The organism is Aeromonas bivalvium, assembly GCF_046078285.1.
GTDB classification, from domain to species: Bacteria; Pseudomonadota; Gammaproteobacteria; order Enterobacterales; family Aeromonadaceae; genus Aeromonas; species Aeromonas bivalvium.
Genome location: NZ_JBGXBV010000004.1, coordinates 225,405 through 283,075, shown reverse-complemented (window position 1 = coordinate 283,075; position 57,671 = coordinate 225,405). Strand labels below are relative to the sequence as shown.

The window sequence follows — 57,671 nt, the reverse complement described above, 5'->3', positions numbered from 1 at the left end:
CGGCCACGCAGATAGTCCATATCCCCCGCGTGCTCTACCACTGGCGCACCATAGAGGGGTCCACGGCGCTGGCGTCCGGTGAGAAGAGTTACACCACGGATGCCGGCATCCAGGCGCTGCGCGACTATTTTGCTGGCCAGCAACCCGGTGTCACGGTGGAGGCGGGCCTGGTGGCCAACACCTATCGGGTGCGCTACCCCATCCCCGAGCCAGCCCCTCTGGTCAGCCTGCTGATCCCCACCCGGGATCGCCGCGCCCTGACCGAAACCGCGGTGCGCAGCATCCTGGAGCGCAGTACCTATACCCACTTCGAGATCCTTATTCTCGATAACGGCAGCATCGAGCAGGAGACCCTCGACTTCTTTGCCCAGATCCAGCGTGAAGACAACCGGGTCAGAGTATTGCGCTACGATCACCCCTTCAACTACTCGGCCATCAACAACTTCGGCGCCCGCCATGCCAAGGGGAGCATCGTCGGTCTGGTCAACAATGATGTCGAGGTGATCAACCCGGAGTGGTTGACCGAGATGGTCAGTCACTGCCTGCGGCCAGAGATCGGCTGTGTGGGGGCCAAGCTCTATTACAGCAACGATACCCTGCAACACGGTGGCGTTATCCTCGGCATTGGCGGCGTGGGTGGCCATTCCCACAAGCATTACCCTCGCCACCACCCGGGTTATTTCAGCCGTTTGTTGCTGGCCCAAACCCTCTCAGCCGTCACGGCAGCCTGCCTGCTGATTCGTAAAGAGATTTATGACGAGGTCGCCGGGCTGGATGAAGAGAACCTGCACGTGGCCTTTAACGATGTAGACTTCTGCCTGAAAGTGCGCGAGGCGGGTTATCGCAATCTCTGGACCCCTTACGCCGAGCTCTACCACTACGAGTCCATCAGCCGAGGGGCCGAAGACTCGCCGGAGAAAATTGCCCGCTTTAACAAGGAAGTGAATTTTATGAAATCCAAGTGGGGCAAGCATCTGGAGCAGGATCCCTACTATAGCCAGAACCTGACAAAAGACAGAGAAGATTTTTCTATATAGTGTCTGAACCGGTCTATGGTCAGCTCAGCTATTATAGTGATAGCGAAGTAGCTGTTATTCTCTATGATATTCATTGGATATATTATGAAATGGGCAATAGATAAATTATTCGATCGCGGTCTAGTAAATGGATGGGTGGCATCTGATGATGGAAGTAAAAACGTCATATACAACGTAACATTCAGGACACCGGAAAAAGTAGTATATACTTGCGTGGCTAGCATTGAGCGACCTGATGTACGCGCTGTCGGTTTGCATGAAACAGGAACCTGTGGTTTTTCATTTAATGCAAGACAATGTGGTATAAGGGAAGGTGATCTTATTTTTGTTGAGTTGACAAGAGTTAATGGTGATGAGTTCATGACCCATTCATTCTTGTACGCTGAAAACAAAAATACAAAATTACAATTCGATCGCTTAGAAGTACCCCGTGATGATTTTTCTGTCATGGATAATAACACTGAATCACTCTTGCGAGATCATCCTCATCTACTTGCGCTAAAAGTATTATTGATTAGATTACGCAGAAATAAAAGAGCAAAGGGTTGGCGCGGTCAATTTACAGGCATCGATTATCAATTCAGAGATAGTGACTGGAGTCTTTTCTACCATATCGTGTCAAATTTTAGAGAGGCAATACTCAACAATCTCTCTACCAGAAACCTATTTTCCATTACAGATACTATTGCTGACTTTTCAACACCGCTTGAACGTTGTGCAGCACAGTCTTTATCTATGTTTATGTTTCACGAGCGTTTTTCACAGACTCTAAATCCATTATGTAAGAGCGAAAACTTTGTTCATATAAATGCTAAAATACAGTACCCCATCTGGGATGGCATGCTAACTAATAAACTCGAAGCGGACGACTCACTTGATGTTTACCTCACCAGAGCTTATGAGAATTTACAGTCAACACCGTTAATCCTTAATTTCTTTCAAACCATAATAAAAAAAGCTATGAGTGAAAAAAATTCTATATTTCATGAGAACTTAAAGCATAGCCCTTTCTTTATTGAAACTTGGGCTTTCTACCATACCAAGTTTAATCATGATTTAGTAAAGCACTTTGGTTCGATTAAAATATAAAAATAGGAGTATATAGTGAAGACTATTGCCTTTGTTCCACTAAAATTAAACAACGAACGTTTACCTGGCAAAAATACCAAGTCCCTCAGTGATGGGACACCGCTGGTTTCCCTGATATTGGAGACCTTGCAGAAAGTCAACAATATCGACGATATCTACGTATATTGCAGCAATGAGTCTGTCGTTGATTACCTCCCCCATGGCGTCAAGTTTTTAAAACGCTCTGCACATCTCGACCAGTCAACGACCAAGATCAATGAGGTCTTGAGCGCCTTTGCCAAAGATGTTCCTGCCGATGTGTATGTGCTTGCCCATGCCACCGCGCCATTCCTTAAAAAAGAGAGCATCGAAACAGGCGTCGACAAGGTGTGCTCTGGTCAACATGATTCGGCACTGACCGTGCACAAGATGCAAGAGTTCGTCTGGAAAGATGGACAACCGATGAACTATGACCTGGCCGCCGTGCCCAGAACACAAGATCTGGACCCATTATTTATCGAGACTACAGGCCTGTATATCTATACTCACGATCTGATAACACAACGTAATACCAGGATCGGTGACAGGCCTTATCTGATTGAGGTATCCAGTATCGAGAGTCTGGATATAAACAATCCAATCGATTTCGAGATTGCCGACGCCGTCTATACCCATGTGTTAGCCAAAAGAAGTGATTTTTAATGAAAACACACTGCCATAAAATAATAGCGCTCATTAAAGAAAATCTGGTACAGATTGTCTCGCTGCGAGGACAATTAACCCTGAAACCTGATAATAGCTACGTGAGCCAAGGGGATTTACTGGTACAGCAATTGGTGCTGGAATATCTGAAACAAGCACTGCCAGCACATCAACTTATCTCTGAAGAACTGGCCCCATTCACAGGGATCACTTGGGATCCGCAGGGAAGTTATGTTGTTCTGGATCCTATTGATGGTACTGAAAACTTTGTCTCAGGCCTCAAGGAATGGGGCATTGGCATCAGTATCTACACCCAGGGCGTGCATCAAGAGTCCTGCATCTACTTGCCTGAGCTGAATGATCTGCATATCACCGGCATGCCGATGACACATCATCGCTCCCGTATTCGCGGCCTCTCTTCCTCTCTTACCAAGCAGGATCTGCTGCAACTGGAAGAGGGCTTTGAATACCGCATCATAGGCTGCTCCATGTACAATATGCTGGCCGCCGTGCGTGGTGCCTATGCCAGCTTTGAGAATGTCAAAGGGGTGAATTGCTGGGATATTTTGCCTGGCCTGAATTTCGCTCTGGAACATGGTTGTGAAGCCTTGGTGGATGGTGAGCCCTATCGGGGACAATTGCTCTTCCCCACCCAGAAATACAAAATCAACATCAAGAAACGGCATGAGGTGCTGGCATGAATCAGGTATTGAAGCAGGTTGTCTCGCAAAAGCAGGGGCGTGATATCGTCATTATTGGCAAAGGACCCAGCGTCGACCAGATCGACCTCTCCCTGCTGAAACACTGCATTGTCATCAACACCAATGACTCCGAGCTTGTCTATCCCGGCGATGTCGCCGTATTTCACCATGGCTGGGTACTCGATATCTTTGATGAACAAGCACCTCAGTGTAAACTGTACGTCTCCGATCGCCACCTTCCGGAGGGTGTCGAGCATTTACCTGCTGAATTCATACCTTATACCCCAGAGTCAGCTGACTTTTTGATTCATCGTTTCTTCTCTGACACCATTCACATCGAAAGTGCCATCGTCGTGACGGCATTGAAAATTGCCAATCAGATTGCCAAGCTGCAAAATGAAACCAAGAATGTTTATCTGCTTGGTTTTGATTTTACAACAAAGGGGGGCTTCACCAACAAGATCCCCAGCGCAGCCTTGCATGCCGAACCAGAATATCAAGAGCGGATCATCAGCAGTCAAGAGCAACTATTGCAGATGCTGCTGGCTGAGAAGGCACGGCTCAATATCAATATCAATCATGTCGGCAACAAGCCTTACAGCGTCTATTCTGTCGATGCATTTAATCAGGTCTTCACTGCTCGCCATCGCGGTGTGGCACTGCCCAAACACGATCAGGCTTCCACTGCACCATCCCAATATGGGGTGAAGGTGATCGCGGAGATCACCACTAACCACTTTGGTGATATGGACAGATTGAAATCGATGATTGTGGCTGCCAAGCAGGCCGGGGCCGACTATATCAAGCTGCAAAAGCGTGATGTCGAAAGTTTCTACAGCAAAGAGAAACTGGACTCACCGTACAACTCCCCTTTCGGTACCACTTTCAGGGAATATCGCCATGGCATTGAGCTCAATCGAGAGCAATTTTCCTTTGTCGATACCTTCTGTAAAGAGATTGGCATCGGTTGGTTTGCCTCCATCCTGGATATGCCCTCTTATGACTTCATCCGGCAATTCGATCCAGACATGATCAAGCTGCCGTCAACCATATCTGAGCATAAAGATTACTTGGCTGCCGTTGCCTCTGACTTTACCAAGGATGTGGTGATTTCTACCGGTTATACCGATGAAGCCTATGAGAGTTTCATCCTTGATAACTTTACCAAGGCTAGAAACATCTATCTGCTGCAATGCACCTCGGCTTATCCCACACCGAATGAAGACACCCAGATCGGCGTGATCAGGCACTATTATAATCTGGCGAAAAAGGAACCACGCATTATTCCCGGTTTCTCCAGCCATGATATCGGCAGCCTCTGTTCGATGATGGCGGTTGCAGCCGGTGCAAAAATGATTGAAAAACATGTCAAGTTTGGCAATGTGGCCTGGTCTCACTTTGACGAAGTGGCCATCGATCTGGTGAACGGTGACTTTACCCAGTTTGTAAAAGACGTCCGTAAAGCAGAGAGAATTGTCGGCAGTGAAGTGAAGGTCATTCAGGCGACCGAGCACCACAAATACTGGGTATCTCCCAAGTAATATTCTGCACCATAAACTATTTCGGTGCAGGCTGTCAGCCTGCACCCTATTTTCAATAACTTTACTAGTGATTGAAAGAGCGCATATGAATGTTGAGGAGAGCCACCAAGACCACTTTGGAATGCTACATGCCTTAAATTGATCACTCGACGGATCCAGGTGATCAATCTGCTACAAGATTTAGCCACTTGGTGTTTGCCATTGACACCCCAAGAGCCGAAGAGATCACTCTCTTTACCTCTTCGATGCTCAAGCTGTCAGGATGGGCACTGCACAAGAAAATCCGTAGACATAGTGGTCAGGCATCAGCACGGTGAAAACACTTTTAGGTACAACAGAGTCAGAACTGACCCATCAAGAAACGCGATATGGATGCCGATGCACCCTACGGGGTTCTTATTCCCGTCACTTTTTCTGGCGGCGCTGTCGGCCTTGGTGCGAGCAGATTATCTTCACACCTTGCAGACGAGCGATCAGAAGCACGCTTTTTATATCCAAAAGACGATTACCGAGCTGGATGCGCCAAAACGCTCATCATTGACCGAATAACCGGGCGGCGAGAATTGTACAAGAAGAGGGTATGCAAGCCTCCCACGACTCGTCGGCGCACACTGCCTGAACAAACGCGCCCAGTTACTGAGTGACCGATGCCACAAGATAAGCAAGGATGCGCTCAGGGGATGACAGCCTCCCCCCGGGTTGGGGTAGACTCTCTGCACCCAAAGCGACTGGCATGACCTGAGTCGGGTCGACTCTGCCAGCGCCCCCCACAACAATAAAATGACACGAGTATCAAAACAGGATGACAACCACTTACACCCTGACAACATCACCACTGGTTACCCAGGGTAGCCAGTTGCGCTGGCATATCGATTCACCTTCACGCAAGGAGCCGCTCACTCTCACCCATGGCCGTATCGGGCTGCAGGGGTGGCTGCTGGCACAAGGAGAGACCTCCCCCCGGCTTGCCATCAAGACTGGTTTTGCCACATACAGCTTTGCGTTCAATACCAAACGGCCTGACGTTGTTGCTGCCATCTTGCAGCAACCTGCAGACAGTCACCCTGGATTGTGCTGCGGCTTCAATATCGCTGTGCCCTTCTCTGACCGTATCATCCTGGGGTTGGAGTCTGATGGCCTCATTACCTGGCTGGAGGAGTTGACCTTCTCCCCCACCATATAAGGCAACCGCACTACTTTGTGCCGGTATTCATCTATAGGATGAAACCGGCATTACACCCTGATTATCAATTGGACGATAAATTGAACCTTTATATTGCTGCCATCATTAAAGATGAATATTCAGGTCTGCTCGAGTGGATTGCCTACCACCGGGTATTAGGTGTGACCGGATTTATAATTGCCGATAATGGTAGCAGCGACGGCAGTACAGAACTGCTTGCCTCTCTCGCCAGATTGGGGATTGTGAGCACATTTGAGCAACCCAACCTGGATAATCAAAAGCCGCAATTACCTGCCTACGAGCGTATATTGCGTAGCTGCCCCCCCGAGGTTGATCTGCTTGCCTTTATCGATGCAGATGAATTTTTATTGCCGTTGACTGATGAGCTTGGACTATCCGATTTTCTTGCCTCCCGCTTTCAGGATGAGAGCGTCAGTGCCCTCGCCCTGAACTGGTCCAATTTTGGTTCCAATGGCGAATTGTTCGCCGAAGACGGCCTGGTGACGGAGCGTTTTACCAAGCGCGCGCCGCAATCTTTCAATGTTCACCACAATTTCAAAAGCGTCGTGAGGCCACAGCGGGTGAATCGTTTCCATAACCCCCATTATGCCGATTTGCGCTATGGCCGTTATGTCGATGCCTTGGGCAATGACGTGATACTGCATCCCAAGCATGGCAACGGGGTCAGTGCCGAGGTGCTCTGGAGTGGGGTGAGGGTCAATCACTATGCCGTCAAGTCACTGGAAGAGTTTCTGCTCGGCAAGCATCTGCGGGGCAGTGCGGCCACCGCGAACCGGGTCAAGCACAAGGCCTATTTCAAGGCCCATGATCGCAATGATGAAATTTGTCTGCTTGCTGCCGCCCTGGCCCCCAGGGTAAAGGCAGAAATGGCCGCCATTGGCGAGCGGCTGGCAGCACTCCCTGCCGCTGAGTCAACTTCGGGCAGCTCTTGGATCGGCATCCAGATGAAGAAATGGATGGGTTGATACCGCAGCATTGTGTGTCTCTTGCCCACGTTTTCCTGGTCACGCTTGCGACCCAACTGGGTGCCCTCTTCTTCAGATTGTGAAACTTGTTATGCATAGTGATGGCCATTGGCAGCCCTTGGCGCTGCCAGACTCTTTTTCGTTGCGATCTGGCTGGCTCTTTATTCAGGGCAAAGTAAATGCCCGCCAGCCACGGGGAGCAACCCGGCTACGCTGGCAATGCCGCCAAGGGCGCTGGTACGAGCAGACACTGCCCGTCACCCGCCGTGGCACATTGCAAGAGCTGATCTATCTCCCCATGGGAGCCTGTCAGCTCGCCCTGTTGCCGAGCAGTGAGGGGGCAGATTGCCTGGTTGAGATCACTCAGACTCGTCAGATGTCCCCCATCGAGAGCCTCTGGCGGCGTCTGCGCCGGGTATGGCCCTTCTACGGGCGACTGAATGCTCAAAAGCGCAAGCGACTGGGGTTATCCTGGCATCTGTGGTTCACCAATCTCCCACTGGCATATGAATTGGTTGGCAAACTGCGTGATGACAGGCCCCTGCACGCCTACGAGCACTGGCTGGCCAGTTTCGATACCTTGCAGCCAGGTGATCGTCAGATGATCATGCATTTGCTGACTCGCTGGGACAACTTGCCCCATGTCTGTCTGCATCTGGTGGGTGAGGGAGACACCACAGCCCGGCAGCGCACCCTTGCCAGCATAGAGACACTCTGCTACCCGGCAAGCCATGTCACCTTGCTGAAACCAGGCGCTGACAAACCTGAGTCGGAGCACACTGCCGAAATCTGGCATTGGGCCATCCCCCTTGGGGCAGAGATCGCGCCTGCAGCGCTTTTTTGGGTTGCCCATCAGCTACGACTGACTCCGGATACAAAATGGATCTACGGGGATCACGATCTATTGGATGACAGTGGCAAACGCCACTCTCCCCACTTCAAACCGGACTGGAATGAAACACTGCTGCACGGCCAGAACTACATTGGCTGGTGTGCCCTGTGGCGCGAACAAGGTGAACCTCTCGTGCCTGCCGACCGGGTCAGCTGTCATCACCAATGGCTACGACTCTCCCGCCAGTTGGATGCCGTGCAGATAGCACATATTCCGGTGCTGATGATGCACTTACCCAATCAGGATCAGGATCAGGATGACCATTGTCTTATCGCCAACGCCAACCAGGTGGTGCCTTCGGGTGTGACGCTATCCCCGGCGCCCCACGGGATCTGTCGTTGGCACTGGCCACTGCCAGCCCAATTGCCTCGGGTATCGGTGGTCATCCCCACCCGCAATGGCCTAGCTCATCTCAAGCCCTGCATTGACAGTCTGGTACGGCAGACACGCTATCCCAATCTGGAAATCCTGGTGATGGACAACCAAAGTGACGAGGCCGATACCCTGGCCTATCTGGCCCATGCAGCCCAGGAATACGGGGTGCGGGTGATACCTTATGACCATCCGTTCAACTATTCGGCCATTAACAATGCGGCCGTGGGCCAGGCCAGTGGTGAGCTCATCTGCCTGCTCAACAACGACACAGAAGTCATGAGTCCCAGCTGGTTGGAAGAGATGGTCTCTCATCTGCTACGTCCAGGCGTCGGCGTGGTGGGTGCCAAACTCTATTTTGGCGACGGTAGAGTACAGCATGGTGGCGATGCCGTCGGTCCCGGTGGTTGCGCCGATCACTTTCATGCAGGCCTCACCGCTGATGACCCCGGCTATCAGCGCAGGGCCGTCTGCGCGCAGGAGCTCTCTGCCGTCACCGCAGCTTGCTTGCTGACCCATCGAAAGCTGTTCTTGTCACTGGGTGGTTTGGATGATCTCAATCTGCCCGTTGCCTTCAACGATGTGGATTATTGCCTACGAGCTGGTGAGGCTGGCTGGCGAATTGTCTGGACCCCATTTGCCGAACTCTATCACCATGAATCGGTCTCTCGTGGCAAGGACGTGACGCCGCAGCAGTTGGCGCGAGCACAAAAGGAACTGCACTATATGAAAAAGCGCTGGGCGAAGCGGCTGAAACACGATCCAGCTTATAATCCCAATTTGAGCTATGACCGCCCGGACTTCTCACTTAGTCATGCTCCCAATGTGGTATTGCCATGGATGAAATGATCAGAAAGGTATTATTCAAAAAATACCGAAAACTAAATAAAAAAGAACACGGCATTAGCTCTCTACTACATGGCTCATGTCGACGAGTTATCATCTTGCATGAAGGTAATTCACCAACACTGGCCTATTTTCAACAGAGTATAGCCGCACAGTTTAAAGATATGGAGGTGAAATTAAAGGACAGTAACGACCTGAGTCATCTTTCAATTCAATCTGGCGATGCTATCGTCATCATCAGATTTATATCTTCACACTGGCAGGCTAGAATTGAGCTGGATATTGATAAACTATCAAGAATCATTTATTTCATGGATGATGACTTGCTAGATCCAACTGCATTGCAACGACTACCGAAAGAATATCGCAAGAAAATACTGCGCCGCGCCTCAGCTCAGCACAAGTGGATTACCGCGTATTGTGATGAGTTTTGGGTATCCACACCCTACCTAGAAAAAAAGTACTCTTCTTTCGAACCCAAAATTATCGACCCGGAGCCTTCCAACATTTTGCTTGAGCATACCCCCATGTTGAGAATTGCATATCATGGCACCAGCTCCCATCGGGATGAAAAAATCTGGCTTTACAATGTAATTAATAAAGTTATGAGTCTCTGCCGTAATGTTACATTTGAAATATTTGGCGAGCATGACATATATAAACTCTACCGTAATATACCTAGAGTGACAGTTCTCCATCCCATGACTTGGGAAAACTACTTGGTGTATACCAAGACCCAACGTATAGATATCGGTTTAGCCCCTTTGCTTGACTCTGCGTTTAATGCCGGGAGAGGGCCCGTCAAATTCTATGATTTTGTCCGTATGGGCGCGGTAGGAATATATAGCAACCGAGCCCCCTATAAAGGAATAGTGACGCAGAATGTCAATGGCATTTTGCTTGAGAATGACAGTGAACTATGGGTAAATGCAATTAAAACACTGGCTCACTCTCATGAAAAAAGAATGCAACTTGCCCATAATGCCAAACAATCAGCCATGCGCTCTTGTTAAGAACGCCATGCTAATAAAATAAAAGCAAATATATTACTTTACCTCCCACTTACATGACGCAAGCTATCACCATGCGCTACCTTATAGGTTGAAGTTTAATCTGTCATTACTCTCGCATTAAGAAGGTTTTTATGCATCCATCTGCTCTATATTTTGGCAAGAAATTCTTCGACACTTACATAAAAGATGTTCAAGAGCCCCTCAATGTAATTGAGATAGGCTCTCAGGATGTGAATGGTAGTATCAGAGATTTCTTTGTATGCAAAAATAATATTATCTATACCGGCTTGGACTTTACCCAAGGTAAAGGTGTTGACGTCTTGATCAGTGATCCTTATCGGCTTCCTGTAGAAGATGCATCTACCGATGTTGTCGTGACCAGCTCCTGTCTTGAGCATTCAGAGCTGTTTTGGCTCTCATTCAGTGAAATGCTCAGGATTTTGAAGCCTGGTGGCCTTATCTATATAAATGTTCCAAGTAATGGATACATACATAGATACCCTGTCGACTGCTGGCGCTTTTACCCTGATTCAGGAAAGGCTCTAGAAACCTGGGGGCGTCGTTGTGGCTATGGTGTAACGCTATTGGAGTCATTTACCAGTGCACAGTTCTCTCATTTACAAGAAGATAGATGGAGTGATTTTGTCGCTGTATTCGCAAAAGGTGACCTTTGTTTGAATCACACTCAGAGAATGTCTTTTTGCTCTGATAGAACACTAAAAAACATTTACACCAACATTCATGGGAATCAAGACGTAGATTTAACCCCCGAAGACTTTAAAATTCAGGAAAAATATAAAAACCAAGTCGAAGACATTCAAAAAAGATTGGACTTGGTAGTTCAATCTTATGAGAATAAGCTCGCCCAGAAAGATACAGAAATCGAACAACTTAAATCTTTATTAACCCCTTAAGCGCAGAAAAAGAGAGAAATGATATGAAAATCTTCGTGACTGGTGGTGCCGGTTTTATCGGTTCTGCGGTTGTTCGCCATATCATCCAGCATACCCAAGACTCAGTGGTCAACCTCGACAAGCTGACCTATGCCGGTAATCTGGAGTCCTTGGCTGAGGTCTCAAACAGCGATCGCTATGTGTTCGAGCAGGTAGATATCTGCAACCGCGCCGAGCTGGATCGAGTATTTGCCGCACATCAGCCGGATGCGGTGATGCACCTGGCGGCCGAGAGCCACGTCGATCGCTCCATTTCGGGCCCTGCCGATTTCATCGAAACCAATATTGTCGGCACCTACATGCTGCTGGAAGCGGCCCGTGCCTATTGGAACGGCCTGGATGAGACGCGCAAGTCTGTCTTCCGCTTCCATCATATCTCCACCGACGAGGTGTATGGCGACCTGCCCCATCCCGATGAAGTGGCCCCCGGTGTTGCGCTGCCGCTCTTCACCGAAACCACCCCTTATGCCCCCAGCAGCCCCTATTCTGCTTCCAAGGCATCGAGCGACCACCTGGTGCGCGCCTGGCGCCGTACCTACGGCCTGCCGACCGTGGTCACCAATTGCTCCAACAACTACGGCCCCTATCACTTCCCCGAGAAGCTGATCCCGCTGGTGATCCTCAATGCCCTGGATGGCAAGCCGCTGCCGGTTTATGGCAAGGGGGACCAGATCCGTGACTGGCTCTATGTGGAAGACCATGCCCGTGCACTCTATACCGTGGTCACTACGGGGGTAATGGGTGAGACCTACAACATAGGTGGTCACAACGAGAAGCAGAACCTGGAGGTGGTACACACCATCTGCGATCTGCTCGATGAGATGGTGCCCAAAGCAGGATCTTATCGTGATCAAATCACCTATGTGGCCGACCGCCCCGGTCACGACCGTCGTTATGCCATCGATGCCAGCAAGATGAGCGCCGAGCTGGATTGGCAGCCACAAGAGACTTTCGAATCCGGCATTCGCAAAACCGTGCTGTGGTACCTGGAAAATCAGCAGTGGGTCGGTAACGTCAAGAGCGGGGCCTATCAATCCTGGATCGAGCAAAACTACGGGGAGCGTGCCTGATGCATATCCTGTTGTTCGGCAAGAATGGTCAGGTGGGCTGGGAGTTGCAGCGCTCACTCGCCCCATTGGGCCGAGTCACCGCCGTCGACTTCGACTCCACCGATTATTGCGGTGATTTCAGCAACCCAGCCGGGGTGGCCGAAACAGTGCGCCTGCTCAAGCCGGATGTGATTGTCAATGCAGCGGCCCACACCGCCGTCGACAAGGCAGAGAGCGAGCGGAACTTCGCCGAGCTGCTCAACGCGACCAGCGTGGCCGCGATAGCCAAAGAAGCCGAAGCGCTGGGTGCCTGGCTGGTTCACTACTCCACCGATTACGTTTTCGATGGCAGTGGTGAACGCCCTTGGGTCGAGAGCGATGAGACAGCACCGCTCAACGTCTATGGGGAGACCAAGCTGGCAGGGGAACAGGCAGCAGCGCTGTGTGCTCGCCATCTTATCTTCCGCACCAGCTGGGTGTATGCCGCCCGTGGCGCCAACTTTGCCAAGACCATGCTGCGCTTTGGCAAGGAGCGCAGTGAAATGTCGGTCATCAATGATCAGTTTGGCGCCCCGACCGGCGCCGAGTTGCTGGCCGATTGCACCGCTCATGCAATCCGGACTGCCCAATATAAACCCGAAGTGGCAGGGCTCTACCATTTGATCGCTTCCGGCACCACCACCTGGTATGACTATGCCCAGCGGGTGTTTGCCAAGGCCAGAGAGGCTGGCGTTGAACTGGCTGTCACGCAACTCAATGCTGTCCCGACCAGCGCGTTTCCAACGCCAGCTAAACGTCCCCACAACTCGCGACTCGATACCACCAAGTTCCAGCACGCCTTCAACCTGCGCCTGCCGGACTGGACTGTCGGTGTCGAACGGATGCTGACCGAGATCCTCGGAAAATAAGAAAATAAAGATAGCGTGGGTATACTGTCTCACGCTCCAGTAGGGATAAAACGCAAAGTGAGTGTTATTTAAACGCACTCCCTTTGATGGGTTACATAATTCAAAGATAAGAAATCAAGCACTATGAACAAACGTAAAGGTATTATTCTGGCCGGTGGCTCTGGCACTCGTCTCTATCCCGTCACCATGGCCGTCAGCAAACAGTTGCTGCCCATCTATGACAAGCCGATGATCTATTACCCGCTGAGCACCCTGATGCTGGCGGGTATTCGCGATATTTTGATCATCAGCACGCCACAAGATACCCCTCGCTTTGAACAATTGCTGGGCGATGGCAGCCAGTGGGGCTTGAATCTGCAATACAAGGTGCAGCCAAGTCCGGATGGCCTGGCGCAGGCCTTTATTCTGGGGGAAGAGTTTATTGGCTCTGACCCCTGTGCACTGGTGCTGGGTGATAATATCTTCTATGGCCACGACCTGCAGAAACAGTTGGAGGCAGCCGCCGCCAAGCCTTATGGCGCCACCGTGTTTGCCTATCATGTACACGATCCAGAACGCTATGGCGTTGTGGAGTTTGACAAGCAGGGAACGGCGATTTCTCTGGAAGAAAAACCGTTGGAGCCCAAGAGCAACTATGCGGTGACTGGCCTCTATTTCTACGACAACAGCGTGGTGGAGATTGCGAAAAGCCTGAAGCCTTCTCCTCGTGGTGAACTGGAAATTACCGATGTGAACCGTATCTACCTGGAGCAAGGCAATCTGTCGGTGGCCATGATGGGTCGTGGTTATGCCTGGCTCGATACCGGCACTCATGAAAGCCTGATTGAGGCGAGCAACTTTATTCAGACCATCGAACATCGCCAGGGATTGAAAGTGGCATGCCCTGAAGAAATTGCGTTCCACAAAGGCTTTATCACTGCCGAACAGGTGATGAAACTGGCGGAGCCGTTGAAAAAGAACGCCTACGGTCAGTATCTGTTGAAAATGCTGAAGTAATAATTTCCCAATGGGGCTATCAGCCCCATTTATACACCAGGTATTCATGATGAATGTTATTCAAACCAAGATCCCCGATGTTTTTATCTTTGAGCCGAAAGTGTTCGGCGATGACCGTGGCTTTTTCTTTGAGAGTTTCAATCACCAACAATTCGAAGCGGCCATAGGTCGTAGCGTGACCTTTGTACAAGATAACCACTCCAAGTCATCCCGAGGTGTATTGCGCGGCTTGCACTATCAACTGCCCCCCCAAGCCCAGGGGAAACTTGTGCGTTGCGTCGCGGGTGAAGTGTTTGATGTTGCCGTTGATATCAGGAAAAGCTCGCAGACATTTGGCCAGTGGGTGGGTGTGAATCTTTCTGGTGACAACAAACGCCAACTCTGGATCCCGGAAGGGTTTGCCCACGGTTTTGTTACATTGACTGACAATGCAGAGTTTTTGTACAAAACCACCAATTATTATGCCCCCAGCAGTGACCGAGGCATTAAGTGGAATGATGATTCCATTGCAATTGAATGGCCTGCTCTGGATTGCGATATCGTTACGTCCGCAAAAGACAGCATTGCCAAGTCATTACTCGATGCAGATCTCTTTATCTGAATTCCACTCCCCGTCCCGATACGGGGAGTTTTCTACAGCGCAGAGCAAAAATGAAACTATTGACAGGTTCAAAAGGCATCCTGGCCAGAAAAGCAAATATTGAACCTATGCTTGGCTACCAGTTACACCTCTTCCACGACAATATTCCGTTTGCTGGCACTGACGTGATAGTGGGCTGGGGTCAAAAGTCCAATACCTATAAAATAAGGCAGAAAGCAAAGGAGTTGGGCCTGCCTTATTGGCAGCTGGAAGATGGCTTTATCGGCTATATCGGCCATCCGGCCAAGGGCGGCAAGGCGGTGTCTCTGATCGCCGATCCGGTCGGTATCTATTACGATGCCCGCCAGCCCAGCCAGCTTGAAAAGCTGATCGCCACCCCTTGCGACACCGCCATGCTGGATCGGGCCGAGCGGCTCATTCATGAACTGGTGCGCCTTGGGATCACCAAATACAACTGCTATGCCAGACGGCCCGCCTCTTCTTGTGCGCCGGCCAGCCTGGCTGCGAAGGATGTTGGCGGTCTGCCGGCGGCGCTGGCCCAGCGTCTGCTGCAAGATGGCAGACCCAGAGTCTTGTTGGTGGATCAGGTGGCCGGGGATCTCTCCATTCCCGGCGCCCTGGCCAGCGAGGCGGATTTTATCGCCATGGTAGAGGCAGCACGGCGCAACCATCCCGATGCCCGCCTCTTGCTGCGCACCCACCCTGATACCCGCTTTGGCAAGAAGCGTGGCGTGCTGGCCCGACTGCAACTCGATGATGTGGAAATCGTGGCCGATCATTGTCATCCCCATGCCCTGCTCAATGTGGTGGACGCTGTCTATACCGTCTCGTCCCAGCTCGGCTTCGAGGCGCTGCTGCTGGGCAAGGCTGTCTATTGCTTCGGCATGCCGTTTTATGCCGGTTGGGGTCTGACCCAGGACAGCAAACCGTGTGAACGCCGCAACGTTCAGGTGTCACTGGCCCAGCTGGTGGCGGCGGCAATGATCTGCTATCCCCGCTATCTGGATCCAGTATTGGGTCAGCGCTGCGAGGTGGAAGAGGTGATCGCCATCATCGCCCGCCAGCAAAAAGCCGCGCCGCGCTGGCGCAGGCTCTATCTGGTGGGATTCTCCCTGTGGAAGCGCGCCTTTATGCAGGCCTTCTGCCAACCCCTGGCCGAAGAGCTCTGTTTTGTGCGCAAGCCACCCAAGCGGCTGACCGGCGACGAGCAAGTGCTGGTGTGGGGCAGTCGTTACCCCGATCTCACCTCGGCCATTCGGGTAGAAGATGGTTTTATTCGCTCCCGCGGGCTTGGCTCGAATCTGTGCCGTCCCTCCTCCCTGTCTCTGGATCCGATCGGCATCTATTTCGATAGCCGCAGCCCCAGCGGGCTGGAACAGCTGCTCAATTACCAACAGTTGACCGAGTCACAGGTCGCGCGAGGTGAGCAGCTGCTCACCTTGCTGCGCGAAAACAAGGTGAGCAAATACAATGTCGGCACCCCGGAGCAGTTCACGCCCCCCACCGATGGCCGCCCCCTGGTGCTGGTGGTGGGCCAGGTGGATGGGGATGCCTCCATCCTGACCGGCAGCCCGACCATTCGCAGCAACGAGCAGCTGCTGTGGGCGGTGCGCGCCGCCAAGCCAGAGGCCCACATCCTCTACAAACCTCACCCGGATGTGGTGGTGGGCAATCGGGCGGGCGCCATTTCTGCAGCCTGTCTGGCGGAGTGTGTGGACAGCCAGGTGCTGGATATCGGCCTCACCAGCCTCTATCCCCACGTGGACGAGCTGCACACCATGACGTCGCTCAGCGGCTTCGAGGCGCTAGTGCAAGGGGTCAAGGTGACGACCTGGGGCCAGCCCTTCTACAGCGGCTGGGGACTGACCACGGATGCCCATCCCCCGGCACGGCGCCAGCGCTCGCTCCCCCTGGCGGCTCTGGTCTATCTGACCCTGGTGGCCTATCCGCTCTATATCGATTGGCAGAGCGGACTCTGGATAAGTCCAGAGCAGTTGATCCGCCAGCTGGCCGCGCAAGGCCAATCATCCGGCCGCAAGTCGAGCCACTGGCAGCGCTGGCAAGTCAAGCTGAGTTATCTGACGCAGACCCTGCTGCAACGCCCCTCCCTTCCCCAGTTGATGAGATAAGCCGACCATGAAGATTTTGCTGCTGCAAGGACCGCTCGGCCCCTTCTTTCAGACCCTCAGCCAGGCGCTTGCCGACGCCGGCCACGAGGTCTACAAGATCCACTTCAATGGCGGGGATGAGTGCTGGCGCTGCGTAGGCCATAACGAACGCTTCACCGGCAAGCCAGATACCTGGAACACCTTCTTTCGCCGCTTCATCAAGCGCCATGGTATCGACAGCCTCATCTGTTACGGTGATTGCCGTTACTACCATCAGCAGGCCATCCGTATCTGCAAGCTGAAAAAAATCAGCGTCTGGGCCATGGAAGAGGGTTACCTGCGCCCCGACTTCGTAACCCTGGAGCAAGGGGGCGTCAATGCCTTCAGCCCGCTCTATGCCAAGCGTGACACCCTGGCCGAGATGACCTGGCCCGGCCCTTACGAGGCGCCGCTGAAGGTGGGCAAGACCTTCGCCCGCCGGGCCTGGTATGCCAGTCGCTATCACCTCAACAAGAGCCTGTTGCGCTGGCGCTATCCCCATTTCGTCAATCACAGGCCCTGGAGCCTCTACCAGGAGGCCAGAGGCTGGGTGGCGGGCGCCGTGGTGAAGTGGAAGCACAGGTGGAGCGACCGCGCCCTGCTCAAGGCTCTGCCTCGACACAAGGGCCATATCTTCTTCGTGCCGCTCCAGGTCACCGAGGATTTCCAGATCAGGGAACACTCGGACTTGAGCGGTGTGGAAGAGATGGTCGCCCAGGTGGTGAACTCTTTTGCCCTGCACGCTCGCCGTGAGGATATGCTGTTGTTCAAGCACCACCCCATGGATCGGGGCTATGTCAGTTATCAGCCCCAAATAAACCGACTGATCACCCTGCTCGGGCTGGAAGGAAGAGTGTTCTATGGCTATGAACTGCCATTGCCCACCCTCTATCCGCTGCTCAAGGGGGTCATCACCATCAACAGTACGGTCGGCCTCTCCGCCTTGCTGCACCATGTACCCACCTACTGCTTGGGACGGGCCCTCTATGACCTGCCCGGTCTGACGACAAGAGGCTCCCTTGAGGGTTTTTGGCACAAACAAGATCCGGTTTGCAAAAAGACCTTCGAGCGGATGCGCCAGTCATTGCTGCATCTGACCCAGCTCAATGCCAGCTTCTACAGTCATCTGGACATGGGGGCCATGGCCGTGGTGGAGAAGATCCAGCAGCATAATGTGCAGTCCCTCTATGTCCAGAAGAGTCAACGCGCGGCAACACCTTCCGGCGTTGTCGGAGCCCTGGCCATCCTGAGCGTATTTTGCTTCCTGACCGAGGAGATACTCACACCCGTGACCATGCTCTAAGCCATGCCGAGCATGAAAAGCCCGCAATTGCGGGCTTTTTTGGTTGTTGGCCGGGTATCAGACGGTACGGGGGCGCAGGTGGGCGTGCCAGCGCGACTCCAGCTTCTTGAACAGCCAGACGATGATGAAGGTGAGCATCATGTAGAGCAGGCCTGCGGTGATGAAGGCCTCGAACGGGCTGTAATAGCGGGAGTTGATGATCCGCGCGGCACCGGTCAGATCGACGATGGTGATGATGCCCGCCACCGCCGACCCTTGCAGCATGAAGATCACCTCGTTGCTGTAGGCTGGCAGAGCCCGGCGAAACGAGTTGGGCAAGATGATGCGGGTGAGAGTCTGCCAGGGGCTCATGCCAAAGGCCTGGGCCGCCTCTATCTGCCCCTTGGGCATGTTCATCACGGCGCCCCGCACGATTTCGGCGGTGTAAGCCCCGGTATTGAGGGTAAACGCCAGCAGGGCGCAGAACCAGGCCTCGGCAAACAGGCTCCAGGCCGCGCTGTTCTTCAGCCACTCCCACTGGGCGGCGCCGTAGTAGATGATGAAGAGCTGTACCAGCAGCGGGGTGCCGCGAAAGAAGTAGATATAGGCCCAGATAGGCCCCTTGATCAGCCAGTTCCTGTGGTTGCGCAATATGCCCACCGGCACCGCCAGCATGAGGCCGAGCAGCAGGGAGGCCGCCACCAGCAGCACTGTGGTATAGAGGCCCTGCCAGTAGGTGGGCCACTCCTTGAGAATGATTGAGAAGTCCATGGCTTACCTCGTCTTGCTCGTGATGTAGATACGCTCGGCACAGACTTCGCGACGATCACAGTAAACGAATGACTGCATTGAATACGGCATGACTTACCTCGTCTTGATGGCGTAGTGACGCTCGGCCCACTTGAGCGCCGAGGTGGAGACGGCCGTAAACACCAGGAAGATGAGGGCCACCGCCATGTAGAAGGTGAAGGGCAGCTGGGTCGAGCCCGCCGCGAGCGACGCCTTGCGCACCATGTCATCGAGGCCGATGATGGAGACCAGGGCCGTGGTTTTCAGCAGCACCAGCCAGTTGTTGCCAAAGCCCGGCAGGGCGTGGCGCATCATCTGGGGAAACAGGATGCGCACGAACACCTGGCTGGCCCGCATGCCGAAGGCGCGCGCCGCTTCCAGCTCCCCCTTGTCCACCGCCAGGATGGCACCGCGGAAGGTCTCGGTCATGTAGGCGCCGAAGATGAAGCCGATGGTGGCCACCCCGGCCGCAAACGGGCTGATGTCGATGTAATCGGGCACCAGGGAGACCCACTCCTGATTGGGGTCGCTGCTCAGCAGCCAGGCGTTGTATTGCTCGTTGATCCAGGTGCAGATGCTGTTGATGAGCACCTGACCGCCGAAGAACAGCAGCATCATCAACACCAGGTCTGGGATGCCGCGAATGAGGGTGGTGTAGCCGGTCGCCAGGCCACGGGCCCACTTGTAGGGGGAGAGTTTGGCCAGGGCGCCGAGCAGCCCGAGCAGGAGCGCCAGCAGCAAGGAGGCCAGCGCCACCTGCAACGTGACCCAGGCGCCTTCCATCAGGGAGGCTTCATATCCTTTCAAATCAAACACATGCAGCTCCATTACACCCAATTGAGTGGGCTCGCCCTTCCAGGGTAGAAGGGGTATATCCTTTTAAATCAAACACATCAAATCACAACTAAGCGGGCCCGCCGTTTTCGTGGGAAAAGCCGCGGGCCCGATGACGACGGTTGGGGATCAGGCTGTCGCCCTGTTATTCGCCGTATACGTCGAAATCAAAGTACTTGTCGTTGATCTCTTTGTATTTGCCATTGGCACGCAGGGCCAGGATGGCGGCGTTGAATTTCTCTTTCAGATCCTTGTCAGCCTTGCGCACCGCGATGCCGGCACCCTCGCCGAACCACTTGGGATCGGTCAGTTTCGGGCCGACGAATTCGAAGGCGTCACCGCCATCCTTCTTCAGCAGACCGTCGCTGATGGCGGCAGAATCGGCCAGCACATAATCGACACGACCCGATTTCAGATCGAGGTAGGCCTCGTCCGCGGTGCCGTAGCGCTTGATGGTGGCATTGGGGAAGTTGTCTGTGATGTAGGTGTCCATGGAGGTGGCGCGCTGCACGGCCACTGTCTTGCCTTCCATGAAGGCCTTGTCGAGCTGCAGGTCCGTGCCTTTCTTGGCGGCGAAGCGAGCCGGAATGTGCTGGTACTTCTGGGTGAAGTCCACTTTCTTCTTGCGCTCTTCGGTGATGTCCATGGTGGCGATGATGGCGTCGTATTTACGCGACAGCAGCGCCGGAATGATGCCATCCCAGTCCTGCTTGACCAGGGTGCATTTCACCTTCATCTCTTCGCACAGGGCATTGGTGATGTCGATGTCAAAGCCCTTCACCTCGCCACTGGGCTCAGTCCAGGAGAAGGGAGGGTAGGCCCCTTCCACCCCGACTCGGACTTCTTTCCACTCCTTGGCGATCAGGCTGCCGGACGCCAGGGTGCTCAGAATGGCCGTGGCCAGCATCAGTTTTTTCATTGTCATCTCTCCTTGATAAAGCAACTGGGATACTGCGAAGACTCCACCATCAATAGATGGAGGAGATAAACTGCTTGAAGCGTTCCGACTTGGGATGGGCAAAGATCTCCTTGGGATTGCCCTGCTCCTCCACCACCCCCTGATGCAGAAACATCACCTTGTTGGAGACATCCCGCGCGAACGACATCTCGTGGGTCACCACCATCATGGTGCGCCCCTCTTCCGCCAGCTCCCGCATCAGGCTGAGCACCTCCCCCACCAGTTCGGGGTCCAGCGCCGAGGTCGGTTCGTCAAACAGCATCACCTCGGGATCGACCGCCAGGGCACGGGCAATGGCGGCCCGCTGCTGCTGACCGCCGGAGAGGTGGCCGGGATAATAGTCACGACGCTCCCACAGGCCCACCCGGTTGAGCAGCTGCTCTGCCTTGGCGATGGCCTCGGCACGGGGAACCTTGAGCACCTGAATGGGCACTTCGATGATGTTCTGCATGATGGTCATGTGTGACCAGAGATTGAAGCTTTGAAACACCATGGCCAGGCGGCTGCGAATGCGTTCCACCTGGCGCATGTCTTCCGGGGTGCGCTCACCGGTCCGGCTCGTCTTCATCCGGATCAGCTCCCCATGGAGGGAGACAGTGCCGGAGGAGGGGGTTTCGAGCAGATTGATACAGCGCAGGAAGGTCGACTTCCCCGAGCCCGAGGAGCCGATCAGGGAGATGACATCTCCCTTGTGGGCCGTCATATCGATGCCCTTGAGCACTTCGTGGGTGCCAAAGTACTTGTGCAAATCACGAACTTCCAGTGCGGCAACGTCGCTCATCCATTACAACCTTGTCTGTCCCTAGACGCCGCAGGGGCGTAATACCACCATCTCTCCATTAACAAAATGTTAACCGATGGCAACCTTCAGCGAAAATATCATCCACATGGTCAAAAAACAATACAGAACGGAGGTACTTGGTGTTTTATCTGTATTTTTATTGGCCTTGGCGGTATTTTTCAGCACTTTGTCTGCATAAAATACAATTTACTCCTTCCGCGTCCAGGACGGACTTTTCCTTTGATGGCACAGCCAATCGGTCAGATTTGCGCATCTTGACCATAACAGCACAAAAGCCTGTTTATTCATACCCGTTCTTCACGGGACACGATGCGGGATCCACGTGATTTTCCTGACTTTTTGGCCATTGAGGCTGCTATTCCGGCAAGGTCGCCCCACAGCAGAAACGGGCACAAGAGCAGGGTTTGCTCAAAAAGAGGGTCGGATGAGACAAGTTTTCTAACAGATATGTGACACCCGATTAATAACTAATGATAAGGTGTCGTTTTTATCATTTTCGTCTTTGAGGCCCCGATGCTGCTGAATGTTCTGCTGATCCTCCTGCCCCTTGGGATCGGCTACCTGGTTCCCCTCTCCTCCAAGCCCCTGCTCAAGCTGGTCAACGGCGCCCTCGGCAAGCTGGTCTATCTGATCCTGTTTCTGATGGGATTGGGGCTCGCCTTCGTGGACGATCTGGGGAGCAACCTGCCCCGCATCTTCACGGTCGCAGCCCTGATGCTGGGCTGCACCACCCTGTGCAACCTGGCGGGGCTCTGGTGGCTGGACAGACGCAATCCCCCCGCCCACGCCGGGCTCGATGGCCAGATGCCGAGCAAGTGGAAGATGCTGTGGGAGTCGGTGCAGCTCTGTTTCGTGGTGCTGGCGGGCACCCTGATCGGCCTGCTGTTCGAGCCCCGCTTCCTGCCCATCGACCAGCTCAGCGAATGGGCGCTGATGCTGCTGCTGTTTCTCATCGGGGTGCAGATGCGCAACTCCGGCATGCACCTGCGCCAGATCCTGCTCAATCCCTGGGGCATGAAGATAGCTGCCGTCGTCATCCTCACCAGCTGGCTTGGCAGTCTGCTGGCCTCCCTGCTGCTCGGCATGCCCTTCAGCCACGGGCTGGCCATGAGCTCAAGTTTCGGCTGGTACTCTCTCTCCGGCATCCTGGTGGCCGACAAGCTGGGGCCAGTGCTGGGCTCGGCGGCCTTCCTCAACGATCTGGGTCGCGAACTCATCGCCATCCTCATCATTCCCATGCTGATGCGCCACCACCCCTCGGCGGCGGTGGGATACGGCGGCGCCACCGCCCTGGACTTCACCCTGCCGGTGATCCAGCGCTCCGGTGGCATCACCATGGTCCCCATCGCCATCGTCTCCGGCTTTATCCTGAGCCTGCTGGGCCCCATCCTGATCCTGGCCTTCCTGGCCATCTGAGCCGGGCGCGACCCCCCTGGCGAAAAAAAGCCCGGCAGCAATGCCGGGCTTTTTGTTGGTTCAGGGGAGTGTCACCTCTAGACTCGCCACCGGCCGCCGCTCATCACCCTCTCGATGGCGAGGTGCTCCGGCGCTATCAGCAGCAGATCCGCATCCTGTCCCACCCCGATCCCCCCCTTGCCCGCCAGTCCCAGGGCCCGCGCCGGATTGGCCGTGACCACCCCGAGAGCGACCTCGAGCGACACCCCGAGAGCGCAGGCGCGGACGCACTCCTGCCACAGGCTGGCAATCTGGCCGCAGCGCATCTCCACAAGGTGCCCCTCGCCGTCAAAGCGCGGCAGGCTGGCGTTGGCATCCGAGCTGAAGCTGATGCGATCGGCAGGCACTCCGGTCGCCAGCAGCGCCACCAGCGCCTCTGCCGCCAGTTGCTCGCCATCGTCCAGCAGCTCGCGGAAGCTCGAGGTGGTGAGATCGATCCAGCCCCCCGCCCGGCCCCAGTCGATGGCCTCGGCAAAGAGCCAGGGGTTGCGGTTGCAGTGGGTGGGATAGAGCTGGCGCAACGGGATGTCGGTGCCATCGCGCAGGGCCCGCAGCGGCGCCAGGGCCCCGCGGCCGTCCCCGACGTGGAAGAAGCTGACCCCGCTCTTGCCCGCGAGCAGCCCGGCCACCCGCGCCTCGCTCACCAGCCGCGCCAGCTCGTCGTGGGACGGCGCACTGGATCTGTGATCGCTGATGGCCAGCTCCCCCACCCCCAGCACCTCGGGGATCAGCATGATGTCCGACTCCACCCTGCCGGTGAGGGTCTTGACCGGCAGGTGATAGGAGCCGGTATACATATAAGCGCTCACCCCGGCGGCGCGAAACTCGCGCACCTTGCCGAGCACCTGGGCCGGGGTGCGGGTCAGGCTGTCGGTGCCGAGCGCCGCCACCAGCGTGGTGACACCGGCCTTGAGCGCCTCTCCCGCCGCGAGTTCAGGGGTACGAAAGGCAAAGCCCCCCTCCCCACCGCCCCCCGTGATGTGGGCCAGGGGATCCACCAGCCCGGGCACCAGGTAGCGGCCACGACCGTCGACGCGCACCAGCGGCCAGTCAGGGGGGACTGTCAGCCCCTTGCCCAGCCAGGCGATGCGGCCGTCGGCCACCAGCAGATCCTGCTGGCCGAGCGGGGCCGGGCTATGAATTTCCGCACCCTCGATCAGGGTCAACATGGGCTCTCTCCTTGCTGCATGAAAAAAGAGGGAGCAGGCTCCCTCTGCCTGTTACCCATCAATCGCCATAGATATCGTACTGAAAGTACTTCTGGTTGATCTCCTGATACTTGCCGTTGGCACGCAGGGCCTTGATCGCCTCGTTCAGCCTGGCCTTGAGATCCTGATCCCCCTTGCGCACCGCAATCCCCATGCCGTCGCCAAACCACTGGCGATCGGTCAGGGCTGGCCCCACGTACTCGAACTTGTCTCCGCCCGCCTTGCCGAGCAGCCCCTGATCGATGGCCGAGGCGTCGGCCAGCAAGGCCAGCACCCGGCCCGCCTTCAGATCGAGATAGGCCTCGTCGGCACTGCCGTAGCGCACTATGGTGACATCAGAGCCAAAGTTGTCCGTCAGGTACTTGTCGTGGGTGGTGGCGCGCTGCACACCGATGCGTTTGCCCGCCATCCCCTGCGGCGTCAGCGCCAGCTCGGTGCCCTTGGCCGCCACGAAGCGGTTGGGGATATGGGCATATTTCTCGGTGAAATCCACCTTCTTGCGCCGCTCGTCGGTGATCGACATGGCGGCGATGATAGCGTCGTATTTGCGCGACAGCAGGGCCGGGATCATGCCGTCCCAATCCTGCGCCACCAGCTCGCACTTGACGGCCATCTGATGGCACAGGGCGTTGGCGAGATCGATGTCAAAGCCCTTGATCTCCCCCGACGCATCGGTCCAGGAGAAGGGGGGATAGGCGCCTTCCACACCGAAGCGCACGGTTTTCCACTCCTTGGCCGTGACGGGGGTGGTGAGCAGGCAGGCAGCAAACAGGGCTGACAGGGTCAGTTTGGTATTCATCATGAGTACTCCATTACAAAGCGCACAGGCGCGGTCAGGGCATCGCAAGCATGGGCAGGCGATGGCCAACAAACGGCAAAACGCGGATGAGCGAGATCAGCCCCTATGGGTACCAATGATCAGAAGGTATCAATGATCGGATCGGCGGGGGTCAATGAGCTGCTCCGGGGCCTCGATCTATTCGTCGAACCACTCGGAGAGGTAGAAAGGCTTGAAGTAGAAGGCCAGAAAGAAACCTCTGGCTTTGCGCATCATGATGGTCTGTCGCGTCCTGTGACAAAGATGAGAGCCACCTTAGCACGCCCCAAATTTGCCCTGCAAGAGGGGCTTGTGGGACCATCGCAAAAATCCTGGCCATGGCCAACAGAACCAGGATCCTCTAGGCTCTGAGCACCTTGCCATCGACCTGCCAACGACCCTGATCCCATGAATTTTCTGGCTCACCTGCATCTGGCGGCCCATACCCAAAGCTCTCTCACCGGCAACCTGCTGGGGGATTTCATCAAGGGCCCGTTGCCGACGGGCCTCGCGGCCCATTTCGATGAGGGGGTCTGGCTGCACCGCAAGATAGACGCCTTCACCGATGCCCACCCCGAGCACAGGGCGGCGGTCGCCTGCTTCGCGCCCCCCTGGCGCCGCTTTGGCGGCATTGTCGTGGACATGCTCTACGACCACTGGCTCTGCTGCCACTGGCAGCAATTCAGTCCGGATCCCCTGCCCCGCTTCCTGCAGCAAAGCTATGGTCAGCTGCTGGCGGATCACGCCCGCCTGCCGGATGGGCTGCCAATGCCCCTCAGGCGGATGGCGGAGCAGGACTGGATCGCCTCCTACCGGCACCGGGAGGGGCTGAGTCAGGCCCTCAACGGCATAGGCCGCCGCCTGCGCCGTCCACTCCCCCTGGGCCAGGCCCTCGCCACCCTGGACGAGGGGGCCTGGCATGCCTGCGAGCAGGGTTTTGTGCGCTTCTATCCCCAGCTGATGGAGCACAGCGCGCAACAACTCGTCCACTACCGCGCCACCAGGGCCCCATGAGGCCGGGGCCCGTCTGCGCCGGCTGGCGGGAAAGGAAAACGGGGCCGCGATCAGAATGGGGCTTTTATGACACCCAAAAAGGGAGGAGACTGCTGTCTGGATCCAGGCCGACAGCGCAGAGCCAGACCAGGATCCCAGCCATCAAGACCCAAGGAGACCTCTTCATGTCACTGCGATTGTTCTGTGGCGTCCTGTGCGGCGCCCTCCTCACGGGGGGCCCGGCCCAGGCCGCCGAGCCGGCCAAGTCCGCCATCCTGTTTGAAAACGTGCGCATCTTCGATGGCAAGGGCAGTTCCCTCAGCGCCCCCTCCTCCGTGCTGGTGGAGGGCAATCTCATCAGCCGGATCAGCCAGGGCCCCATCCAGGTAGAGGGCGAGGTGCAGCGCATCGACGGCCAGGGCAAGACCCTGATGCCGGGCCTCATCGATGCCCACACCCATCTGATGTTCGCCACCCTGCCACAGATAGCCTTGCTGACCAATGACATCACCTTCGCCACCGTGGCGGCGACCAGGGCCGCCAACGACATGCTGATGCGCGGCTTCACCAGCGCCCGTGACCTCGGCGGTCCCGTGTTCGGCCTCAAGAAGGGGATCGACATGGGCCTCATCCAGGGACCGCGGATCTGGCCGGCTGGCGCCATGATCTCCCAGTCCGGCGGTCACGGCGACTTTCGTCTGCCCAACGAGCTGCCGGCCCTGGCGGGGCAATACTCCTTCGGCGAGCGGACCAATGCGGCCATGATCGCCGACAGCCCGGATGCGGTACGCCAGCGCACCCGGGAGCAGCTGGCCCTGGGCGCCACCCAGATCAAGCTGATGGCGGGCGGTGGTGTCGCCTCCAGCTATGATCCCATCGACGTGACCCAGTACACAGTGCCGGAGATCCGCGCCGCCGTGGAGGCCGCCGACAACTGGGGCACCTATGTGACCGTGCACGCCTACACCCCGAAGGCGGTGCGCCAGGCCATCGAGGCCGGCGTCAAGTGCATCGATCACGGTCAGATGCTCGACGAGGCCACCGCCAGGCTGATGGCCGAAAAGGGGGTCTGGTGGAGCCTGCAACCCTTCACCGACGATCGCAAGTCCCCCTTCCCTGAGGGCTCGGCCAATCGCCTCAAGCAGCTCGAGATGTACAAGGGCACCGATCAGGCCTTCGCCCTGGCCAGGCAGTACGGCATCAAGACCGCCTTCGGTACCGATGCCCTGTTCAGCGCCGAGGCCGCAGCCAGCCAGGGCACCATGCTGGCCAGGATGGGCACCTGGTACACCCCGGCCGAGGTGCTGAAGATGGCCACCCATGACAATGCCGAGCTGCTGGCCCTCTCGGGCCCGCGCAACCCCTACCCGGGCAGACTCGGCGTGGTGGAAGCGGGGGCGCTGGCCGATCTGCTGCTGGTCAGGGGGGATCCCCTCCAGGATCTCGCCCTGGTGGCCGATCCGGCCAACAACTTCCAGCTGATCATGAAGGACGGCAAGATCTACAAGAACAGCCTCTGAGCCCTGATCCGCACAAATAAAAGGCCCCGAAAGGGGCCTTTTTTAGGGTGTTCTGCCAGCCAGATGGCGTCAGGCCTGCTCTTTCTTCTTGCGAATGCTCAGGCCAAGCTCACGGCCCCGCAGGCGGGCATAATAGATGGTGCCGACGAAGGCGAGGATGGTGAACACCAGCTCCACCACCGCCAGCCACCGCTCCCCTTCATCCGTGGTGATCAGGGTCAGGGCATGGAGGAAGTAGGGCATCAGCACGAAGTTGCCCCAGGCGTGGGTATAGGGGTTGCCCTGGAGTATGCCCTTCAAGGGGAACAGCAGGGGCACGGTCCAGATCACCGGCAGCAACCAGGGGTTGAGATCCGGGTGGGGAGAGAGCCAGACGTGCCAGATGATGACCCAGGCCAGCAGGCCGAGGAAACCGACCAGGGTCAGCAGACGGGCGGCAAAGGTGGTCACTTGAGGATCTCCAGCACCTGCTCGGGGGGACGGCCGATGCGGGCCTGCCCCTTGCGGATGACGATGGGGCGTTCGATGAGCCTGGGATGCTGGTGCATGGCGCGAATGAGTGCATCGCCGCTCGCCTCCCCCAGCCCCAGTTCCTTGTAGAGATCTTCCTTGGTACGCATCAGCTGGCGGGGATCGGCAAAGCCCAGCTGGGTCAGCAGGGTGCGGATGGTCTCCTCGCTCGGGGCCTGCTCCAGATAGAGCACCACCTCGGGCTGGATGCCGTGCTGCTCGAGCAGGGCCAGGGTCTCACGGCTCTTGGAGCAGCGTGGATTGTGGTAAATTTGGGTCTCGCTCATGATAACTCCCTGATTTATCGCATGAGAGGGAAAGAAACGGCGCTATTGTATGGCAAAGCCGGGAGGCCGTCTCCCATTGATGAAATGAAACCGGACCGTTATCAACTTGTGCCGGGACTGCCCCATCAGGGGTGCGATCCGCCACAGAGTCAACCGCACACGAGGAGGAGAGGATGCCAAGAACCATCTGGACGCTGGCCCTGGTCTGTCTGCTGGGGGCCTGCCGCCCGCCAGCCGAACTGAGCAATCCCCGGGGCGAGGCGGTCAGCCTGAGCCAGTTTGCCGGCAAGCCGCTCCTGGTGAACTACTTCGCCCAGTGGTGCGCTCCCTGCCTGCGGGAGATGCCCCTGCTCAACGCCCTGCACGCCGAGGGGCGGGTGCAGGTGCTGGCCCTGAGCTTCGATGCCATGACCTCGGCCGAGCTCGACGAGCTCGCCCGCCGTCACGACATCCGGGTACCCATCATGCAGCGCAACGACGGCGGCGCCCCTCTCCCCTTCCCGCGCCCGGGCCAGCTGCCCACCAGCTACCTGCTCGATGGCGAGGGCAAGCTGGTGCAGACCCTGGTGGGTGAGCTCGATGACGCGCGCCTCGCGGCCCTGACGCTCCCGCAGCCATGAGATGCCGCCCGCGCAACAAAAAGGGCGCAGTGGTCACCCACTGCGCCCTCTGCGGCGGCTGGCCCTTCACATCTTGAGGCTCTCCAGGGCCTTCTTCTCCCGTTCCAGCTCGGTGATCCTCGCCTCGATGCGCGCCAGACTCAGCTTGTTGCTGGTGGTGCCACGGGCCACGATCAGCTCGTCGATGGCGGCCTGGTAGTCCCCCCGCAGGGAGAGGGTCTCGGCCCGCGCCATGTGCAGTTCCTCCATCCTGCCCGCCTTGCGATAGGCATCCGCCAGCAGGCCCCAGGTCAGGCTGTTCTCCTCATGCTCCCGGGCGTAGGGGTCCAGGATGGCGATGGCCTTGGCGGCATTGCCGCTCTCCAGGTAGGCGTTGCCCAGGTTGATGACCACCACCTCGTTGTCCGGCATCCGGCGCCGGAACTGCTCGAGGCGGGCGATGGCCTGACTGCCGCGCCCCTTGGCGAGATCGATGTCGGTCTGACCATCCAGGATGAAGAGATCTTCGGGATGACGGCTGGCAAGCTCCTTCATGATGAGGTCGGCCTCATCGATGCGCTTGAGCTGGAGCAGCACCAGGGCCTTGCCATAGAGGGCGGCATCTTTTAGCGGGTAATCCCCCTTGGCGATGCGCTGCTCGAAGAAGGTGAGCAGGGCCGCCTGGCGCTCAGTACCGAAGCGGGCCTGGATCCGCACCTTGGCGAACCAGAAGTCCAGGCTGGGAGCCAGGTTGCGCTTGCCATAGCTGGCGGCCCTGGCGCGGGCCTCGGCGATGCGGGTCTCCGGCAGGGGATGGGTCAGCAACATCTCGGGGGGCTTGCTGGCATAGCGGTACTCCGCCGCCAGCTTCTGGAAGAAGGTCGCCATGCCGCTGGGGTCGAAACCGGCGTCATACAGCGTCTTCATGCCGATGCGATCCGCCTCGTACTCGTTGTCCCGGGTGTAGTTGATCGCCGACTGCATGGAGAGGCCGAGGGTGGTCTGCAGGGCGGCGATGCCGGCGGTGGGATTGATCACCGCCAGGGCGATGGAGCCCGCCAGCCCGGCCAGGGTCATGGCGGTGCTGCTCGCCTTGGACTCGAGATAGCGGGCGATGTGACGCTGGGTCACGTGGGTGATTTCGTGGGCCAGCACGGAGGCGAGTTCGCTCTCGCTGTCGGCGTAGAGGAACAGGCCAGTGTGTATCTTGACCCGACCGCCGAGGAAGGCCGCGGCGTTGATGCTGGGGTCGTTGATCAGGAAAAAGGTGAACGGGAATCGCACCCCGTCTGCGTTGGTGAGCAGGCGCTGACCCAGATCGTCTATGTACTGGTTAAGCACGGGGTCGTCGATAACGGGCAGACCGGCGCGGGCGAAGCGCATGAAGGCATTGCCGTAGCGCACCTCCTGCTCGATGGGCAGGGCCGCGACGCCGGCGGTGCCGATGTCGGGCAGCTGGTTGTTGCCCTGGGCGGTGAAGCTGGCGCTCATCAGGGAGAACAACAGGGGAATGCTTGCCGTCAGGGGGGAAAAACGTGCCACGTTATCGCTATCTCCAAATAGGGTCTTCGGCAGGATACCTTCGCCCCCCGCGCCCCACAAGCGTTGTTTCAGGGCGCCATCGCGGCCATAATAGCGGCGTCTCGCCCGCTGGAGCCGTTATGGAGCACCTGGATCTGACCCCCTATCGCTGTCCCGAGCCACTCATCATGGTCAAACTCTGGTTGCGTCAGGCCACGCCGGGCCAGGCCCTGGCCATCAGCCTGGCCGACCCCGGCTCGCGACGGGACATTCCGGCCTATCTCACGCGCCAGGGCCATGCCGTGGTGCTGTGCCAGCAGACCCCTGCGCGCCTGCAGCTGCAGCTGACGGTCGGGGAGCCACCCTGTTGTTGAGGAGTACCCATGTTTGAAGTCCTGAAGCGCTGGTATCAGACCCGATTCTCCGATCCCAACGCCGTCACCCTCTTCCTGCTGCTGCTGTTCTGTTTCGCGACCCTCTGGCTGTTTGGCGACATACTGGCGCCCCTGCTGGTGGCCGTGGTGATGGCCTACCTGCTGGAGTGGCCGGTGAGCCGGTTGCAGCGACTGGGCCTGGGCCGCACCCCGGCCACCGCCCTGGTGTTGCTGCTGTTTCTGATGCTCGCCGTGCTGGCCCTGCTCGGCCTGGTGCCGACCCTGTTCAGTCAGGGGATCAACCTGGCCAAGGAGTCCCCCGCCATGCTGGCCCATGCCCAGGACGCGGTGCGCACCCTGCCACAGAAGTACCCCGAGCTCATCGACATCAGCCTGGTGGAGACGCTGATCGACAACATACGCCAACGCATCCTGAGCGGTGGCGAGAAGCTGGTGAGCGCCTCCCTGAGCTCCCTCATCAACTTGGTCGCCCTGCTCATCTACCTGATCCTGGTGCCGCTGATGGTCTTCTTCATGCTCAAGGACAAGGGGGTGCTGCTGGGGGGGATCCGCCGCTTCCTGCCCCGCAATCGCACCCTGGTCAACCGGGTCTGGGTGGAGATGAACGATCAGATCATCAACTATGTCCGAGGCAAGGTGATCGAGATCCTCATCGTCGGCATCGCCACCTATATCCCCTTTGCCCTGATGGGGCTGCGTTACTCCGCCCTGCTGGCGGTGGCGGTCGGCCTCTCTGTGCTCATCCCCTACATAGGCGCGGCCGTGGTGACGGTACCGGTCGCCATGGTGGCCCTGTTCCAGTGGGGCCTCACCCCGGAGTTTGCCTGGCTGATGGTCGCCTACCTGGTGATCCAGGCCCTCGACGGCAACCTGCTGGTGCCCCTACTCTTCTCGGAGGCGGTCAACCTGCACCCCGTGGTGATCATCATCGCCGTGCTGGTGTTTGGCGGCCTGTGGGGTTTTTGGGGCGTCTTCTTCGCCATCCCCCTGGCCACCCTGGTCAAGGCGGTGATCAATGCCTGGCCCAAGCGGGATGAAGAGACCCAGCCTGCGGGCTGAGTCCAGGGCCTGGGCCTCTTCCCTGACGATGGCGCCCGGGCTTGAAGGGATCGCAAAAACAGGCTTCACTGGCAGCATCCACCCGGGCCCGGTCTGACCGAGCCCCCTTGTCCATGGATCACAAGGAATTTCTCCATGCCCTCTGTCCGCACGCGGCGCCCCACCGCCCTTGTCAGCCTGTTGGCCCTGCTGCTGGCCACCCCCGCCCTGGCCGATATCGACCTGGGGGCCCTCAGCGTCTTCGCCAGCGACAGTCCGGCCAGCCCCATTCCCAAGGGACTGGTGCTGGGCGGCGCCTTCATCGGCGGTCAGGCGCGCTATCAGCACCAGGATGACACCTTGCTGCCCATCCCGGGGGCCCTCTATTTTGGTGACAACCTCATGTATCTGGGAGACAGGGCCCGCTATTACCTCTCCCGGGACGGCAATCTGTCGACCTATGGCTTTGGCCGCGTGCGCTTTGGCAACCTGGATCCGGATGATGACCCCTTCTTCGATGGCATCCACAAACGCAAAGGCCAGCTGGAGGCAGGATTCGGCGCCGATCTCGTCACCCCCTATGCCCTGCTGACCTTGCGAGCCACCAGCGATGTCACGGGCAACAGCAAGGGCCAGGAGGTGATGGCCTGGGCCAACTTCCCCATAGTGCGCGGCAGATTGCTGCTCATGCCCGGGGCCGGCCTGATGCTGCGCAGCCACAACCTGGCCAACTACTATTTCGGCGGTGTCTCCGACGACGAGGTGGCGCCGGGGCGGGAGCAGTGGAACACGGGCACTACCCTCTCCCCCATGGCCTCCATCATCGGCAGTTACCGTTTCAGCCCCCACTGGATTGGCGGCTTTGGCATCAACTACGAACGCTATGATGACGACGTGGCCGACAGCCCCCTGGTGCAACATGGCGGCGAGCTCTATGCCGGGGTCGGGCTGGGCTATATCTGGTAAACCCGGGCAAGCGGGCCCCCAGGCGACGACAACAGGCCCCCATGATGGGGGCCTGTTGTCGTGTCGGGCCAGATCAACGCCCGCTCACAGCACGGCGAGGAAGGCCTCGAGCGCCGTGGTGACCGCCTCCGGCCGCTCCAGGCTCGCCAGATGACCGGCCCCGGGGATCTCCCTGAGAGGGCAGCCCAGCTCCTCGGCCATCAGATACCCCTCCAGCACCGGGTGCATCCCGTCCTCGCACCCCATGATGATCAGGCTCGGCTGGGAGAGATACTGCAACCATTCGATGCGATCCTCTCGCCCCACCCAGTGCCGCCCCAGCCGCACCAGGGAGTCGATGCGCTCGGGTGGCCACTGGTCGAGCCGCGTCATCATGGCCTGCTGCAACAGGGGGGCCGGCTGATGGGCCAGATAGCGGCCGGTCCATTCGGCTGCGATGACGCTGGGCACCCGCCGCGCCGCTTCCATCTCATCGAACCAGCCCTGGTAGCGTGTCCCGCTCACCTGGGGCTCCCAACCGACGAAGCAGTTGAGCAGCACCAGGCCCCGCAGCCGCGCCGGCGCCAGCTTCGCCAGCTCGACGCCCCAACAGCCCCCCAGGCCCTGGCCCACCAGCACGAACTCCTCTATGCCCAGCCTGTCCATCAGCGCCAGCATCTGGCCGGCCAGATCGGTCAGGTTGCCATTGGCGGCGGGCAGGGGGCCAGATTGGCCGTGCCCCCACAGCTCGGGCACGATGCAGCGATAGCGCCCCTTGAGCGCCTCCAGCTGGGGACGCCACACCTCGGCATCCATCAGATAACCATGGCCAAACAGAATGGCCGGCCCCCGTCCCTCATCCAGATAGGCGAGCGGGCTGGCGTCAATCTCCACAAACTGTCTCATGATGTCCTCGAACAAGCGGATCTGGCGGGGCCACCCTCATGGTGCCGCGCCTGTGATGTGGAGCCAAGTTTACCATATGGCCCTGGCACAGGGTGGCCGAGTGGGGCAAGCTGGCAAGAGATCAACAAGGAGAGACACATGGGCAAGGAAAACGGACACAAGCTGGGCAAGAAGGCCTACGAGGCGGCGCTGCAGCCCCTGCAGGCCGAACTGGTCAAGTTGCAGGAATGGGTCAAGCAAGAGGGGCTCAAGGTGGTGGTGCTGTTCGAAGGGCGGGATGCTGCCGGCAAGGGGGGCGTCATCAAGGCGATCACCGAGCCCCTCAATCCGCGGGTGGTGAGGGTCACCGCCCTGCCGGCCCCCTCGGACAGGGAGCGCACCCAGTGGTACTTCCAGCGCTACGCCGCCCACCTGCCCGCCGCCGGCGAGATGGTGCTGTTCGATCGCTCCTGGTACAACCGGGCCGGGGTCGAGCGGGTGATGGGATTTTGCAGCGATGACGAGTATCGCGAGTTTCTGCGGGCCTGCCCCGAGTTCGAGCGCATGCTGACCCGCGCCGGCATCACCCTGCTCAAGTACTGGTTCTCGGTATCGGATGAAGAGCAGGAGAAGCGTTTCCTCGACCGGATCAACACCCCCATCAAACGCTGGAAATTCAGTCCCATGGATCTGGAGTCCCGCTCGCGCTGGGCCGAATACTCCCGGGCCAAGGACGACATGTTCATCTACACGGATACCACGGACAGCCCCTGGTTCGTGGTCGAGGCCGACGACAAGCGCAGCGCCCGCATCAACTGCATCAGCCATCTGCTCGGCCAGATCCCCTATCAGGCCATAGAGTACGCCCCCGTCACCCTGCCCCCCATCGACAACCAGGGCTACGAGCGCCCCGCCCTCGCCATGCAGACCCTGGTACCGGATGTGGCCAAGCGTCTGCGCAGCAAAAAGGCCAGCCAGGACCATGAGCCCCAGAGCAAACAAGCCAAGCAAGCGCCAGGCAAGCCCAGCGGGGAGCGCAAGACGAAACCCGCCAGAGGCAAGGGCGGCGCGGGCAAGAACACCCCCTAGCCGGGCTCATCACGGACGCAGGGCCAAGGTGGCCCTGCCATGGGCCCAGCCCCTCATCTCGCCGCCAATAAAAAGCCGGCCCAGAGGGCCGGCAAAAAGGCATTGAATGACAATCAGCAAGGGGCGGCACCATCAGCCGCGAATGTATTTGGCGGTACGGGGGAACGCCTGCTCCCTGGCATCGAACAGGTAGCAGGCCTCGGCCGGGATGCCGACACTGTAGGACTCCCCGCTGCTCACCGCTATGTCCGCATTGGCCTTGACGGTGAAGTCCTGCCCCTCGACCTCCATGTAGACGAAGGATTCGGCCCCCAGGTGTTCTGCCACCTGGACCAGACCCGTCACCTTGCTGTCGGCATGGGGGTGATCCAGGGTCACCAGGTGCTCGGGGCGCACCCCCAGTTCCACCTTGTCACCGACCGCACCGCGCCGGGCGTCGACCCGGGCGCGCACCCGATCCCCGGACGCCAGCTTGATCAGGCACTCCTGCTCGCCTATCTCGGCCAGCTCGCCAGAGAGGAAGTTCATCTTGGGGGAGCCGATGAAACCGGCCACGAACTTGTTGTCCGGGTTGTGGTAGAGATCGAGCGGGGCGCCAAACTGCTCCAGGTTGCTGGTGGCCTCCCCCTTGAGCGGGCTCAGTACCACTATCTTGTCCGCCAGGGTCATCGCCTCTATCTGGTCGTGGGTCACGTAGATGATGGTGGAGTTGAGCTCCTTGTGCAGCTTGGCGATCTCGATGCGCATCTTGACCCGCAGGGCGGCATCCAGGTTGGACAGGGGTTCATCGAACAGGAACACCTGGGGCTGCTGGACGATGGAACGGCCGATGGCCACCCGCTGGCGCTGGCCGCCGGAGAGGGCCTTGGGCTTGCGCTCGAGCAGGGGCTCGAGGCCGAGGATCTCGGCGGCGCGCATCACCCGCTTGTGGATGTCGTCTTTCCCCATCTTCTTGAGCTTGAGGCCAAAGGCCATGTTCTCGTAGATGTTCATGTGGGGATAGAGGGCGTAGGACTGGAACACCATGCCGACGTTGCGCTCCACCGGGGGCACGTCGTTCATGTAACGCCCGCCTATGGTCAGCTCGCCGCTGGTGATGTCCTCCAGACCCGCGATCATCCGCAGCAGCGTGGATTTGCCGCAGCCGGACGGGCCGACGAAGACGATGAACTCCCCTTCCTTGATGGAGAGGTTGATGTTGCGCAGCGTGTCCTTGTGAACCGCCGGATCGTAATTCTTGCGAACGTTGTTGAGTACTACTTCAGCCATGACGAGCTCCGCTCTTGAATCTTTGCAAATCGTGACGGCGGGGGGAGTCGCCTCCCCCGGCCATAAACCTTGATCTTTGACGCCGCCCGCACAGCTGCACCTTGGTGCTGGCTGCCGGGCAGGCGCACTTACCCTTTCACCCCGCCGGCGGTAAGACCGCCCACCAGCCAGCGCTGAGCCAGCAGGAACACCAGGGTGATGGGCAGGCCGGACAGCACGGCGGCCGCGGCGAAGTCGCCCCACAGGTAGTTCTGGGGATAGAGGTACTGCTGGGCCCCGACCGCCAGGGTCAGATTGTCCACATCCTGCAGCAGGATGGAGGCCATGGGCACCTCTGTGATGGCCCCGATGAAGGAGAGGATGAAGACCACCGCCAGGATGGGCACCGACAGGGGCAGCAGGATCAGCCTGAACGCCTGCCACGGGGTGGCACCATCGATGGCCGCCGCCTCTTCCAGGGAGGAGTCGATGGTCTCGAAGTAGCCCTTGATGGTCCACACGTGCAACGCTATGCCCCCCATGTAGGCCAGGATCAGGCCGCCGTGGGTGTTGAGGCCAAGCCAGGGAATGTACTCCCCTATCTTGTTGAACAGGGCATAGATGGCCACCAGGGCCAGCACGGCCGGGAACATCTGGAAGATCAGCATCCCCTTGAGGATGGTCTGCTTGCCACGAAAGCGCAGGCGGGCGAAGGCATAGGCGCAGGTGGTGGAGAGCACCACTATCATCAGCGCCGTGACTCCGGCCACCTTGATGGAGTTCCACAGCCAGGTCAGCACGGGGAAGGGCGGCGGCGTGACGCTGCCATCGGCATTGGTGATGGTCATGCCGAGCGCCAGCTTCCAGTGATCCAGGGTCGGATTGGAGGGGATGATCTCCCCCACCGAGAAGTTGCCGTTACGAAACGAGATGGCGATGACCATGATCAGCGGGAAGATGATCAACGCCAGGAAGCACCACATCACCAGGTGGGTGGCCCACACCCGGTATTTGACAGACTTGGGTTGTACGATAGCCATTGGCCGCCCCTTACAGTTGATCAGCTTTGGAAAGCTTGAGGTTGAGCAGTGCCAGGGCCCCGACGATCAGGAAGATGGCGGTGGCGATGGCGCTGGCCAGACCGTAGTCCTGGCCACCGGAACCCTGGAACGCGATCCGGTAGGTGTAGCTCACCAGCAGATCCGTGGTCCCGGCCGGGGTACTGGCCCCTATGATGTCCGGCGCCCCATTGGTCAACAACTGGATAAGCACGAAGTTGTTGAAGTTGAAGGCAAACGAGGCAATGAGCAGCGGCGTGAGCGGCTTCATCAACAGCGGCACCGTGATCTTGAAGAAGTTCTGGACAGGGCCGGCGCCGTCCATGGCGGACGCCTCGTAGAGATCGTCCGGGATGGCCTTGAGCAGCCCCATGCACAGGATCATCATGTAGGGGTAGCCGAGCCAGGTGTTGACGATGAGGATCATCACCTTGGCCAGGAAGGGGTTGGTATACCAGTCCGGCTTGATGCCGAACGCCGCTTCCAGGAACAGGTTGATCTCGCCGAAGTTCTGGTTGAACAGGCCCTTGAACACCAGGATGGAGATAAAGGCCGGGATGGCGTAGGGCAGGATCAGCATGACCCGGTAGAAGCCACGCCCCCTGAGCTGCTCCCACTGCACCAGGCAGGCGACGACCATGCCGATGGCCAGGGTGAACAGCACGGAGCAGGTCGAGAAGATGACGGTCCAGACGAAGATCTGGAAGAAGGGGCCCTGGATGCCCGGATCGGTGAGGATGCGGGTGAAGTTCTTCCAACCGACGGCGACCACGAAGCCCGGGGCCACGCTCTTGCCGACAAACTGGCCCTGCTCGTCGATGTACTGGTAAAAACCTGTCTCTGGGTTGGGCATCATCAGCTCGTTGCGCTGGTTGTCCCGCAGCAGGTTGCTCTCCTTGAGCATGACCCCGGATTTCAGCACCACACCGTCCGTCAGCTGGGTATAGAGGGGCTTTTGCGCCGCGAACTTGCGCAGGCTGCTCATGGTGAGCTGTATGCCCCCTTCGGGCAGCACCAGATCCAGCTCGGAGAGGTGGGTCCTGTGGGCGACGATCTCGCGGATCGGCGCAGGCGAGAAGGCCGGCTCTCCCTCGAGGGGCACCAGGGTGACCTGCTGCTCGGTGTCAATCAGGCTGGCCTGACGCTCTGCCTGGCTGCGGCTCTTGTTGTCCATCAGCGTCAGGGAGGGGCTGACGAAGCGGCGACCATCCTGGGTGAGCAGCAGCTGATACTGGTTGTTCTCCCCTTTGAGCAGGGTGAAGTCAAACTCGCCGCCGGCGACCTTGTAACTCTTCTTGAGATGATAATTGCGCGCCTGCTCGACCGAGAGCAGGTTCGCGCCTGAATAGTTGGTAAACGCTATGCCTATGGTGTAGGCGAGCGGGAAGATGATGAAAACCACCATGCCTGCCACACCGGGAAAGATGTAGCGATGGGCATAGGTCTTCTTGTTCATGAAGACGTAGAGGCCAACGGAGACCACCAGCAGATCGAGCAGGGCAAACACCCATTCGCCGCTGGCATACATCATCACGGCCGCATAGCCGTTGAGCACGGCAATCAGCGCCGCCATGGTCCACTTAAGCCAGGTGTGCTTGTCATTGGGACCGGCATAGGATTCGAGAGAAGGTACTACTTCCATGCCATTTAACCTTATTACGCCAAGGGGAGGAAAAGTGGGAGGCCCGAAGGCCTCCCGGGTAGTGCTTGCTTACTGAACGATACGCTTGGCAGCGGTATCCAGGGCTTCATCGACACCCTGACGGCCTGAGGTGACGTTCTTGAGGGCTGTTTCAAAGGAAGACCAGAAGCGGCTCATCTCGGGCACGGACGGCATCGGCTCGCCATTTTGCGCGTTCATCATGGTCGCCTTGATGTTGGCATCGGATTCCAGGGTCTTCTGGAAGGATTTGAGTGCCACGGCGCCCAGGGGCTTGTCCGCATTCACCGCAGCCAGTCCCTTGTCGGTCAGCAGGTAGTTTTCCAGGAACTCGACGGCCAGATCCTTGTTCGGGCTGGCGGCGTTGATGGTGGCGCCCAGCACGCCGACGAAGGCCTTGGCCGGCTTGCCGTTCAGGGTCGGCAGCGGCGCGACGCCGTACTTGATGCCGCTCTTGTCCAGGTTGCTCCAGGCCCAGGGACCGTTGATCATCATGGCCACTTCGCCCTTGTTGAACTTGGCATCCATGACGCCGTAGTCGATGCCCTTCTCCAGGTGACCGGATTTGATCATGTCGGCAATGTAACCCACGCCCGCCTTGGCACCTGCGTTGTTGACGCCGGTGTCTTTCACGTCATAACCGGTGGCGGTCTTCTTGAAGGCGTAGCCACCGTTGGCAGCCACCAGGGGGTAGCTGAAATAGGGGGTGTCATAGGCCCACATGATGGCGCGCTTGCCATCTTTTTTCAGGGCTTCGTCGATCTTGGCGATCTCTTCGAAGGTCTTGGGCGGCTCGGGCAGCAGGTCCTTGTTGTAGATCAGGCTCACGGCTTCAACGGCAACCGGGTAACCGTAGGTCTTGCCATCGACGGACATGGCATCCCAGGCGAACTGCTCGAACTTGGCCTTCTCGTCGGCATTCGGGGTGACGGGCACCAGCAGACCGGACTTGACCCACTCACCGTAACGGTCGTGGGCCCACAGGAAGATGTCCGGGCCGTTGCCGGTGGCGGCGGCTTGCTGGAACTTCACTTCCACCTGATCCGGGTGCGCCACGGTTACCTTGATGCCGGTCTCGGCTTCGAACTGCTTGCCCACTTCGGCCAGGCCATTGTAACCCTTGTCGCCGTTGATCCAGATGGTCAGTTGACCCTCGTCGATAGCCGCAGTGGCAGAGCAAGCCACACCCAGGGTAGCCAAACCGATCAGAGAAGAGAGTAATGTCTTTTTCATGAGCCTTTCCTTGTTGTTGTACCGCGCTGCAAGAGCATTGTGTGCAGGATGAATATTATCCCAAAGCCCAATTGCCTCACATGACGCAACTCGCATTTTTGAAATGCAATTACGTACTTCTTTCCAGAAAGTTCTGAAAACATTTTCTTGTTTCAGGTAGTTACCGCATTTTACCGCCACCCCCCTCTTACCAATAAGGGAAATAAGTTACCTAACTGAAACATAATTACATAATTGAAAGGGTTTTCATTGGACTGAAAACCCTTTCAGAGTGGCTTCATGGTTTAATTTGCTAACTAAAGCACCTGCCCGGTTTCTTGCCCTGCCCGCGGGCAAAATAAAAAGGCACCCGGGCCAGGCCGGGTGCCTTTTTGGCAAAAATCAGGGACGGATCACATTACGAGGAGCGGGTGAGCTGATCCTTGAGGTTGGGCGGCACCCCTCTGATGGTCAGGGTGTCGGTCTGGGGGTCGTAGAAGATCCGGCTGTTCAGCAGTTTCTGCTCGAAGCTCAGGGTCAGGCCGCCACCTGAGCCGACAAACTTGGTCAGCCCCCGCAGGGTGGAGCGGTCCGCCGGGAAGCGGTCCTCCAGCTCGTACTCCTTGCCGATGAAGCTGTAGAAATCGAGATCATTGTCCCCCGGCAATTCGGCGGACAATTCGCGAATTTCTATCTCCTCGCCGGCGCTGGCCTGCTCGGTGCAATATTTGAAGACCTGCTTCTTGTAATCATTGCGCTCGGCCGGCTCCAGCTGCTGGCTGTCGCAATAATCCTCCACCGCCTGCAGCAAGCCTTTATTTTGCAGCTTGGCATCCATGCCTTCCCGGGCTCCCAATACATCGAGGAAAAAATCCCCGAGCTTGCGCCCGACCCGTCCCTTGCTGAAGGTGATATAGCGGCGAGAATCGGGCTGGGTTTGCCATTCGGTCAAATCGATGCGGGCCACCAGATTAAGCTTGCCGATGTCGAGATATTGAATATGGCTGAGCTCGAGCGCCTCGCTCACGGTCACGCTCTCCTTGCCCTCCAGCAGGGCCATCATCAGATAATCGACCCCGACATAGTTGTATTTGGCAAACAGCAATACCCCCTGCTCGTCCAGGGCATGCTCCACCAGATGCTGCACCAGCAGCTGGGTCATGCTGACCGAGAAGGGGACAAACTCCATCTGCTCGCCGAGCAGTTGCTCGAGGGCGATGCGAAAGGCGGGAGACGGCTGCTTGGGTGCCTCTTCACCGTCCGCCAGCTCGGCGACGGCCGCCTCTGGATCGGCAAAGAAACCGAACCCCTTGCCCCCCTTGCCGTTGTAGATGCGATGCAGCTCTGCCATCAGCCCCTGCACCGCCTCGTCAGGGACCAGCGTCTGGCTGCGGGTATCGGCGTGGGGTTGACCGTCACTGCCAGGGCGCAGGGAGTGAAGAATGATCTTGTCGATATCGAGACTCATGTCACAAAGCCATAGTGTTAGCCGAAAGGGTGAAGTATTATAAGGCGCTTTGAACCGAGATGAACCCAAGATTATGCCCATCGTATCAAAGTACAATAACGAGCAATTTGACGCCCTGATGAACGACCTGATCACCGCCCTGGAAAAGCACAAGGCGCCGGTGGATCTCAGTCTCATGGTGCTCGGCAATCTGACCACCAACATCATCAATGGCATGGCCCCGGCCCAGCGTCAGGCGATCACCGAAAAGTTCATCCAGGCTCTCACCGCCTCGGTGGATCATCGCCACGATGCCCATTGAGTTTCTTCGCATTCTTTGATGTTTTTCAAGTAGATGGATCACTATGGTCGAAACCGGCAACCCCTATCGTGATAATGTTTCTCGCCTGATCACCTGGGGGCATTGGTTCTCCTTCTTCAACATCATCCTGGCCATGCTGATCGCCACCCGTTATCTGGGCGCCATCGGCTGGCCATCGACCACCCTCGGGGTCGTCTACCTCATCATCAGCTGGATTGGCCACTTCTCCTTCCTGAGCTTCGTCACCTATCTGCTGACCATCTTCCCCTTGAGCTTCGTGCTGCCCAGGGAGAAGCTGCTGCGCTTCGTCTCCGCCGTGGTGGCCACCCTGGCGTTGGTGTTGCTGCTCATCGACACCCAGGTGTTCCGGCTGTTCAAGTTCCACTTGAACGGCCAGGTATGGCAACTGCTGCTGGAACAGGCCCAGACCGAAGAGGGCTCTATCTGGAGCATCATCTTCGTCGCCGTGCCCACCATCTTCCTGCTGCAACTGCTGCTGTCGGCCTATGTGTGGCGCAAGATCAACAAGCGCAAGCGCCGCCAGTACGGCAACCATGTCGGGCTGGCCCTGCTCGCCTGCTTCATCCTGACCCATGTGGTCAACAGCTGGGCCGACGCCACCCTGTATCAGCCCATCACCATGCAGAAGGCGAACTTCCCACTCTCCTACCCCATGACGGCCAAGAGCTTCCTGGTCAAGCATGGCTGGCTGGATCTGGATCAGTACGAGAAGAAGGCCGAATCCCAGGACGGCGATGGCGACAGCCGCCTGCGCTACCCGCTGCGCCCCCTGAGCGTCAGCGCCCCCACGGCCCATCAGAACCTGCTGATCGTGGTGGTGGACTCACTGCGCTATGACATGCTCAACAACATCAACATGCCCAATCTGCAACGCTATGCGGATCAGCACCTCAATTTCCGCCATCACCTGAGCGGCGGCAACGACGATGTCATGGGCATGTTCAGCCTCTTCTATGGCCTGCCCGGCCACTACTACAACGACATTCGTCTGGACAAGACGCCGCCGGTCCTGCTGGACGAGATGCTGCGCCAGGATTACGAATTCGGCCTGTTTGGCGCCCTTGATGATGCCGAGAAGTACCGCCAGAGCATACTCGCCGGGCTGCGCAAGCAGGTGTTCGTGTCACGGCAGCAAGATGACGGCAAGCTGGTGGCGGACTGGCAGCAGTGGCTGGCACAGCGTCCGAGCGACAGGCCCTGGTTCTCCCTGGTCTATCTGTCGGGTCCGGGGGACTATCAGGTGCCTGCCGGCGTCAAGGGCCCCTTCCAGCCCGAGCTGACCCGGTTCAACCCGGCCACCGCCTATCGCCCGGAGAACCGCCAGAAGCTGGAGAACCGCTACAAGAATGCCGTCTTCTATGCCGACCAGCAGCTCGAACAGATGCTGAGCCAGCTGCAGCAGCAGGGCCTCGCCGATGAGACCATAGTGGTCGTCACCGCCAACCATGGTCAGGAATTCAACGACACTGAGCGCAACAGCTGGGGTTCGGGCACCAACTACTCCCGCTACCAGGTGCAGGTGCCCCTGGTGCTGGCCTGGCCGGGCAAGGCCGCCGCCAGCATAGCGCAGGGGACCAGCCACATGGATCTGGTACCGACCCTGATGCCCAATATGCTGGGGGTGCGCAATCCTGAGCGGGACTACACCAGCGGCCGCACCCTGTTCGAGCCGGGCCAGCGCAACTGGCTGCTGGCCGGCGATCAGAATGATTTTGCCATCTATCAGGGCAAGACCATCACCGAGTTCAACCGTCAGGGAGACTTCGAGCTGCGCGACTGGGACAGCTATCGCCACATCCAGCACGCCACCCCGGACATGGGAGCCATGATCCAGGTGATGAACGAGCTCAACCGCTTCTATCGCGCTCCCTAGCCCGATCGACGAGTCCCATCAGCCCGCCCTCTCGGCGGGCTTTTTATTGCCACGGGATCCCGCTGGCGCCCCCCTTCTGTCTCCCTGACAGTGTCATCCGAAAACGTATTCCTCTCGGCTAGTGATTTCTCTCTCAAAAAAAGCCAATACGATCAAGATCATAAAACTGAAGTGATAATGATTATCAATCATTGATACGATAGGGTTCATCTGCAATAATCCGCGCCCTTCAGGCTAAAACAATAATCATTATCATTTATGAAATTACCCGTTCATTACTGGCCCATGCTGCTGTCCGGGACAGCCCTGGCCGCCAGCGAGCCGGCCCAGACCGGTTCGCCCGCCCCTGTCCCCCTGGTCCATGAGACCATCATGGTCAAGGGACAACGCGTCGAGCAGAAGCTCTCCGATGTCTCCGGCTCCATCACCGTCATCACGGAGGAAGATCTGGAGCGCCAGGTCGCCACCGAGCTCACCGACGTGTTCAAGAACGAGCCCGGGGTCTCGGTGACCGGCTCCGCCGGTCGGCCGCAGAACATCATCATCCGCGGCATGGGCGGCAACCGGGTGCTCATCATCAAGGATGGGGTGCGGGTCAGCGACGGCTTCGGCGCCGACGACCTCAACGACAAGGTGGGCCGTTTCAGCTTCGATCTCGATGACGTCAAGCAGATAGAAGTGGCCAAGGGAGCGGGATCGTCACTCCATGGCTCCGACGCCATCGGCGGCACCATCGTCATCTCCACCAAGCAACCGGAAGACTACCTGCAGGGGCAGGATGCCTATCTCGGCGGCAAGGTGCTGCAGGACGGCAGCAGCGACAAGCAGAAGCTGAGCGCCACCGGCGCCGCCCGGGTACTGGATAGCGAGCACCTGCTGCGGGTCTCCGGCTGGCAGGGGCACGAGACCGCCAACTATGACGAGAGCCGCATCCCGGCGGACCTGGACGGTTTCAGCGCCTCCACCAGCTCCCGCTTCCCCTTAAGCGATCACCACCTGCTGCGCCTGGAGCTCGACTACTTCGAGGACAATGCGAAGCGGGATCAGGGACCGCGCGAAGTGCCCCAGCCCGACGGCAAGTGGCAGGTACGCCAATACCACGAGCAGGGCACTCAACGCACCCAGGGGGGCAAGCTTGGCTGGGAGGCGAGCGGTCTCGACAGCCTGCTGGCGGATCAGTTCACCTGGAGCCTCTATGGCAACCACTCCAAGAACACTGCCACCAAGCGCAGCCTGCTGCAAAACGATCTGCTGAGCGGCTATCCCCGCTACCGCAGCGAGCGGGAGATCGCCACCTTCACCGAAAAGCGCATCGGCAGCGAGCTGGACGTGCGCCGGGATCTCGTCACCGGCGCCATCGCCCACAAGCTGAGCTATGGCGTCGAGCTGGAGAGCACCCGCCACGAGCGGCCGGTGGAGAAGCTGAGCCTGGAGGCGGGAGTACCCCAGCCCAGCCAGTCCGAGCCCTTCAGCAGTGCCCGCACCGACCGGGCCGGGGTCTGGCTCGGCGACGTGGCGACCCTGGGCCGCTGGCAATTCACCCCTACCCTGCGCATGGATCACCAGTGGCTGCGCCCGCAAGAGGGCAACCAGGGCGAGAACCACAGCTGGCATCTCTCCCCCAGCCTGGCCACCAGCTACCGCATCAACGAGCAGTGGCGCAGCTGGCTCAGCTATGCCAACGGCTTTCGGGCCCCTTCCTACGACAAGGTGTACGGCAACATCCCCCACTACTTCGCCCTGCCGCCATTCCAGATCATCGCCAATACCGAGCTGCAGGAGGAGACCAGCCACAGCTTCGAATGGGGGATCAGTGGCGAGGGGGAGAGCTGGAGCATCAAGCCGGCCCTCTTCTACAACCGCTACTACAACTTCATCGACTGGCGCGAGGTGGGGCTGCGCCTGAGTGACGGTGTCATCCTGCGCCAGTACCGCAATGTGGCCAAGGCCGAAACCTGGGGCGCGGAACTCGCCGCCAGCTACTGGCTGACCCAGGAGTGGGAGCTGGCCACCAAGCTCGGCTGGGTCGACGGGGAAGACAGCCAGGGCGAGGCACTGCGTACCCTGACCCCGCTGGAGGGCAACACCCGCCTGAGCTACCAGACCCATGACTGGAGCCTGGGGGTGCAGGCGGACTACGCCGCCGCCATGAACCGGGTGCCCAGCTGCGGCAACAGCCTGACCAAGCGCCAGGATGCCTGCCTCACCAGCGCGGGCTGGTTCAGCCTGGGCCTGACGGCGGACTGGCTGATCACCGATGCCCTCAAGGTCAATGTCAAGCTCGATAACCTGTTCGACACCCGCTACACCCGCTATCAGGACGTGGCCGGGCTGGAAGCCGGTACCGACGCCTCCCTCTTCACCCAGAGCGGCCGCACCTTGAGTGCCAGCCTGCGCTACACCTTCGTGGGGATCTGATGCACAGCCTGCTGATACTGGCCAGCCTGCTGGCCACCCCGCTTCCTGAGGCAACCCAGGAGGCAGCGCCCTTGATCCCCGAGCGTCCACAACTGATGAAGGGGGAGATAGCCCGCCTCGATCCCTATGGCGGCTGGCGTGACGACAGTCGCCGCGCCCCCGATCTGCTGGCGCTGCTGGGCGAGCAGAACCGCTGGACCGACCAGCAACTCGCCGCCCAAAAGCCCCTCGAAACAACGCTGCAAGGGGAGTGGCAGGCCAGAGAGCGGGGCGAGCCCGTGCCGGAAGAGTGGCTGAGCGCGGCCGGCAGCCAGTGGCGCATGGCGGCGGACGGCAGCCTGTGGCAGCGCAGCGACGCCAATGCCACCCCCCGCCAGCGACTGGCCCCCCGTCAACCCGCCGAGGGGTACTACGAGCTTGCCGCCTGGTCCCTGCACCCGGATGGCCGCCTGCTTGCCCTGGCCGAAGACAACCGAGGGGATCGGGACTACCGCATCACCCTGCTGGATCTGGCGAGCGGCGAGACGCTCGCCACCCTGGCGCACCGGGCCAGCGATCTGCTCTGGAGCCTGGATGGCAAGACCCTTTACACCATTGCCAACGAACGCCGCACCCTGCGCCCCTGGCAGCTGTGGGCCTGGCAGGCCGGCAAGGAGGCGCTGGTGCACCAGGAGGCCGATCCCGCCTGGCTGCTCAGCCTCTACCGCACCACGGACAACCGCCACCTGGTGCTGCAGAGCAACAACCACGACAGCTCGGAGCAATACCTGCTGGATAAGGGCGGCCCGACCCTGCTCAGGGCCCGTGAACATGGGCTCGAATACTACCTGGATACCCAGGGGGACAGGGTGCTTGTCAAGAGCAACCGGGACGGGGCCATGGGACTTTATCAGGCGCCCAGCCTGGCGAGCCTGGCCACCGCCCCCTGGCAGCCCCTCTGGTCCGGCGAGGGCCGGGAGATCGAGAAGTGGCGCCTGTTTGCCCGCTATACAGTGCTGCAATACCGCAAGGCAGGGGACGACTGGCTCGACGTGCTGGATGCAGACGGCAGGCTGACCCACAGCCTGGCGCTCACCGAAGGGGCCGGCACGGCCTGGATCCAGGGGGCCCATGATCCCGCCAGCCAGCAGATCCTGATCCGCCGCCAGGGCATGGCCGAGGCGCCGCACCAGCGCTGGCTGGATCTCGCCTCCGGTCAATGGCAAGCCGCTGACAAACCGGTCGCGAACCCCCTCTATCAGAGCGAACGGCGCTGGGTGGTGGGCAAGGACGGCGTCAAGGTGCCTGTCTCCCTGGTGTGGCGCAAGGACATCCACTCCCCCAAGGCGCTGCTGCTCTACGGCTATGGCGCTTATGGCACCCCCATGCGCCCCTACTATCAGCCCCAGGTGTTGAGCCTGCTGGATCGCGGCTTCGTCTACGCCATCGCCCATGTGCGCGGCGGGGGCCTGCTGGGGGAGGCGTGGTACAAGGAGGGTCGCGGCCAGCAGAAACAACACAGCGTGGACGATTTCCTGGTGGTGGCAGACAGCCTGGCCCGGGATCCCGCCATCGACCCCGCCCGGCTGTTCGCCATGGGGGGCAGCGCCGGCGGCCTGCTGGTGGCGGCGGCCCTCAATCAGGCGCCGACCCGCTTCGCCGGGGCCGTGTTGCAGGTGCCCTTCGTCGACCTGCTCGGCACCATGCAGGATCCCGAGCTGCCGCTCACCCGCCAGGAGTACGGGGAGTGGGGCAATCCGGCCATCCCGGCCGACCATGCGGCCATGGCCCGCCTGAGCCCCTACGACAATCTGCACCCGGCCCCCTACCCGCCCCTCTATGTGACGGCCGGGCTGCACGACAGCCAGGTGCCCTACTGGGAGCCCCTCAAGTGGCTGGCCCGCCTGCGGGCCCACAGCACGGGGGCCGGTCCCTATCTGCTGCACACCGAACTCGACGGCGGCCATCTCGCCAGTGCGGGCACCGCGCAGCAGAAGGCTGCCCGTGAATATGCCTTCCTGCTCTCCCTGGCTGGGGTCCGTCACTGATGTCCGCTTTCACCTTTTCTGTTTTGGAGTCACCCATGAAACCCTCCTCCCTGGCCCTCTGGCTGGCGGCAACCCTGCTCTCCCAGCCCCTGCTGGCGGCCGAGCTGCAGTTTGTCGATGAGTCACCCCTCTCCACCACGCCCCAGGCCTGGCTGGAGCAGCGCCTCGGCGTGACGCTGGCCCCCGACTACGACAGGGCCAGCCTGCTCGGCCATCACTACAGCTTTCGCATGCTGGTCAACGGCCTGCCGGTGGCCACCACCCAGGCCGCCGTCAGCATAGACAGCGCCGGCCGCCCCTGGCGCCTCTATCACAACCTGCGCCCCTTGCAGAGCGCCGCGCCCGGCTGCGATGCCAGCACCAGCCTGGATCCCCTGCTCGGCCAGCTGCGCGCCGACGGCAGCCAGATAGACCCGCTGGGGCCGGTCGAAGCCTGGTACTGGCGTGACGGCGACACCCTGGTCCCCGCCCTGCGCCAGCGGGTGAGCGAGCACAAAGACGGCAATGCCAAGGCCAGCCGGGTCCAGCTGTTTGCCAGTTGCGAGGGGGATCGCGAGCTCGGCCGCTGGGGCGATCAGGCGAGCACCCAGGCCGTGCGCACCCCGGATGCGGGGGATCAGAACGTCATGGCACGGGTATTCGATCCCGATCCCCGCACCCAGCTGCAAGACGCCAGCCTGGTCTGGCGCGAGGCCCTGGTGCTGGCGGATGCCGCCTATCAGGACCAGGTGGAACTGCCGGTTACCCTGTTGGGCTCGGACTATGTGCTGAGCGGCCCCCACGCCAGGGTGGTGGATGCCATGGCACCCAGCACGGCTCCCTACCAGGCGGACAACCCGCAGGCCTTTCGCCTGACTCGGGACGACCCGGGCTTTGCCGACATCAACGCCTACTACCACCTGGATCTCGCCCAGCGCCACCTCAAGGCCCTCGGCTTCACCGACCTCATCCCCGGCGCCCTCGACGTCGACACGGACGCAGGCTATCAGGACAACTCCCTCTATGATCCGTTCGAGCGCAGGCTGGAGCTGGGCCGCAGCGGCGTCCCCGATGCCGAGGATCCCATGGTGATCTGGCACGAGTTCGGCCACGGGGTGCAGCACCACATCCTGCCGGATCTCGGGGAAGAGGGGGACTGGGGTGCCATCGGTGAGGGGTTCGGCGACTTCCTGGCCGCCAGCCATCGTCAGCGCAGCGAGGCGGGGCGCCAGTTCGAGCCCGCCATGGTGTTCAACTGGGATGCCCGCTTCACCGACCGCGCCCCGCGCCAGCTGGACGATGCTCGGGCCCGCTACCACCCGGACTACAACTACCCGGCCCACCGCACCATCAACGGCAGCAACGGGGATCAGCTGTGGGGCACCCCGCTGTTCCAGGCCCTGCTGGCCTCGGTGGCCGAGCACGGCGAAGGGGCGCGGGACGAGTTCGATCGCCTCGTCATCGAGTCTCACTTCGGCCTGGGGCCCGCCATCCGCATGCCGCAGCTGGCCCGCATTACCGTGGACACGGCGGCGCGCCTCTACCCGGCGCGATCCTATGCTCGCCATCTGGAGCAGGCGTTTCGCCAGCACGGCCTGTTGCAGGCCCCCGTCAATGTCGCCCTCACCGAGGACGGCGCCCTCGAGTGGGGGCAGCGCCAATCGGTGCAGCTGCACCTGAGCAACGCCGGCAGCACCCCTGTTACCCTCAACGCCCTGACCCTGTCCCTGCCCGCCGGCCTGCAGGCCGATCCCCATGCCTGGCAGCCGGCGACCCTGGCGGTAGGTGCCAGTCTCACCGCCACCCTGCGGTTGCTGGCCACCAGCCCGCTCGCCTGTGGCGACGAGGCGAGCCTCTCGGTGAACCTGGCCATGAGCGGCACCAGCCCGACCGAGCGCCAGTGGCAGCAGTCCCTCACCCTGCCCATCGGCTCCCCCGTCATCAGCCGGGCCAGCGGCCAGCCCATGACCCTCAAGGATGCCCAGAGCGAGGAGGTGCGCGGCATCAGCGAAACCAGCCTGGTGCTGGAGAAGAGCGATGACCGGGTGAGCGATCGCCTGCAACTGAACCTGGACTTGCAGCATCAGGCCCTGGATGAGCTGGAGATCTGGCTCAACTCCCCCTCAGGCACCCGCATCCAGATCTGGGACAAGGGCTACAGCCCGTTGCCACGGCTCAAAGGGGTCTTCCCCACCGAGCTGCTGCCCCTGCAAGCTTTTAGCGCCCTGACAGGAGAGCCGCTGGCCGGCCGCTGGACCCTGGAGGTGGTAGACAGCAAACCGGGCAACCAGGGGCGCATCAACGGCTGGAGCATCAGCCAGCGCACCGGCGCCCAGTGTGGCAAGCCAGCCCCCCTGCCCGATGACGGCATCATCCACTTCGACACCGCGGACAGCAGCGGTGGCGGTGCCTTCAACCTGCTCTGGCTGCTGCCCCTGGCGCTCTGGCGCCGCCTCTGCCGTCGCGGCTGATCCATCCCTGTAAAAGCAAAGAGGGGCCAAGGCCCCTCCAAGGACAAGAAATGAAGATGAGAATGACACCGCTGGCCTGTCTGCTGGTCCCCCTGCTCAGCGCCTGTGGCGGTGGCGAGTCCGACGATGCGCCCCTGACTCCCCCCGACTACCGCCTCACGGCCAGGCTGCCGGCGGCGGGCACCCTGTGCGCCAACCTGAACCAGAACGACAGCTGCGAGCCAGGCGAGCCCGTGGTCAGTGGCGAGGCGGGTGCCCATCGGCTGAGCGCCAGCGCCCCCGGCCTGCTCACCAGCCCCTTGCTGTTCATCCCCCGGGATCCGGGCGCCCTGACCCTGACCCATCCGGCGGCGCGCCTCGATGATCAGACCCTCACCCCCACCCCCTTGAGCACGCTGTTGCAGACCCGGGTCGCGGACGGGCTGCCGCCAGCCCAGGCCCTGGCCGAGCTGCTGCGTGGCCTGGCACCCCTGCAACCGGGTCAGGGGCTCGCGGCGCTGGCACAACTGGAAGGGTTCAATGGCGCCCTCGGCGAGCTGGCCGTGGCGGCGCGCGATGACGTCGCCACCTTGCCCGGTCTTGCCGCCGGCGAGCGCCTGCACCAGATCTGGCAGGGGCTGGTCACCCTGCTGCCCGAGCTCGCCCGCCACTTTGCCGCCAGTCCCGAACTGCTGAGCCAGCAGAGCCGACTCGCCAGCGTGCTGGTGCAGCAGCAACCCAGGGCCCTGGTGACCGCCGGCGGCGTCACCACCTACACGGACGGGGTGGATTACCTGCTGACCCAGGAGCCTGCGGATCACCCGGGCCAGGAGGCGAGCCTGGGCCAGGCGCCCCTGCGCTATCGCAAGCTGGACGGCCAGGGGCAGCCCCTGGCGGACAATGCCGACCAGTGGGAGTGCGTGGAGGATCTCAACACCGGCCTCATCTGGGAGAAGAAGCTCGATGATCCGCACAGTCCGCGAGACAAACACCGCACCTTCGCCTGGGCCCTCGGCAATTATGTGCCCACCCAGGAGGAGCTGGACTACGCCTGCCCCGAGGGGGAGGCCATCTGCACCACAGAGCAGTATCGCCAATGGCTCGATGCGCAGCAGCTGTGCGGCATCCAGGGCTGGCGTCTGCCCCACTCCCGCGAGTTGATGAGCCTGCAGCATTACGGTTCCCTCGCCCGCCAGGATGGTCAGCTCGTCAGCCTGGATGTGCGCTACTTCCCCGATGTCGGCACCACGACCAAGGATTTCAGCGGCTACTACTGGAGCCAGACCCTGACTCCGTCCCGGCGCCTCGAGAGCGCCCCCCTGAGCGCCATCGCCCATATCTTCCTCGGCGATGACGCCGGCACCGACTACGCCACCACAGTTCAAAACAGCGATGATGCCAACGGTCTGCAACTGCGCCTGGTGGCCGAGGTAACCCGATGAACAAGTATCTTCTGACTCTGCTGCTCACCCTGTGCAGCCCCCTGGCACTGGCCATCGCCATCTGCGACGACACCCTGCCGCGCACCAGCCCCAGCTCCCGCTTCCTGGATCGCGGCAACGGCACCGTCACCGACCGGGCCTCCGGCCTCACCTGGATGCGCTGCCAACTCGGCCAAAGCTGGCAGAATGGAAGCTGCAGCGGCGAGCCGACCCGGCTCTACTGGCAGCAGGCCCTGCTGACCGCAGAGCGGATCCGCACCGAGCCGAGCCATGCCCTCCACGGCTTCGGCGGCCACACCGATTGGCGCCTGCCCACCATCAAGGAGCTCACCAGCATACTGGAGTCCGCCTGCTACAAGCCGGCGCTCAACGAAACCCTCTTCCCCCGCGCCATGGCCGGGGATGGCAAGGAGGTGAACGACGGCTATGTCTACCTCTGGTCCTCGACCCCGGTGCCCGCCAGCAGGGGCGTCGCCTATCTGGACATCACCAGTGGCGCCGTCGGCATGCGCTCACCCGGTTCCTGGGCGAAGCAGGTGCTGCTGGTACGCTGAGAGCACGGCTGGCAGAGGGCTCTGCCAGCCGTTTTTCGCCCGGATAGGTACGAGCACTCGGCACATCGACAGAAAATAGCCAGATAACGTCATTGTGTGGCCGAACAGGCGGGATTTGCGTGGCAGAGCGCTGGTATGAAAGGCACAGAGCGGTTAGTCTAGCGACGATAGACCAATCCCATGAGGTACAGATGAAAACCGTATTGCGTTTTAGCCTGCTGGGCGCCTTCTTGCTGAGCGGTCATGCCTTCGCCGCCGAACCGAAAAAATTTGATATCAGCATGTTTCCGGCCGCCGAAGTGAACCAGGAACGTGTCGTGATCCGTCTGCCGGAAGTCGAGAACGAAGCCGACATGATGGTCGAGCTGCAAGTGGGCAAGAAGATGCTGGTGGACTGCAATGTCCCCCGCTTCGCCGGCAACCTGGAGCAGCACAGTGTCAAGGGCTGGGGTTACAACTACCTGACCCTGGGCAAGGTATCAGACCCCATCAGTACCCTGATGGCCTGCCCGGATGGCCAGAAGAAAGAGAGCTTCGTCCAGATCTATGGCCAGGGCTTCTTCGTGAACTACAACTCCAAGCTGCCCTTCGTCATCTATGTGCCCCAGGAGTACGAAGTACGCTACCGTCTGTGGCGTGCCGATGCCCAGGCCCAGCCGGCCATGATCGAGTGATCCAGTGCCCTGTGGCCCAATCCGGCCAGCAGCGACAATGACAACCAAAGGGCGCCACCGTGCGCCCTTTTCCTTGGCCAAAAAAGGGGGATTTCGGTGACAATCTCATGACGAAACACGTCATAACTCCGTTATTTTTCTCACTTTTTAATCAAGTGGCCCCAACTGTTTCCCATCGGCACGACACCGACAAGTTCAATAAAATATTTTTATCCATATAGTGAGAAAATTGATTTTGCACTCTGTAAAAGCCTGATGATACTTGCCCGCAAAGGTCAAACTAACCAGAACAAGAGCACTATGAGCTTCGAATCAGACAAGCGTTTCAACGACTTCAAACATTTTCCCCGTGGCCTGCGTCGCAGTGGTGAATTCACCGTCGCCGAAGCAGACAGTCTGGAAAAATACGGCACCGCCATGCTGGCCATCTATCAGGGCAACCTGGCCCCCCGGGACGAGGTGGAGACCGCCTTTGCCGAGCAGCTCAAGGCCGGTGAGGCCGGCAGCAACCCCCACGCCAAGGTGTGGTTCAAATACCTCAAGGTGATTGGTCCCAAGCGGGTGCATCGTCTGTGCACCGTCGCCGGCGGCGCCAGTGACGATGCCGGCGGCAGCTTCGACGGCGGCGGTGGCAGTGCGGGTGGCGGTGACGAGTCCCTCGACTGATGGATACCGAACTGCTGCGCACCTTCATCGAAGTCAGCAAGACCCGTCACTTCGGCCGCGCCGCCGAGAATCTCTATCTGACCCAGTCGGCGGTGAGCTTTCGCATCCGCCAGCTCGAGCAGCAACTCGGGGTCAGCCTGTTTGCCCGCCATCGCAACAACATCAGGCTGACCGCCTCCGGTGAGCGTCTGCTCCCTTACGCCGACGCCATCTTGCACACCCTGGGCCGCGCCAAGCAGGACGTGGCCCTCTCCCCCGGCTTCAGCCAGCAACTCGCCATCGGCGCCCCTCCCGTGTTCTGGGAGCTGGATTTCAACGACTGGCTCAATCACGTCTATGCCCTGGCACCGGGCCTGGCGGTACGGCTCGAGACCGCCTCTCGCGAGCACCTCTGCCGCCAGCTGCTGGAGCGCTCCCTGGACTTGGCCCTGCTCTCCGAGCCGACCAAGATCGACGAGATAGCCCTGCACCCCATCGGCGAGCTGGTGTTCGAGCTGGTAAGCCGGGACCCGGCCGCCAATGCCGACAGCCTGATGCAGATGCCTCATATCCATCTCGACTGGGGCACCAGCTTCGAGCCTCAGCCGAGCCGGTTGCAGAGCCTGCAGAAGACCCCGGTGCTGCACTCGAGCTCCGCCAGCATGGCGCTGCAATTCGTGCTGGCCAACGGCGGCGCCGCCTACCTGCCAAGGCGCATGCTGACCCCCTTCCTGGAACAGGGTCGCCTGCATCTGGTGGAAGGAGGACAGCCCCTGCGCCGTCCGCTCTACCTCGCCTATCTGGAGAAATCCGATCGCCGGGAGCTGATCGATCAGCTGCTCACCCTGCCCCTGGGCTGGGACGGCGCCGAGCTCTACCTGCCAGCCCCACAGGGTTGACCTGTGCCAAAAAACAGCAGGGGCCCGCGGGCCCCTGCTGTTTTTTATGTCGGCTCACCGGCCCTCAGCCGTAGTGGCGCCTGTCGTTGGCCTGGGCCAGCAGCAGACGGCTCTCTTTCAGGAACTGATCCGCATGGGGACCGAAGAAGTCGGACACCTGGCGAAACGCGGCGATGAAGCCTACCCTGTCCCCCTGCTCCAGCAGATGGAGCCCCTCGCCAAAGCGCTCGAAGTAGCGGCGCACCATGGCCAGATTCTGGGGTGAGGAGAGGATGATGTCGGCATAAAGCTCGGGATCCTGGGCAAACAGCCGCCCCACCATGGCCAGCTCCAGCCGGTAAATCGGCGAGCTTAGATTAAGCAGCCGCTCCAGATCCGCTCCCTCCCGGGAGAGGTGCCAACCGTAGGCGAAGGTGGCGAAGTGGCGCAGCGCCTGAATGAGGGTCATGGCCTCGTCGTGAGCCTTGGCCTCCACCTGCTGCAGGCGGGCGCCCCAGATGGTCATCTGATCCAGCAGCCACTGGCTGGCGGCGCCGTCACGGCCCTGGCAGCAGACGATCACCTGCTTGGCCAGGCTCGCCACGTCCGGCCCGAACATGGGGTGCAGCCCCAGCACAGGCCCTTTGTGTACCGCCAGCATGTGCTCGAGCGGCGCCGCTTTCACGCTGGTCACATCCACCAGCAGGCAATCCGCAGGCAGCTTGCCAAGCCGGTCGATCACCTGGCAGGTGACGTCGATGGGCACGGCCACCATCACCAGCCCCGCATCGGCCAGGATGTCGTCGGCCCTGGGCCAGTCGGCCTGCTCCAGAGTCTCGACCCGATAGCCCGAGAGGCTGAACAGGTTGCCGAACAGACGGCCAAGCTGACCCTGGCCCCCTATGATCACCACCTTGCCCAGATCCGGCTTCATGCACTTGAAGTGGTGTTCCTTGTCGCTGGTCGATTCGAGGATATAGGATTCGCGCATCACCCGGCGCAACACGTCCTCGATGAGATCCCCGGGCACCCCGAGGCGCTCGGCTTCTTCCCGGCGGCGGGCCAGCATGCTCGCCTCCCGATCCGGTGCATAGATGGGCAGACCGTGGCGGCTCTTCACCTCGCCCACTTCCCCCACCAGGGCCAGACGGGCGGCCAGCAGATCGAGCAACTGCTTGTCCACCGCATCTATCTTGTCCCTGAGGGCGTTCAACTCTTGTGCCATATCCAGTCCCTGCCGGCGCCGCCAGCAAGCGACGCCATGTGAATCAATACGTTGTGACAAGATACCACGGCTTAACGCCCAGTTCTGCCCTTGAGCGGCGCCGCCAGCTGGCTGTGGCAGCGGGCCAGCAGCGCATCCGTGGTCTCCCAGTCGATGCAGGCATCAGTGATGGAGACGCCGTAGCGCATGTCGCACTTGGGCTGCTCGCTGGACTGGTTGCCTTCAAACAGGTTGGATTCGAGCATTACCCCTATGATGGAGCGGTTGCCCTCCTGGATCTGGTGGATGACGTTGTCCGCCACCTTGGGTTGCAGACGGTGATCCTTGCTGGAGTTGCCGTGGCTGCAATCCACCACCAGGCCGGGCAGCAGACCCGCCTTTTCCAGCGCCTCTTCCGCCAGGGACACATTGACCGAGTCGTAGTTCGGGTGCTTGCCGCCGCGCAGGATCACGTGACCATCCGGGTTGCCCTGGGTCTGCAACAGCGCGACCTGGCCCTGCTGGTTGATCCCCATGAAGGCGTGGGGGCTGGAGGCCGCCTGCAGCGCATTGATGGCGGTGCCCAGGTTGCCGTCGGTGCCGTTCTTGAAGCCCACCGGCATGGAGAGGCCGGAGGCCATCTCCCTGTGGGTCTGGGATTCGGTGGTGCGGGCGCCGATGGCCGACCAGGAGAAGAGCTCAGCCAGGTATTGGGGGCTGATGGGATCCAGCGCCTCGGTCGCCAGCGGCAACTCCAGCTCGGCGAGCCAGCAGAGCAGCTCCCGGGCGCGGTGCAGTCCCAGCTCCACGTCGAAGGTGCCATCCAGGTTCGGGTCGTTGATAAAGCCTTTCCAGCCGACCGTGGTGCGCGGCTTCTCAAAGTAGACCCGCATGACAATGTAGAGAGAGTCCTGATAGGCGTCATGCAGCGCTTTGAGTCTGGTTGCGTACTCTTTGGCGGCGTCCATGTCGTGGATGGAGCAAGGACCACAGATCACCAGCAGGCGGTGATCGCGACGATGGATGATGTCGGCTATGGTATTGCGGGCCCCTTGCACGAATGCCAGCGCACGATCGGAGATGGGCAGTTTCTCCTTGAGCTGGGCAGGCGTGATCATCACTTGTTCGGACTGGATATGGATGTTGTTCAGGGGATCTCTTTGCATCTTCTCTTTCTCTCTACTGTATTAAAGCCAACAGCACCAATCGTTCATTTTTATTTACACGAGTCAGTACTTCGTTACGCAACCGCCCCCACCTTACCAAGGAAAAACAAACAATCAAGTGAAAACAGCGTCTTCACACGCTATCAGATGGATAAATGACCAAGCATGCTGGTGTTCACCACCAGAATGTAGCGGTTGGCAGGGCCAAAATAGCACCATTTCGTAAACAAATAATTACACCCTCCACCTTCAACCTCATCCCTCTCTCCCCCAGCCCCCTCCGGGTGGCGACCCCGGGCACAAAAAAGCGGGGCACCTGGCCCCGCTTGCACTCCCGTGTTGCTCTTCTTTTATTATTTGCCGTGGGCCTTGATGACCTCCACCGCCTTGTCCGGGAAGTCGCTGAACACGCCGTCCACATCCGCCTGATAGAGGAAGATGTTGAGCAGGTCGGTGAAATCCTTGGCATAG

At 59.7% G+C, this 57,671-nt stretch carries 51 protein-coding genes and 1 pseudogene (2 of these 52 cut by a window edge); 34 read left to right on the top strand and 18 right to left on the bottom strand.

The genetic code is table 11. The annotated features are described in order from the left end of the window. From ACEUCR_RS12330 to ACEUCR_RS12255, 16 genes are all read left to right on the top strand, one after another. On the top strand, positions 1-1,037 hold the 3' end of the coding sequence (locus ACEUCR_RS12330) for a glycosyltransferase family 2 protein (protein WP_408790466.1). 1,381 nt of this gene lie to the left of the window's left edge; 1,037 of the gene's 2,418 nt are visible here — the last part of the coding sequence; the start codon falls outside the window, past its left edge; its stop codon occupies positions 1,035-1,037. An 84-nt stretch (positions 1,038-1,121) separates the two neighbouring features. Then, positions 1,122-2,126, top strand: coding sequence for a hypothetical protein (locus tag ACEUCR_RS12325; protein ID WP_408790464.1), 1,005 nt, complete (start codon positions 1,122-1,124; stop codon positions 2,124-2,126). 15 nt (positions 2,127-2,141) lie between these two features. Beyond that, the gene (locus tag ACEUCR_RS12320) at positions 2,142-2,807 is read left to right on the top strand and encodes an acylneuraminate cytidylyltransferase family protein (protein WP_408790461.1); all 666 of its coding nucleotides are present in this window, start codon (positions 2,142-2,144) and stop codon (positions 2,805-2,807) included. After that, positions 2,807-3,508 (top strand): inositol monophosphatase family protein, encoded by a 702-nt coding sequence (locus ACEUCR_RS12315; RefSeq protein ID WP_408790459.1) that lies wholly within the window; start codon positions 2,807-2,809, stop codon positions 3,506-3,508. Before ACEUCR_RS12320 ends, ACEUCR_RS12315 begins: the two co-directional genes overlap by 1 nt. Beyond that, complete coding sequence (locus tag ACEUCR_RS12310; protein ID WP_408790456.1) at positions 3,505-5,049, top strand: N-acetylneuraminate synthase family protein; 1,545 nt, start codon at positions 3,505-3,507, stop codon at positions 5,047-5,049. Before ACEUCR_RS12315 ends, ACEUCR_RS12310 begins: the two co-directional genes overlap by 4 nt. A gap of 802 nt (positions 5,050-5,851) precedes the next feature. Further along, positions 5,852-6,232 (top strand): hypothetical protein, encoded by a 381-nt coding sequence (locus ACEUCR_RS12305; protein WP_408790454.1) that lies wholly within the window; start codon positions 5,852-5,854, stop codon positions 6,230-6,232. Between the two features lie 38 nt (positions 6,233-6,270). Beyond that, on the top strand, positions 6,271-7,218 hold the full coding sequence (locus ACEUCR_RS12300) for a glycosyltransferase family 92 protein (protein ID WP_408790451.1): 948 nt from the start codon (positions 6,271-6,273) through the stop codon (positions 7,216-7,218). Positions 7,219-7,309: 91 nt separating this feature from the next. Continuing rightward, positions 7,310-9,331: a glycosyltransferase family 2 protein gene (locus ACEUCR_RS12295; protein WP_408790448.1), complete on the top strand. Its 2,022-nt coding sequence runs from the start codon at positions 7,310-7,312 to the stop codon at positions 9,329-9,331. Further along, positions 9,319-10,341 carry a glycosyltransferase family protein gene (locus ACEUCR_RS12290; RefSeq protein WP_408790446.1) on the top strand — a complete coding sequence of 341 codons (1,023 nt, stop codon included), beginning with the start codon at positions 9,319-9,321 and terminating at the stop codon, positions 10,339-10,341. Before ACEUCR_RS12295 ends, ACEUCR_RS12290 begins: the two co-directional genes overlap by 13 nt. A 131-nt stretch (positions 10,342-10,472) precedes the next feature. Continuing rightward, complete coding sequence (locus ACEUCR_RS12285) at positions 10,473-11,255, top strand: methyltransferase domain-containing protein (protein ID WP_408790444.1); 783 nt, start codon at positions 10,473-10,475, stop codon at positions 11,253-11,255. 23 nt (positions 11,256-11,278) lie between these two features. Then, positions 11,279-12,364, top strand: a complete 1,086-nt coding sequence (gene rfbB, locus ACEUCR_RS12280) for a dTDP-glucose 4,6-dehydratase (protein WP_408790442.1) — start codon at positions 11,279-11,281, stop codon at positions 12,362-12,364. Further along, complete coding sequence (gene rfbD, locus ACEUCR_RS12275; RefSeq protein ID WP_408790440.1) at positions 12,364-13,251, top strand: dTDP-4-dehydrorhamnose reductase; 888 nt, start codon at positions 12,364-12,366, stop codon at positions 13,249-13,251. The genes rfbB and rfbD overlap by 1 nt, the downstream gene beginning before the upstream one ends. A 123-nt stretch (positions 13,252-13,374) precedes the next feature. Beyond that, the gene (gene rfbA, locus ACEUCR_RS12270) at positions 13,375-14,247 is read left to right on the top strand and encodes a glucose-1-phosphate thymidylyltransferase RfbA (RefSeq protein ID WP_202046224.1); all 873 of its coding nucleotides are present in this window, start codon (positions 13,375-13,377) and stop codon (positions 14,245-14,247) included. A gap of 49 nt (positions 14,248-14,296) precedes the next feature. Beyond that, complete coding sequence (gene rfbC / locus ACEUCR_RS12265; protein ID WP_408790580.1) at positions 14,297-14,848, top strand: dTDP-4-dehydrorhamnose 3,5-epimerase; 552 nt, start codon at positions 14,297-14,299, stop codon at positions 14,846-14,848. A 50-nt stretch (positions 14,849-14,898) separates the two neighbouring features. Beyond that, entirely contained in the window at positions 14,899-16,977 is a 2,079-nt protein-coding gene (locus ACEUCR_RS12260; protein ID WP_456319342.1) for a capsular polysaccharide biosynthesis protein, read from the top strand. A 7-nt stretch (positions 16,978-16,984) separates the two neighbouring features. Beyond that, entirely contained in the window at positions 16,985-18,298 is a 1,314-nt protein-coding gene (locus tag ACEUCR_RS12255; RefSeq protein ID WP_408790434.1) for a capsule biosynthesis protein, read from the top strand. 57 nt (positions 18,299-18,355) lie between these two features. On the opposite strand, the gene ACEUCR_RS12250 is transcribed toward ACEUCR_RS12255, so the two are convergent. From ACEUCR_RS12250 to ACEUCR_RS12235, 4 genes are all read right to left on the bottom strand, one after another. Next, entirely contained in the window at positions 18,356-19,048 is a 693-nt protein-coding gene (locus ACEUCR_RS12250) for an ABC transporter permease (RefSeq protein WP_041996496.1), read from the bottom strand. Between the two features lie 93 nt (positions 19,049-19,141). Next, entirely contained in the window at positions 19,142-19,882 is a 741-nt protein-coding gene (locus tag ACEUCR_RS12245; RefSeq protein WP_041996618.1) for an ABC transporter permease, read from the bottom strand. 163 nt (positions 19,883-20,045) lie between these two features. Then, positions 20,046-20,819: an ABC transporter substrate-binding protein gene (locus tag ACEUCR_RS12240; protein WP_408790432.1), complete on the bottom strand. Its 774-nt coding sequence runs from the start codon at positions 20,817-20,819 to the stop codon at positions 20,046-20,048. 49 nt (positions 20,820-20,868) lie between these two features. Continuing rightward, positions 20,869-21,639, bottom strand: a complete 771-nt coding sequence (locus ACEUCR_RS12235; protein ID WP_041996490.1) for an ABC transporter ATP-binding protein — start codon at positions 21,637-21,639, stop codon at positions 20,869-20,871. Between the two features lie 534 nt (positions 21,640-22,173). Between ACEUCR_RS12235 and ACEUCR_RS12230 the strand changes: the two genes are divergently transcribed. Then, positions 22,174-23,076: a lysine exporter LysO family protein gene (locus ACEUCR_RS12230; RefSeq protein ID WP_111872983.1), complete on the top strand. Its 903-nt coding sequence runs from the start codon at positions 22,174-22,176 to the stop codon at positions 23,074-23,076. 77 nt (positions 23,077-23,153) lie between these two features. Here ACEUCR_RS12230 and iadA read toward each other — a convergent pair whose 3' ends face one another. Together iadA and ACEUCR_RS12220 are read right to left on the bottom strand one after the other, a co-directional pair. Further along, on the bottom strand, positions 23,154-24,284 hold the full coding sequence (iadA, locus tag ACEUCR_RS12225; RefSeq protein ID WP_408790430.1) for a beta-aspartyl-peptidase: 1,131 nt from the start codon (positions 24,282-24,284) through the stop codon (positions 23,154-23,156). Positions 24,285-24,342: 58 nt separating this feature from the next. Next, entirely contained in the window at positions 24,343-25,122 is a 780-nt protein-coding gene (locus ACEUCR_RS12220; protein ID WP_408790577.1) for an ABC transporter substrate-binding protein, read from the bottom strand. Positions 25,123-25,548: 426 nt separating this feature from the next. Between ACEUCR_RS12220 and ACEUCR_RS12215 the strand changes: the two genes are divergently transcribed. Together ACEUCR_RS12215 and ACEUCR_RS12210 are read left to right on the top strand one after the other, a co-directional pair. Further along, positions 25,549-26,154 carry an acyl carrier protein phosphodiesterase gene (locus ACEUCR_RS12215; protein WP_111872980.1) on the top strand — a complete coding sequence of 202 codons (606 nt, stop codon included), beginning with the start codon at positions 25,549-25,551 and terminating at the stop codon, positions 26,152-26,154. Positions 26,155-26,318: 164 nt separating this feature from the next. Then, complete coding sequence (locus ACEUCR_RS12210; protein ID WP_111872979.1) at positions 26,319-27,653, top strand: metal-dependent hydrolase family protein; 1,335 nt, start codon at positions 26,319-26,321, stop codon at positions 27,651-27,653. 69 nt (positions 27,654-27,722) lie between these two features. Here the strand turns inward: ACEUCR_RS12210 and ACEUCR_RS12205 are convergent, their stop codons facing one another. Together ACEUCR_RS12205 and arsC are read right to left on the bottom strand one after the other, a co-directional pair. After that, positions 27,723-28,103, bottom strand: coding sequence for a DUF2069 domain-containing protein (locus tag ACEUCR_RS12205; protein ID WP_041996473.1), 381 nt, complete (start codon positions 28,101-28,103; stop codon positions 27,723-27,725). Beyond that, on the bottom strand, positions 28,100-28,450 hold the full coding sequence (arsC, locus tag ACEUCR_RS12200; protein WP_408790428.1) for an arsenate reductase (glutaredoxin): 351 nt from the start codon (positions 28,448-28,450) through the stop codon (positions 28,100-28,102). The genes ACEUCR_RS12205 and arsC overlap by 4 nt, the downstream gene beginning before the upstream one ends. A 173-nt stretch (positions 28,451-28,623) precedes the next feature. Here arsC and ACEUCR_RS12195 point away from each other — a divergent pair, with 173 nt between their 5' ends. Further along, positions 28,624-29,070 (top strand): TlpA family protein disulfide reductase, encoded by a 447-nt coding sequence (locus ACEUCR_RS12195; protein ID WP_408790425.1) that lies wholly within the window; start codon positions 28,624-28,626, stop codon positions 29,068-29,070. A 66-nt stretch (positions 29,071-29,136) separates the two neighbouring features. On the opposite strand, the gene bepA is transcribed toward ACEUCR_RS12195, so the two are convergent. Then, on the bottom strand, positions 29,137-30,591 hold the full coding sequence (gene bepA / locus ACEUCR_RS12190) for a beta-barrel assembly-enhancing protease (RefSeq protein ID WP_041996467.1): 1,455 nt from the start codon (positions 30,589-30,591) through the stop codon (positions 29,137-29,139). A 119-nt stretch (positions 30,592-30,710) separates the two neighbouring features. On the opposite strand from bepA, the gene ACEUCR_RS12185 reads away from it, so the two are divergent. The 3 genes from ACEUCR_RS12185 to ACEUCR_RS12175 all read left to right on the top strand — a co-directional run bounded on the left by ACEUCR_RS12185 (position 30,711) and on the right by ACEUCR_RS12175 (position 32,969). After that, a complete protein-coding gene (locus tag ACEUCR_RS12185; RefSeq protein ID WP_041996463.1) occupies positions 30,711-30,944 on the top strand; it encodes a sulfurtransferase TusA family protein in 234 nt (77 codons plus the stop codon). Between the two features lie 9 nt (positions 30,945-30,953). Continuing rightward, the gene (locus ACEUCR_RS12180) at positions 30,954-32,024 is read left to right on the top strand and encodes an AI-2E family transporter (RefSeq protein WP_041996460.1); all 1,071 of its coding nucleotides are present in this window, start codon (positions 30,954-30,956) and stop codon (positions 32,022-32,024) included. Between the two features lie 135 nt (positions 32,025-32,159). Further along, complete coding sequence (locus tag ACEUCR_RS12175; RefSeq protein WP_408790423.1) at positions 32,160-32,969, top strand: MipA/OmpV family protein; 810 nt, start codon at positions 32,160-32,162, stop codon at positions 32,967-32,969. Positions 32,970-33,053: 84 nt separating this feature from the next. Here ACEUCR_RS12175 and ACEUCR_RS12170 read toward each other — a convergent pair whose 3' ends face one another. Beyond that, the gene (locus ACEUCR_RS12170) at positions 33,054-33,854 is read right to left on the bottom strand and encodes an alpha/beta fold hydrolase (RefSeq protein WP_041996615.1); all 801 of its coding nucleotides are present in this window, start codon (positions 33,852-33,854) and stop codon (positions 33,054-33,056) included. Positions 33,855-34,043: 189 nt separating this feature from the next. On the opposite strand from ACEUCR_RS12170, the pseudogene ppk2 reads away from it, so the two are divergent. Then, a pseudogene (ppk2, locus tag ACEUCR_RS12165) lies at positions 34,044-34,796 on the top strand (polyphosphate kinase 2); the annotation flags it as partial. 258 nt (positions 34,797-35,054) lie between these two features. Here the strand turns inward: ppk2 and ACEUCR_RS12160 are convergent. From ACEUCR_RS12160 to yejK, 5 genes are all read right to left on the bottom strand, one after another. Continuing rightward, positions 35,055-36,191, bottom strand: a complete 1,137-nt coding sequence (locus ACEUCR_RS12160) for an ABC transporter ATP-binding protein (protein ID WP_041996453.1) — start codon at positions 36,189-36,191, stop codon at positions 35,055-35,057. Between the two features lie 128 nt (positions 36,192-36,319). Next, positions 36,320-37,210, bottom strand: coding sequence for a maltose ABC transporter permease MalG (malG, locus tag ACEUCR_RS12155; RefSeq protein WP_041996451.1), 891 nt, complete (start codon positions 37,208-37,210; stop codon positions 36,320-36,322). A 10-nt stretch (positions 37,211-37,220) separates the two neighbouring features. Then, complete coding sequence (malF, locus tag ACEUCR_RS12150; protein WP_111872977.1) at positions 37,221-38,870, bottom strand: maltose ABC transporter permease MalF; 1,650 nt, start codon at positions 38,868-38,870, stop codon at positions 37,221-37,223. A 69-nt stretch (positions 38,871-38,939) separates the two neighbouring features. Next, positions 38,940-40,121, bottom strand: a complete 1,182-nt coding sequence (gene malE / locus ACEUCR_RS12145) for a maltose/maltodextrin ABC transporter substrate-binding protein MalE (RefSeq protein WP_041996447.1) — start codon at positions 40,119-40,121, stop codon at positions 38,940-38,942. Between the two features lie 397 nt (positions 40,122-40,518). Next, entirely contained in the window at positions 40,519-41,568 is a 1,050-nt protein-coding gene (gene yejK, locus ACEUCR_RS12140) for a nucleoid-associated protein YejK (protein WP_408790421.1), read from the bottom strand. A gap of 73 nt (positions 41,569-41,641) precedes the next feature. On the opposite strand from yejK, the gene ACEUCR_RS12135 reads away from it, so the two are divergent. The 10 genes from ACEUCR_RS12135 (at position 41,642) to hdfR (ending at position 54,851) form a co-directional block, all read left to right on the top strand. After that, positions 41,642-41,869, top strand: a complete 228-nt coding sequence (locus ACEUCR_RS12135; protein ID WP_005299589.1) for a YejL family protein — start codon at positions 41,642-41,644, stop codon at positions 41,867-41,869. Between the two features lie 43 nt (positions 41,870-41,912). Further along, a complete protein-coding gene (locus ACEUCR_RS12130; protein ID WP_408790419.1) occupies positions 41,913-43,763 on the top strand; it encodes a DUF3413 domain-containing protein in 1,851 nt (616 codons plus the stop codon). Positions 43,764-44,021: 258 nt separating this feature from the next. After that, positions 44,022-46,181, top strand: coding sequence for a TonB-dependent hemoglobin/transferrin/lactoferrin family receptor (locus ACEUCR_RS12125; protein WP_408790417.1), 2,160 nt, complete (start codon positions 44,022-44,024; stop codon positions 46,179-46,181). Then, positions 46,181-48,208, top strand: a complete 2,028-nt coding sequence (locus tag ACEUCR_RS12120) for a prolyl oligopeptidase family serine peptidase (protein WP_408790414.1) — start codon at positions 46,181-46,183, stop codon at positions 48,206-48,208. The genes ACEUCR_RS12125 and ACEUCR_RS12120 overlap by 1 nt, the downstream gene beginning before the upstream one ends. A gap of 35 nt (positions 48,209-48,243) precedes the next feature. After that, a complete protein-coding gene (locus tag ACEUCR_RS12115) occupies positions 48,244-50,658 on the top strand; it encodes a proprotein convertase P-domain-containing protein (protein WP_408790411.1) in 2,415 nt (804 codons plus the stop codon). 62 nt (positions 50,659-50,720) lie between these two features. Then, entirely contained in the window at positions 50,721-52,079 is a 1,359-nt protein-coding gene (locus ACEUCR_RS12110; RefSeq protein ID WP_408790574.1) for an Lcl C-terminal domain-containing protein, read from the top strand. Then, entirely contained in the window at positions 52,076-52,633 is a 558-nt protein-coding gene (locus ACEUCR_RS12105; RefSeq protein ID WP_111872970.1) for an Lcl C-terminal domain-containing protein, read from the top strand. Before ACEUCR_RS12110 ends, ACEUCR_RS12105 begins: the two co-directional genes overlap by 4 nt. A gap of 191 nt (positions 52,634-52,824) precedes the next feature. Next, on the top strand, positions 52,825-53,307 hold the full coding sequence (gene eco, locus ACEUCR_RS12100) for a serine protease inhibitor ecotin (RefSeq protein ID WP_041996416.1): 483 nt from the start codon (positions 52,825-52,827) through the stop codon (positions 53,305-53,307). A gap of 300 nt (positions 53,308-53,607) precedes the next feature. Next, entirely contained in the window at positions 53,608-53,973 is a 366-nt protein-coding gene (gene maoP / locus ACEUCR_RS12095; RefSeq protein ID WP_041996414.1) for a DUF413 domain-containing protein, read from the top strand. After that, positions 53,973-54,851, top strand: coding sequence for an HTH-type transcriptional regulator HdfR (hdfR, locus tag ACEUCR_RS12090; RefSeq protein WP_041996411.1), 879 nt, complete (start codon positions 53,973-53,975; stop codon positions 54,849-54,851). The genes maoP and hdfR overlap by 1 nt, the downstream gene beginning before the upstream one ends. A 64-nt stretch (positions 54,852-54,915) precedes the next feature. Here the strand turns inward: hdfR and tyrA are convergent, their stop codons facing one another. The 3 genes from tyrA to glpQ form a co-directional block, all read right to left on the bottom strand. Then, positions 54,916-56,055 (bottom strand): bifunctional chorismate mutase/prephenate dehydrogenase, encoded by a 1,140-nt coding sequence (tyrA, locus tag ACEUCR_RS12085; protein WP_408790408.1) that lies wholly within the window; start codon positions 56,053-56,055, stop codon positions 54,916-54,918. A 71-nt stretch (positions 56,056-56,126) separates the two neighbouring features. Beyond that, complete coding sequence (locus tag ACEUCR_RS12080; RefSeq protein WP_041996407.1) at positions 56,127-57,200, bottom strand: 3-deoxy-7-phosphoheptulonate synthase; 1,074 nt, start codon at positions 57,198-57,200, stop codon at positions 56,127-56,129. Positions 57,201-57,553: 353 nt separating this feature from the next. Further along, positions 57,554-57,671, bottom strand: the final stretch of a protein-coding gene (gene glpQ / locus ACEUCR_RS12075; protein WP_041996405.1) for a glycerophosphodiester phosphodiesterase. The gene runs 962 nt beyond the window's last position; the window shows 118 of its 1,080 coding nt (coding positions 963-1,080); the start codon falls outside the window, past its right edge; it ends in the stop codon at positions 57,554-57,556.

Bases quoted from the DNA above. Each gene is read 5' to 3' on its own strand.
- ACEUCR_RS12180 (WP_041996460.1), top strand. From the start codon at position 30,954: ATGTTTGAAGTCCTGAAGCGCTGGTATCAGACCCGATTCTCCGATCCC.
- ACEUCR_RS12230 (WP_111872983.1), top strand. From the start codon at position 22,174: ATGCTGCTGAATGTTCTGCTGATCCTCCTGCCCCTTGGGATCGGCTAC.
- ACEUCR_RS12215 (WP_111872980.1), top strand. From the start codon at position 25,549: ATGAATTTTCTGGCTCACCTGCATCTGGCGGCCCATACCCAAAGCTCT.
- ACEUCR_RS12260 (WP_456319342.1), top strand. From the start codon at position 14,899: ATGAAACTATTGACAGGTTCAAAAGGCATCCTGGCCAGAAAAGCAAAT.
- rfbB (WP_408790442.1), top strand. From the start codon at position 11,279: ATGAAAATCTTCGTGACTGGTGGTGCCGGTTTTATCGGTTCTGCGGTT.
- ACEUCR_RS12210 (WP_111872979.1), top strand. From the start codon at position 26,319: ATGTCACTGCGATTGTTCTGTGGCGTCCTGTGCGGCGCCCTCCTCACG.
- ACEUCR_RS12125 (WP_408790417.1), top strand. From the start codon at position 44,022: ATGAAATTACCCGTTCATTACTGGCCCATGCTGCTGTCCGGGACAGCC.
- ACEUCR_RS12220 (WP_408790577.1), bottom strand. From the start codon at position 25,122: ATGAATACCAAACTGACCCTGTCAGCCCTGTTTGCTGCCTGCCTGCTC.
- ACEUCR_RS12160 (WP_041996453.1), bottom strand. From the start codon at position 36,191: ATGGCTGAAGTAGTACTCAACAACGTTCGCAAGAATTACGATCCGGCG.
- ACEUCR_RS12080 (WP_041996407.1), bottom strand. From the start codon at position 57,200: ATGCAAAGAGATCCCCTGAACAACATCCATATCCAGTCCGAACAAGTG.
- ACEUCR_RS12290 (WP_408790446.1), top strand. From the start codon at position 9,319: ATGGATGAAATGATCAGAAAGGTATTATTCAAAAAATACCGAAAACTA.
- ACEUCR_RS12235 (WP_041996490.1), bottom strand. From the start codon at position 21,639: ATGAGCGACGTTGCCGCACTGGAAGTTCGTGATTTGCACAAGTACTTT.
- hdfR (WP_041996411.1), top strand. From the start codon at position 53,973: ATGGATACCGAACTGCTGCGCACCTTCATCGAAGTCAGCAAGACCCGT.
- eco (WP_041996416.1), top strand. From the start codon at position 52,825: ATGAAAACCGTATTGCGTTTTAGCCTGCTGGGCGCCTTCTTGCTGAGC.
- ACEUCR_RS12315 (WP_408790459.1), top strand. From the start codon at position 2,807: ATGAAAACACACTGCCATAAAATAATAGCGCTCATTAAAGAAAATCTG.
- ACEUCR_RS12195 (WP_408790425.1), top strand. From the start codon at position 28,624: ATGCCAAGAACCATCTGGACGCTGGCCCTGGTCTGTCTGCTGGGGGCC.
- rfbD (WP_408790440.1), top strand. From the start codon at position 12,364: ATGCATATCCTGTTGTTCGGCAAGAATGGTCAGGTGGGCTGGGAGTTG.
- yejK (WP_408790421.1), bottom strand. From the start codon at position 41,568: ATGAGTCTCGATATCGACAAGATCATTCTTCACTCCCTGCGCCCTGGC.
- ACEUCR_RS12175 (WP_408790423.1), top strand. From the start codon at position 32,160: ATGCCCTCTGTCCGCACGCGGCGCCCCACCGCCCTTGTCAGCCTGTTG.
- ACEUCR_RS12185 (WP_041996463.1), top strand. From the start codon at position 30,711: ATGGAGCACCTGGATCTGACCCCCTATCGCTGTCCCGAGCCACTCATC.
- tyrA (WP_408790408.1), bottom strand. From the start codon at position 56,055: ATGGCACAAGAGTTGAACGCCCTCAGGGACAAGATAGATGCGGTGGAC.
- ACEUCR_RS12105 (WP_111872970.1), top strand. From the start codon at position 52,076: ATGAACAAGTATCTTCTGACTCTGCTGCTCACCCTGTGCAGCCCCCTG.
- ACEUCR_RS12130 (WP_408790419.1), top strand. From the start codon at position 41,913: ATGGTCGAAACCGGCAACCCCTATCGTGATAATGTTTCTCGCCTGATC.
- ACEUCR_RS12300 (WP_408790451.1), top strand. From the start codon at position 6,271: ATGAAACCGGCATTACACCCTGATTATCAATTGGACGATAAATTGAAC.
- ACEUCR_RS12305 (WP_408790454.1), top strand. From the start codon at position 5,852: ATGACAACCACTTACACCCTGACAACATCACCACTGGTTACCCAGGGT.
- ACEUCR_RS12295 (WP_408790448.1), top strand. From the start codon at position 7,310: ATGCATAGTGATGGCCATTGGCAGCCCTTGGCGCTGCCAGACTCTTTT.
- malF (WP_111872977.1), bottom strand. From the start codon at position 38,870: ATGGAAGTAGTACCTTCTCTCGAATCCTATGCCGGTCCCAATGACAAG.
- ACEUCR_RS12240 (WP_408790432.1), bottom strand. From the start codon at position 20,819: ATGAAAAAACTGATGCTGGCCACGGCCATTCTGAGCACCCTGGCGTCC.
- ACEUCR_RS12120 (WP_408790414.1), top strand. From the start codon at position 46,181: ATGCACAGCCTGCTGATACTGGCCAGCCTGCTGGCCACCCCGCTTCCT.
- ACEUCR_RS12310 (WP_408790456.1), top strand. From the start codon at position 3,505: ATGAATCAGGTATTGAAGCAGGTTGTCTCGCAAAAGCAGGGGCGTGAT.
- maoP (WP_041996414.1), top strand. From the start codon at position 53,608: ATGAGCTTCGAATCAGACAAGCGTTTCAACGACTTCAAACATTTTCCC.
- ACEUCR_RS12250 (WP_041996496.1), bottom strand. From the start codon at position 19,048: ATGGACTTCTCAATCATTCTCAAGGAGTGGCCCACCTACTGGCAGGGC.
- ACEUCR_RS12325 (WP_408790464.1), top strand. From the start codon at position 1,122: ATGAAATGGGCAATAGATAAATTATTCGATCGCGGTCTAGTAAATGGA.
- ACEUCR_RS12110 (WP_408790574.1), top strand. From the start codon at position 50,721: ATGACACCGCTGGCCTGTCTGCTGGTCCCCCTGCTCAGCGCCTGTGGC.
- malG (WP_041996451.1), bottom strand. From the start codon at position 37,210: ATGGCTATCGTACAACCCAAGTCTGTCAAATACCGGGTGTGGGCCACC.
- ACEUCR_RS12285 (WP_408790444.1), top strand. From the start codon at position 10,473: ATGCATCCATCTGCTCTATATTTTGGCAAGAAATTCTTCGACACTTAC.
- rfbC (WP_408790580.1), top strand. From the start codon at position 14,297: ATGAATGTTATTCAAACCAAGATCCCCGATGTTTTTATCTTTGAGCCG.
- ACEUCR_RS12115 (WP_408790411.1), top strand. From the start codon at position 48,244: ATGAAACCCTCCTCCCTGGCCCTCTGGCTGGCGGCAACCCTGCTCTCC.
- ACEUCR_RS12135 (WP_005299589.1), top strand. From the start codon at position 41,642: ATGCCCATCGTATCAAAGTACAATAACGAGCAATTTGACGCCCTGATG.
- rfbA (WP_202046224.1), top strand. From the start codon at position 13,375: ATGAACAAACGTAAAGGTATTATTCTGGCCGGTGGCTCTGGCACTCGT.
- ACEUCR_RS12170 (WP_041996615.1), bottom strand. From the start codon at position 33,854: ATGAGACAGTTTGTGGAGATTGACGCCAGCCCGCTCGCCTATCTGGAT.
- arsC (WP_408790428.1), bottom strand. From the start codon at position 28,450: ATGAGCGAGACCCAAATTTACCACAATCCACGCTGCTCCAAGAGCCGT.
- ACEUCR_RS12255 (WP_408790434.1), top strand. From the start codon at position 16,985: ATGAAGATTTTGCTGCTGCAAGGACCGCTCGGCCCCTTCTTTCAGACC.
- iadA (WP_408790430.1), bottom strand. From the start codon at position 24,284: ATGTTGACCCTGATCGAGGGTGCGGAAATTCATAGCCCGGCCCCGCTC.
- malE (WP_041996447.1), bottom strand. From the start codon at position 40,121: ATGAAAAAGACATTACTCTCTTCTCTGATCGGTTTGGCTACCCTGGGT.